Consider the following 55,737-nt stretch of genomic DNA (forward strand, 5'->3'; position numbering starts at 1 on the left):
GAAGTCGTATTCCTTCATGCCTCCGATGACCTCTTTCATCCAACGTGCCGCCAGCACCTCCCCGTCCAGGGACTTCACCATTACGAAGGCGACTTCCGGCTCAGCGGTGGCAGCCTCGAGGATGTGCCCGATGTGCCCCAGATCGCCCTTTTGCATCGGGGCATAGACATTGCTGGTCACCTGGCGTCCAACCATCTCCACCCGGTGTTCCAGGTCGCTGCGGAGCGTTGTCCTCTGCTGCGAGACGAAGAAAAAGCCGATGGTGCTGCCCAGCGCCAGGATGACGATCAGTAGTATCAGGTTGATGGAGATGTTGAGGCTCAGGCGCATGAGGGCTCCTGCTTACCCTCTGCTGGAGGGCGGGGAGTCCGGCACTGTTGTCCGGGGCGTCGGCGCGGCACCGGATCTCAGCGTTCCCGGAAGGTCACGGTGTAGGCGAAGCTTTTAGGGCGGCAGTAGTCGAGGGCGTGGCCGTCCACCTCTGCGTAGGGGTACATGAAGTAGTTGACGGTTTCCTTGTTCCCCTCGCTGAAGACGATGCCCCGTCCCCCTTTTTGCAGCACGATGCGGTACTCGTCGACGGCGCCGAAGTAGTATTCGCGGTAGGGCTTGGCGCCCGTCTTGTCCAGCTTCTTCTCCAGTACTGCCTTGGTAACGTCGGCCGGGTCCACCGGCACCCACCCCGTACCGGGCAGGTAGAATTCAGCCCAGCAGTGGTGCCCGTTGGAGATGTCTGTCTGCCCCGGCCGCCCAAGTCTCAGGCCGAACACCTCGCGCGCCGGCACACCGGCGGCGCGGGCCAGCGCCACGAAAAGCGTACTGAGGTCGGCGCATTTGCCGCTGCGGGCGGCGAGTGTGGCCTGGACGTTGCCCACACCGCACCCGGGCACGTTCGGGTCGCGCCGGGTGTTGTCGACCACCCAGTCGTACACCGCCCGTGCCTTGGGAAGGATTCCCTTTTTGCCCTTGGTGATCTGGTGCGAGAGCGACTTCACCTTCTTGTCCTCGGAGGGGATCCAGAACTCCGACTTGACGTATTTCGCCACCTCGGGCGGGATGGGTACCGCTTTCTCCTCGAGCCTTGCGACCTTGCGTTCCTTGGCCGTCGCCTCGAAGGTCACGTTTATGTGACGCTCCTTATGCGGGCCGCGCCATTGGGTGTAGAGGTACAACGCACCGCTTTGGGGTTCACGGGACAGGGTGAAGGTGGAATAGTTGCCGTTGAACTGCAGGTTGTCGATCTTTTGATTGAGGTCGGAGGTGGGGTAGGGGAACCACATCTTCACATCTTGAGCTTGCTGGGGTGAGGTCACCGTTATGGCGAAGGTCACGGTGCCGCTTCGCTCCTTGCTCGGGGCACTAAAAGATGCCAATGGGACCGCCCAGACTATGAAGAAGACTAATGCCGCCGTGATTGCTGCACGCATGGTTTCTCCTTTCCTCGATCAAGACGCAAAGCGGGGACTGGATCAATACTCGGCTAGTATATCTCGCGACGTTCTACTATCAATGACCAGCTGTTTACTTACAGTGAAAGCGGTGGCTATAACTTTTGGATAAAGGAATCAGGTAGAGTCGGGGACGGAGATGAGAGTGCTTAAGGGGAGCTGCAATTGTCAGAGCCGGAGCGGTTTTTCATGCTCCGGCTCCCTTTTATTTCATAAGTTTCTTGAGGGCCTGCTTGAGAAGTGACTCCACCGTGGCGTCTTCGGGAAATTTGAGCTCCGCCAGTGCTTTTTGTACTACGTTCTCCTTGTAGCCGAGGTTGATCAAAGCAGAGAGGACGTCCTCGCGGATCTCCGGTTTGGCCGGTGCGGCTGCAGTGCCCGGTGCCGCGGCCGTCATCCCCAGCTTTTTCATCTTTTCCTTGAGTTCCAGCACCAGTCTTTCGGCGGTTTTCTTGCCGATACCCGGGATGGCGGAGAGCCTCGCGATGTTGCCGCTCACCAGCGATTCCGAGAGCTCCGAAGGCTCGCTGTTGGAGAGGATGCTGTTGGCGAGTTTGGGGCCGACGCCTGAGACCCCGATCAGCAGCTGGAACAGTTCCTTTTCCTGCTGGGTGCGGAAACCGTACAGGTTGATCGCGTCCTCCTTCACGGAGGTGTGCACCTGCAGGGTGGTCGTGCCCCCTTCGGCGGGGAGTGCGTAGTAGGTGGAAAAGGGGATGAAGACCTGGTAACCCACGCCGTTCACGTCGAGGATGACGTAGTCGGGTGCCTTGTGTGCGATCTTTCCGGTGAGAAGGGCGATCATCTAAACCTCAATGGACAATTGACAATTGACAACGGGATCTTGTGCTAACGCGGGTTGCGGCGTCCAGGCTAGCGCATGCTTTTCAACAGGGTGCTGATGCCGGCGGAGTGGGCGTGGCAGATGGCGACGGCGAGGGCGTCGGAGGCATCTTCCTGGGCCACCTCGGGGAGGTTCAAAAGGGCCTTGATCATCTGCTGCACCTGCGTTTTCTCGGCGCGGCCGGTTCCCACCACCGCCTGCTTCACCTGCATGGCCGTGTACTCGTGCACGGGGAGCCCCACGTTGACCGCGGCGACGATGGCCGCGCCGCGCGCCTGCCCCAGTTTCAGCGCGCTCATGGCGTTCTTGGCCAGGAACACGTCTTCCACCGCCACCACCTCGGGCTGGTACTCGGCGATGATCGCGGAGAGGCCGGTGAAGATCTTCTCCAGCCGCTGCGGGAAGTCTTTCGCGCTCTGGGTGAAGATGGCGCCGTTGTCGATGTGGACCAGGCGGTTTCCCTGCTTGGAGATGAGGCCGTAGCCGGTCTTGCGGGAGCCGGGGTCGATGCCGAGAATGATCATGTCAAAACCTTAAAACCATTAGCCACGGAGAAAATCTGAGGAAATCTTAGAAAGGCAAAGACTTTGAGTAAAGACAAAAGCCGTTGGCTCTCAGATGTAGGTTCTCTCAGAAGTTCTCAGATTTTCTCCGTGGCCAATGGTTTTGTTTCTGATTCAAATAAAAAAGCGCGGGGAGTGCCCGCGCTCTTAGTATCACAAAACAACACGCTTTTGCTACATCATCTTTTCCATGTCCTCGGCGGAGATGTCGAAGTTGGCGTAGACGTTCTGGACGTCGTCGTTGTCCTCGAGACGGTCCATCAGCTTCAGCATGTTCTCGGCGTTCTTACCTTCCAGCTTGACCATGGTCTGCGGGATCATGGTGATCTCCGCGGACTCCGGCTTGAAGCCTGCCGCCTCGAGCGCGGTCTTCACCTGGTGGAACGCGGTCGGGTCGGTCAGTACCTCGTACTGCTCGTCTTCATCGGCGACGTCGTCGGCGCCGGCCTCGATGGCGGCCTCGAAGAGCTTGTCGAAATCGGTGCTCTTCGGGTACACCAGGAGCCCCTTCTTGTCGAAGAGCCAGGAGACGCAGCCGGTCTCGCCCATGTTGCCGTTGCACTTGGAGAAGGTGCTCCTGACATCGGAAACGGTGCGGTTGCGGTTGTCGGTCATGACCTCCACCAGGACGGCGGTGCCGCCCGGACCGTACCCTTCGTAGGTGGTCTCCTCGTAGTTCACGCCTTCCATCCCGCCCACGCCCTTCTTGATGGCGCGCTCGACGTTGTCCTTGGGCATGTTCTCGCCCTTTGCCTTATCGATAGCAGTCCTCAGGCGCGGGTTCCCATCCGGGTCGCCACCGCCGAGCTTAGCGGCAACGGTGATTTCCTTGATCAGCTTGGTGAATATCTTGCCGCGCTTGGCATCCGCGGCGCCTTTCTTGTGCTTGATGGTACTCCATTTATTATGGCCTGACATGATCTGCTTCCTTTCCGATCAATTTGTGAATGAAACGCGAAATACTAGCACGCCCAAAAGAGTGTTGTAAAGTGGGAAAATGGCAGTTAAACTGTGTCGCTGGACCCGCACCGAGCGGAGATACGACTCCGATAGGGAGAGATCATGAACCTGTTCTGCCGGACACTGAAACGCTTCTCGCCTCTGCTTTTGCTGCTGTGCCTCATGCTGTCTGTCATCGGCTGCACCAGGATCGCCTTAAGGCGCGATGCTCCCCCCATACTTGCCCAGGACGAGCTCCTGCGTCCCTATAACAAGGTGGGGACCATCGAGGTGCACCGCGTGCGCTATGGCGACAAGGAGGACCTTACCCCTGCCGATTACAGCTGGGCCAACGACGCCCTGCGCGCGGAGGCGGCCAAGATCGGAGCCGACGCCGTGATCCTGCCCGAAATCAAAGTCGAGATGGACACCTACATCTTCTTCCCCAAGAGCGAGATCACCGCGCGGGGGACTGCCATAAAATTCCGCTGACTTTTTCCTGCTCCTGAGAGAATTCCGTTGATAAAGGGCGCACATTTTTGAGATAGTGTGCGCCGTATACACTATCGTGGCCGAGTGACTCGGCTGCCATGAATTCAATCGATACAGGAGGGAAGGCCATGAAAGCGGTACTTATGGAAGGTTTCGGCGGCGTCGAGGTGCTCAAGGTGGGCGAGGTGGACAAGCCCGCCCCCAAGGAAAACGAGGTGCTGATCAAGGTGCACGCCACCTCGATCAACCGCCCCGACCTCGTGCAGCGCGAGGGGAAATATCCCCCCCCGCCCGGCGACTCCGATATCCTGGGGCTCGAGGTGGCCGGCGTCATCGAGGAGCTGGGCGCGGGCGTTACCGGGTGGAAGGTGGGTGACCGCGTGGTGTCGCTGGTGGGCGGCGGCGGTTACGCCGAGTACGCCGTGGCCTACGCCAATCACCTGATGCCGATCCCGGAAACGGTCAGCTTCGAGGAAGCTGCCTGCATCTGCGAGTCGTACATAACCGCCTTCTTGAACGTGTTCATGATCGGCGGGCTTGAAGACGGCCAGACCGCGATCCTGCACGGCGGCGGCGGCGGCGTCAACACCGCGGCCATCCAGCTCTGCAAGGCCCTGACCCCCAACGCCAAGCTGATCGTCACGGCCTCGCCCGAGAAGCTCGAGCGGGTTAAGGAGCTGGGCGCGGACCTGGTGATCAACTTCCGCGAGACCCCGGATTTCAGTGAAGCCGTCAAGGAGTTCACCAACAAGAAAGGGGTGGACGTGATCCTGGACCATGTCGGCGCCAAGTACCTCGCCCCCAACATGAACTCGCTGGGGTACAAGGGGCGGCTGGTCATCATCGGCGTCATCTCCGGCATCAAGGCCGAGCTTAACCTCGCGCTCATGATGGTGAAGCGTCAACAGATCATCGGCAGCGTGCTCCGCTCCCGCCCGGTTTCCGAGAAGGGTGAGATCGCCGCCGAGTTCGTGCGTCGCGCCATGCCCAAGTTTGCCGACCGCACCATCGTGCCGATCATCGAGAAGGTGTTCCCCATCGACCAGGTGGTCGAGGCACACAAGATGATGGAAGAAGACAAGCACTTCGGCAAGATCGTGCTGAAGGTAGCGCAATAAAAAACCGGCTCACGCAAAGACGCGAAGACGCAAAGAAAGACAATTAAGAACGGTTTGGTAGTTCTTTGCGACTTTGCGGCTTTGCGTGACCGCCTTTAGAAAAGGAGAGTGCCGTAACAGGATGGAAGCTTATTCGGATTTTTTCTTCACCGTGTGGATCAGGTTCTTCTTCCTGCTCACCCCCTTCTTCGTACTCTCCACCTTCCTGGCCATGACGCCGGAGTTGACCGCCCGTGAGCGGCGCTCGACCGCCGTCAGGGTGACCCTCGCCGTCATGGTCGCCTGCTTCGTCCTGTACTCCTTCGGCAACACCCTGTTCTCGCTGTTCGGGATCACGCTCGACTCCTTCAGGATCGGGGCGGGGAGCCTTTTGTTCCTCTCGGCGGTGCACATGGTGCACGGCGACGACAGCGCGCCCGCGAGCGAAAAGCGCGACGCCATCTCGGTCGTCCCCCTGGCGATCCCCGTCACGGTCGGCCCCGGTACCACCGGCGCGCTCCTGGTCATGGGCGCCGAGGTGCAGCACAACTGGCAGGTGTTCGTGGGGCTCGCCGCCCTCGCCATGGCCGTCTTGTGCGTCGGCATCCTCCTGGTCTGCGCCTCGTTCATCGAGCACATCGTCGGCAAGAAGGGGATCACCATCTTAAGCAAGTTGACCGGTCTCTTCGTCGCCGCGCTTGCCGCCCAGATCGTCTTCACCGGGGTCAGGAATTTCCTGAAGATCGGAGCTTAAGAGATAAAAGCCCAACACAGAGGGAAGACTTCAATGGCTTTTCAACACCTCCCTCAGGGAATCCCGATGTCTCGGTGTTACGTTGGTGTGCAGGCCCTAATTTCCTGATTGACTTGGTCCCCCGTTTCACGTTATGTTCCGCGCTGCCTTGCTTGTTGTGCAGTTCAAACTGACAGCAAAATTGCGGTGGGGCGTGATCTTGGTGGAGCCAGCCTGAGAACCATGGTGAACAGCAGAAAGGTACAAGTAGCAGCCGCGTTCGCCGTGATCTTCTTCCTGGTTTTCGCAGGTATGAGGATCGCGCTCCTCGACCGCTCCCCGGGACCCAAGCCCAAGCCGCGGGCCGTCCTCAACCTCTCCGTCCAGAAAGAAGCCTCCGCCTCAAGCTCCAACTGCAACAACGCTTGCCCCGTTCACGCCATCGACTGCGAATTCCAGCGCCGCTGCCCCAACCTACCAGCCGGTCACCGCGTCGTATGGACCGGGCTCGTCGCTGCTGGCACCGAAAGTCCCTACACACCGACCCTTCCCGGTCGTTCCCCACCCTCCTGCTGATCTCCTGACTCGTTCCCAAACCGGCCGGTGTAGCCGCACCTTTGCCTGTCGCAGCCGCGACAAGATCGGGTCGCGTCATGCCTGTGCCACGGTGCGTCCTGCCCGGCTGCTTGAGCTGCTTGAGCTGCGGGGGAGCCGTCGTGCCCTGTCGCGCGGCCGGAGCCTTGCCACGTCCCCCTGGGGACACCAGCGCGGAAGAGTGCCATGCCTCTCATATCCATCGTCATACCTGTATATAACGCCGAGAAGACCATAGCGTCCCTGTGCCAGGCCTTGGTCTCTCAACTAAAGGACCAATACCGGGTTGAGATCGTCCTCGTGAACGACTACAGCCGCGACGGCTCCGCTGTGGTATGCCGGCGGCTCCACGAAGAGTACCCGGAGACGGTGACCTACCTCGCCCTGTCACGCAATTTCGGCGAACATAATGCCGTGATGGCGGGGCTGAACCAGACGCGCGGCGACTACGTGGTCGTTATGGACGACGACTTCCAGAATCCGCCTGCAGAGGTGCCAAAGCTGCTGTCGGAGATCGCCAAGGGTTACGACGTGGTCTACTCCCAGTACGATAAGAAGAATGACAGCTGGTTCCGCAACCTCGGGAGCTATCTCAACGGCACGCTCGCCCGCGTCACCCTCGACAAGCCGGCCAGCCTCTACCTCTCGAGCTTCAAGGTGATGAACCGCTTCCTGGTCGACCATCTCGTCGCGCACAAAAGCCCCAACGTCTACATCGACGCACTGATCCTGCGCAGCACCCGCAACATAGGTACCGCGCTGGTCCGGCACGAGCCGCGCCACCACGGGAGGAGCGGGTATTCCCTGAAGAAGCTGGTCGACCTGTGGGGCAACGTCTTCGTGAGTTACTCGCTGATCCCGCTGCGCCTGGTGGCGATAGCCGGCGCGGTTTTGACCCTTACGGGGGTCTATTCGGTCTCGGCCATGCTGATCCGGGGATGGCTGCCCATGCTCAGCGATCCCAGCGATATCGAGTCGTTGAACTCCATCCTCGTGTTCTTCCGCGGCGTGCAACTGCTGGCGACGGGAATCGTCGGCGAGTACGTGGGGCGCATCTACCTCAAGTTGAACCAGGATCCGCAATTTATCGTCAGGGAGAGCTGGACCGCGGGGAGCGACGGCAATGGCGGGTAACGTGACGCCAGTGATGCTTCCCGCAGGCGTTGCCCTGCCGCAGGAGTACGCCTCCGGGGTCGCCCGTTCCCGAAACGGTGGAACTCCCCTGCACGACGATGCCTTCGTGGATGGATGGATCAACGCGGCGCGCAAAAGGGGCTCGTTGAACAACGTGCAGGTCCCCCTGGATGCGGTGCAGGGGTGGCACAGGGAGCCGGAGACCGGGAACATCCACCACCAAACCGGACGTTTTTTCAGCGTGATCGGCGTGCATGTCCGCCACAGGGTGGGGCACCACGAGCTGGAATGGGACCAGCCCATCATCGAGCAGCCCGAGATCGGCATCCTCGGCATCCTGGCCAAGTACATCGACGGCACTCTCCACTTCTGCCTCCAGGCCAAGGAGGAGCCGGGCAATGTGGGAGGGGTTCAGCTCTCTCCGACGGTTCAGGCCACCTACAGCAACTACACCGGGGCTCATGGGGGGGCACGGCCGCTCTTCATCGAGCGCTTCATCGAGCCGGACCCCGCCGGGCGGCTGTTTGCCCGCCTGCAGACCGAGGATGGCGGCAGGTTCCTGTACAAGTCCAACCGTAACATGATCATGGTGGCTGGGGACGAGGTGCCGGTGGAGCTTCCTGAAGGCTTCATCTGGCTGACCCTGTGCCAGATCGCCTCCCTTATCCGCCGGGACAACCTGGTCAATGCCTGCACGCGCAGTATTCTGGCCTGCCTCGTCGGCGCCGGAAGCGCCGGTGAGCCGGCGTACACGGCGGGGGGGGAGGGGCTGCGCGATACGCTGCAGTGGCTGGACGACCGCAGGGCGGTGACCCACATGCTGACCAGGCGCATAGGGCTGAACGATCTCAAGGAATGGCGCCTGGACGAAAAAGGGTACTTCTCCCACGTTCCCAGCGCCTTTTTCCGCATCGTAGGGTTGAAGGTCTCCTCTCAGACCAGGGAGGTGGGGTCGTGGGGGCAGCCGATCATCGAGAATCCCGCCCCCGGGATCATCGGGCTGCTGCTCCGCGAGGGGGCAGAAGGGACGGAACTTCTGATGCAGGCGAAGGCCGAGGCCGGCAACCGCTCCACGGTCCAGCTCGGCCCCACGGCGCAGTTCACGCAAGGCAACTACGAAGGGAACCAGAAGCTGGAAAAGCCGTTCCTGTTCGATGAATTCTCCGCGCCCGGACCTTTCCCGCCGGTTCACGAGAGTCGCCAGGCCGAGGAAGGGGCGCGGTTTTACCGGGAATACAACCTGCATCGCATCCTGAGGCTCCCCGAGGGGACCGAACTGGCGCTCCCTCCCGACTACCGCTGGCTCACTCTGCGGCAGGTGCAGGTGCTGGTGCACCTGGGTGAGCAGGTCAATTCCTGCGCGCGGAGCATCATCTCGTGCCTGCTGTGATGACGCTTCGAGTGCGGGAGCGGCGGGATGCCGGGACGGGGAAAGGGGGGGGCATGCCAGATGTGAATGACAAAGTCCGCTACTGGGACTATCTCGGCGACTACGCGCTGCACCGCGAGGCATACCTGGCAGCTGTGGACCGCGTCTTTTGCTCCGGGCGGCTGGTGCTGGGGCAGGAGGTCGCGCACTTCGAGAAGGACCTGGCGGCCTATTGCGGGGCCGCGTTCGCCGTCGGCGTCAATTCCGGGACGGACGCGATCCTCCTGGCGCTGAAGGCTTTGGGAATAGGGGGGGGCGACGAGGTCATCACCGTCTCCAATACCGCAGTCCCGACCGTGGCCGCGATCCGCGCCAGCGGTGCGACGCCGGTATTCGTCGACGTCGAGGAGGATACCTACCTCATGGATGCCTCCCTGGTCGAGGCCGCCGTCACCCCCCGCACCCGTTGCCTCATCCCGGTGCACCTGTGCGGGCAGATGGCGGACATGGCGCCGCTTAAGGAGATCGTGCGGCGGCGGGGGCTGAAGCTCATCGAGGATTGCGCCCAGGCCTGCGGCGCAACCTACCGGGAAGAGCGGGCCGGCAGCTTCGGGAACGTGGGCGCCTTCTCCTTTTATCCCACCAAGGTTCTCGGTGCCTTCGGCGATGCGGGTGCCATGACCACCTCGGACCCGGAACTCGCCGCGCGGCTCAGGCGGCTGCGCTTTTACGGCATTGAAAAGGGGTATCACGCCGAGGAGGAGGGCTTCAACTCGCGGTTGGACGAGGTGCAGGCGGCAATCCTGAACCTGAAACTTGTCGGGATAGAGGCGGCCGCGTCCGCACGGCGCGATATCGCGCGCATATACGATGAGGGGCTGGCCGGGGTGGGAGACTTAGGCCTTCCCGTCGTCGGCCGCGACTGCCGCCACCAGTACTACCTGTACACCGTGCGCACCCCGCGTAGGGATCGGCTGATGGAATTCCTGGGCAGAGAGGGGATCGAGACCAAGATCAATTACCCGCACCCGGTGCACCTGATGCGGGGCTACTCTGCCCTGGGGTATCGTGAGGGGGACCTGCCGGTCACCGAGCGGCTTGCCCGCAGCATCCTTTCCCTCCCCATCTACCCGGAGCTCCCCTGGCCGCACGCTGAAAGGGTGGTCGATGCGGTGCGGCGTTTTTTCCGGGGGGGGCGATGAACCCTTCCGAGTACCGGGTCATGTTCGAGGCGGAGGATACGCACTGGTGGTACGTGGGGCTGCATGAACTGGTCCTTGCCCACGTGACGCGGGAAGCCGGGCGCCTGGGCAGGCCTTTGCGCATCCTCGACGCCGGCTGCGGCACTGGAAAGCTGTGCCAGCTTCTGGCTCCCTTGGGTGAGGTGGAGGGGGTGGATGCGTCGCCGGAGGCGATCCGCTACAGCCGCCGGCGCGGGGTCGCGGCAAGACTGGGCGACCTGAACGCCTTGGCGCTCGAGCCGCAGGCGTACGACGTGATTACCTGCATCGACGTGCTCTACCACGCGAAGGTCCGCAGCGACGTGGAGGTGATGAAGGCGTTGCGCCAGGCGCTGCGGCCGGGGGGGATGCTGGTGCTCAACCTGGTCGCCCTGGAATGGCTGCGCAGCTCCCACGATGTCGCGGTCCACACCCGCGAGCGCTACCGCGAGGGGACCCTGCGCGAGAGGCTGACGGCCGCGGGTTTCGACGTCGAGCTGCTTACCTTCCGGGTGTGCCTTTTGTTTCCGCCCATCGCCATCTGCCGTCTGCTGCGGGGGATATGGGGGCGCCGCGAGGGGGGGGCGTCGGACGTGGCGGTTCCTTCACCTTTTGTGAACGCGCTCCTGGTGCGGGTCATGCGGGCGGAGAACGCCTTGCTGCAAAGGGGCAAGCTGCCGATCGGGTCCTCGCTATTTTCCGTTGCCAGAAAGGGTGATGCGGAACAGGAGACACTATGAAGAAGCGAAATAAAGCGGCAAGAACGGAACAGGCGGTCGCCGCTCAGGCGGCGCCGGAGCAGGCTGAGGAGCTGAGCCTGCTGCGCGACCCCCTGGTCCATATCCTATTGGTACTGGCGGTAGGTTTCGCGGTCTACTCCAACATCATCTGGGCGCCTTTTGTGTTCGACGACCAGCCGTTTCTGGCCGGCAACCCCCTGGTCAAGGATTTCGGCTTCTTCACGGACCCGCAACGGGTGTTCGCGCTCCCGATCAACCCCGACCTCAAGAACAATTTCATGCTGCGCCCGGTCGCCTATTTCACCTTCGCGCTCAACTACGCCTTCCACGGTCTGGATGTCGGGGGGTACCATGTGGTCAACCTGTTGGTGCACCTGGTCAACGCGCTGCTCGTGTACCTGCTCGTATGGCTCACCCTGAGGACGCCGCTGTTTCTGGGGGAAGAAGGGGAAGGGGGGGAGGAGGCCGGCCAGCCCGCGCAGCGTTTCTGCTACCTCCCCCTTGTCTGCTCGCTCTTGTTCGTCTGCCATCCGCTGCAGACCCAGGCGGTCACCTACGTGATCCAGCGCTTCGTCCCGCTGGTCGCCTTTTTCTACGTCGGCACGCTGGTCCTCTACGTTGCCGCCCGGCTGGCCCGGGCCAAGGCGGCCCGGACCGGGCTGTACCTGGGGGCACTGTTAGCCTGCGTCCTGGCCATGAAGACCAAGGAGAACGCCTTCACCCTGCCGGTATTGATACTTTTCTACGAATGGGTCTTTTTCCGGGACGCGTTTACCTGTCCCCGCCTGCTCCGGCTGCTCCCCTTCGCGCTGACCATGGCCATAATCCCGGTCAAGCTGATGCAGCTCTCGGCCAGGGGGGGCACCGCCCCGGGGGGGACGGTGGCAGGCGCCGTGAACCTGGTCAACTTCAAGCAGGTCTCCTCCTGGGAATACCTGATGACCCAGTTCGGCGTCATCGCCACCTATCTGAGGCTTCTGCTGCTGCCGGTGGGGCAGAACTTCGACTACGACTACCCGCTGCAGCGGGCGTTTCTTACCCCGGCCGTCCTGCTTCCGCTGGCCCTGCTCCTGGCGCTCGCGGCGGTCGGCGCGTGGCTTTTGTTCCGGTCGCGCCGCGATCCCCGCTGCGCCCCGCTCGCCCTCGTCGGTTTCGGTGTCTGGTGGTTCTTCATCACCCTGAGCGTCGAATCGAGCGTCGTGCCGATCGACGACCTGATTTTCGAGCACCGGGCCTACCTCCCCTCGGCCGGCTTCTTCATGGCCGCGGTCACCGGATTTTTCTTCCTTTTGCCGCGGCGTGCCGGTGCGCCGATGGCGACGTCGCGACCGGCCGTCGCCGTCCTGGCCCTGCTGGTCACGGCAAGTGCGGCGGCAGCCTACGCGAGGAACACGGTATGGCAGACGCCTGTCGCCCTCTGGCGCGATGCGGTGCAAAAGAGTCCGGCGAAGCACCGTCCCCACTTCTCGCTGGGGGTGGCCCTGGCCAATACCCTGCCCCCCTGGCATACCGACGATGTCAACGTCATGCTGCAGCCCATGGATGCCGGGCAGAACGAGGTGCTCGCCGAGGTGGTGCGCGAGTTCCAGACCGCCATCAGGATCGACCCGCAGTCGGCGGCCGCCCACACCTTCCTGGGAGGGGCGCTCCTGGTTCAGAAAAGGTACCGGGAGGCGGCCGACGCGCTTGCCATCGCCGCCCGCCTGGAACCCAACGACGCCCGTCCCCACGCGTTCATGGGCCAGGTCCTTGAGGCACAGGGTGATCTGGCGGGCGCGCGCCGCAAGTACCAGCAAGCCATCGCCGTCGATCCATCCGCCCAGTACGCTCATCTTTTCCTGGCGCTGCTGAACGTCCGGGAGCGCAGGCACGCCGAGGCTCTTGCCGAATACGAGACCGCCTATGCCCTTTCCCCTCGGGCCGACCTGGAACCGAAGATCGCCCGCCTGCGGGAAGTGTCAGGGGGGCGGTGACCTGGCCCGGCGCGCGGCCCTGCTCCTCCCACGCAGGGGTGGGAGGGGGGCTGGCGCATGCACATAAAAAAAGGGGACTCCGTTTACCGGAGCCCCCTTTTCTTGTATCCCTTGTATCCCTTCATCCCCGTTACAGGCTCAACTCCGCGTGCCCGTTGCACAGCCTCTCGCGCTCGGCGATGACGTCGGCGTCCTCCAGGTAGTCGTCGAAGTTCATGTCGCGGTCGATGATGCCGGCCGGCGTGATCTCGATGATCCTGTTGGCCACCGTGGAGACGAACTCGTGGTCGTGGGAGGCGAACAGCACCACCTCGGTGTAGGAGATGAGCCCGTTGTTGAGGGCGGTGATCGACTCCAGGTCCAGGTGGTTGGTCGGCTCGTCCAGGATGAGCGCGTTGGCGCCGGTCAGCATCATCCTGGAGAGCATGCAGCGCACGCGCTCACCGCCGGAGAGGACGCTGGTCTTCTTGGTTGCCTCGTCGCCGGAGAAGAGCATCCTGCCCAGGAAGCCGCGCGCGAAGCTTTCCCCTTCCGTCGGCGGGGAGTACTGCCCCAGCCACTCGATCAGGTTCAAGTCGCCCTTGAAGTAGTCGCCGTTCTCCTTGGGGAAGTAGGCGTTGGTGATGGTGACGCCCCAGCGGAAGGTCCCCTCGTCCGGTTCCAGTTCGCCTGCCAGGATCTGGAACAGGGTGGTCTTCGCCAGCGAGTTGCTCCCCACGAAGGCGATCTTGTCGCCCTTTCTCACCATCAGGTCCAGGTCCTTGAAGAGCTGCACCCCGTCCACGGTCTTGGAGAGCCCTTTCACCTCGAGGATGATGTCGCCGCAGGGGCGCTCCGGCTTGAACACCACCCACGGGTACTTGCGCGAAGAGATGGGCATGTCCTCGATGGTCAGCTTCTCGAGGAGCTTCTTCCTGGAGGTCGCCTGCTTGGCCTTGGAGGCGTTGGAGGAGAAGCGCTGGATGAACTCCTTCAGTTCGGCCGCCTTGTCCTGGACCTTGCGGGCCTCGTCCTGGCGCTGCTTCAGGTTCAGCTGGCTCGCCTGGTACCAGAAGTCGTAGTTGCCGACGTAGACCTGGATGCGGCCGAAATCGATGTCGGCTATGTGGGTGCAGACCTGGTTCAGGAAGTGACGGTCGTGGGAAACGACGATCACGGTATTGTTGAAGCGGTACAGGAAGTCCTCGAGCCATGCGATCGACTTCAGGTCCAGGTGGTTGGTCGGCTCGTCCAGAAGGAGCACGTCAGGGTTGCCGAAGAGGGCCTGCGCCAGGAGCACGCGCACCTTCTCACCCGCTTCCAGCTCCTTCATCAGCTTGCCGCGCAGCTCTTCGGGGATGCCCAGGCCGTTCAAGAGCACCGCCGCCTCGCTCTCCGCCTCGTAGCCGTTCATCTCGGCGAACTCCGCCTCCAGTTCGGCGGAACGGATGCCGTCCTCCTCGCTGAACTCGGGCTTGGAGTAGATCGCCTCGCGCTCGGACATCACCTCGTAGAGCTTCTTGTGACCCATGATCACCGTGTTGAAGACGGTGTGCTCGTCGTAGGCGAACTGGTCCTGCTTGAGGACCGCGATCCTCCCTTTGCCGACCGAGATCTCCCCCTTGTCGGCATCGATCTCGCCGGAGAGGATCTTGAGGAAGGTCGACTTGCCGGCGCCGTTGGCGCCGATCAGGCCGTAGCAGTTGCCCGGGGTGAACTTTATGTTTACGTCCTTGAACAGCACCCGCTTGCCGTAGGACAGGGTGACGTTTGATGCGCTGATCATGCTTGCTCCTTCTGCGATAAATGAAAAGACCACAGGAATGCCTGTGGTCGTGAATCTCGTATTTATAACATTGCTGCAACTGGCTGAGCAACGTCTTTTTTTTCTTCTGACACGATTTTAACGCGACTCGGACAGCGGTACGGCGCAGTCGCTTTTCTTATAAAAAAATGCTAAAGTCACGCCCATCGCTGTCGAGGAGACAAAGGTGCCTGCCCCCGTCCATCCGGCCGGTGCCGAAAGACGGCTCAAGGCACGGCAGCACACGGAGCATACATGAAAATAGTAGACAAGATGAACCGTGACAGTCAGTTCATCTCTCTTGAGTTTTTTCCGCCCAAAGACAAGAACGAGTGGCCCGCCTTCTTCCAGGTGGTAGATCGCCTGGCACAGCTTAATCCCCTTTTCGCCTCGGTCACCTACGGTGCCGGCGGGAGCACCAAGGGGGACACCCTCGAGATCGTGAGTCGCCTGAAAAGCGAGCACGGCCTCGATACCATGGCCCACCTGACCTGCATCGGCGCCTACCGAGGCGACCTGCAGCTCTTCCTGGACAGCCTGGCCGAGGCGGGGGTGAACGACGTCCTGGCCCTGCGCGGCGACCTGCCCAAGGATGCGCCCCCCGAGTTCTCCGCCTGCCGCACGCTCTTGCACGCCTCCGATCTCGCCGCATTCATCAAGGAGTCTCACCCCGGCATGGGGATCGGCGTGGCCGGCTATCCCGAGGTGCACCCCGAGGCGGTCGATGCCGAACACGATCTCTCATACCTGAAACTGAAGCTGGACCAGGGGGGCGACTTCGCCATCACGCAGCTCTTTTTCGACAACCAGCTCTACTTCGATTTCGTCGCGAAGGCCCGTTCCATCGGCATTGACAAGCCTATCATTCCCGGTATCATCCCCGTGGTGAGCCTCAAGGTGATACAGCGGATCATCTCCCTGTGCGGGGCGAGCCTCCCGGCGGCCTACCTGGCCGAACTGGAGGCCGCGGACCGGGCAGGGGGGGCGGCTGCTGTCCAGGAGGTCGGGGTGGCCCACGCACGCAGGCAGGCCGAGGAACTTTTGGCCGCCGGCGTCCCCGGAGTGCATATCTACACGCTGAACCGCGACCAGGCGGTGCTCGACCTGGTGCAAGGACTGCTGCCGTAGGACCTGCAATGCAATTTCTTTGAAAATGGCGGCTGCCTCGCCGCCGCTAGGGGGGAAGGTGAACAAGTCACTGCTTTTCCTGCTGCTCGGCGCGCTCACTGTCTGCGCGCTTCCCTCTCGGCTCCTCGCCGATTATTACAACTACACCGACAACCGCGGCGTCGTCCACATGACCAACAAGCTGCAGGCGGTCCCGGCCAAGTACCGCGCCACCATGAGAGTGACCCGCGAAGAGCCGAAAAAGCAGACTGCCGCCCAGGCCCCGGAGGCAACGGAACAGGCCCCGGCAAGCCAGTCGTTGCAGCAGGAGGCGCCGGCGCCCCAGCCGGGAGGCTTTGCACAGCTCACCTCGCGCCATGCCTGGCTCAAGCCGCTGCTTATCGTTGCCGTCATCGTCGGCCTGTTCGTCGCGGTCTGCAAACTCACCACCTTGATCCCTTCGCCCATGCTCTCCAGGGTGATTTACATCTCCTTCTTCGTCGGCGTCATGGTCTTTCTCTACAAGACCTACGTCGACTACATGGTCGAGAGCAGCATGAAGATCAAGGATCGTGCGATCACCATGATGAAGAAATCCTCCAATCGCGAATTCCCCGACCCGGCCGCCGGAGCCCCGGGTGAGCCTCGGGCGATACCGATGCCAGCTTCTGATTCATTGAACCGGCAGTGACGCCGGCTGCAGCACAACAAACCTAGGAGGGTGCCACAATGCTAGTACGAGACAGGATGACTAAAAACCCGATTACCATCATTCCCGACATCTCGGTTACCGAGGCGCTGCGACTGATGGGAGAGAAGAAGATCCGGCGCCTCCCCGTAGTAGACCGCTCCGGTCAACTGGTCGGTATCGTCTCCGACCGTGACCTGTTCCAGGCCTCCCCGTCGCCGGCCACCTCGCTGGCAGTCTGGGAAATCCACGACCTCCTGGCGAAACTTACCGTGGAGAAGTGCATGGCGAAGGACGTCATCACCGTCTCCGAGGATACCCCGCTCGAAGAGGCCGCCCGTATCATGGTCGATCGCAGGATCGGCGGCCTGCCGGTAGTGAACGCGGGCAAACTGGTGGGCATCATCACCGAATCCGACCTGTTCAACATCCTGCTCGAGCTTTTGGGCGGTCGCCGCCAGGGGGTCCGCCTCACCGTCGCCACCACCGGCGCCAAGGGGACTCTCGCGGACGTCACCAAAACCATCTACGAGGCAGGCGGCAACATCGTGGGCCTTGGCTTCAGCGAGGTCGACGGCAACCAGGCCGACACTTGGATCAACACCTTCAAGGTGCAGGGGGTTTCCAAGGAAACGCTGGTGGAGGCGATCCGGCCGCACGTGCGCGAGATCATGGACGTGCGCGAAACCTCGTGATGCCGGGAGAGCGCCATGCACCTGATCCAGATTCTGCTGCCGCTCTACGATAACGAGGGGAACCAGTTCACCCAGGACGAATTCCTCAAGGTACGTGACGAGCTCTCGGAGCGCTTCGGCGGCATCACCACCTACATGCGCTCTCCTGCGCGGGGGCTCTGGAAAGAGACCAAGGAGACCACGGTCCAGGATGACATCGTCATCTACGAGGTGATGACCAAGGAACTGGACCGGGCTTGGTGGAGCACGTACCGGCAGCAGTTGACGGCCGACTTCCGGCAGGCGCTGCTGATCGTCAGGGCGAGCGAGGTGGAGCTCATCTAGCCGCCCCAACTGCAGGACGCAAAAAAAGCCGGGTGCTGCAGGCGACCATCATGGTCACCGGGCACCCGGCTTTTCAATTGGGACCGGGACGCTTCTAGAAGCGCTCGAACTCCTCGTCCATCTCCAGGTCGGCCCCTACGGCCTTTCCTACATGCACGGGGGCGGCATGGGCCGGGGCTGCCTTGGCGGCGGTCATCGCCTTCATGCCCGGCTTGTCCTTCGCCTTCGGCGACTTGACGGCTCTTGCCTTTGCCGTGCCTTCATCGCCGGTCTTGAAGAAGGTGATGGTGCTTTGCAGCTGTTCCGCCTGCGAGGCGAGCTCCTCGGCCGTGGAGGACATCTCCTCTGAGGCGCTGGCGTTTTGCTGGATCACGGTGTCGAGCTGCTGAATCGCCTTGTTGATCTGCTCGGCGCCGGTGTCCTGCTCCCGGCTGGCGGCGCTGATCTCCTGGACCAGTTCGGCGGTCTTCTGGATGTCCGGGACCATCTTGGCCAGCAGTTCCCCGGCCCTTTCCGCGATGCTCACGCTGTTGGCGGAAAGCTCGGAAATCTCTCCCGCTGCCTTCTGGCTCCGTTCCGCGAGTTTCCTCACCTCGCTCGCCACCACGGCAAAACCCTTGCCGTGCTCGCCCGCGCGGGCCGCCTCGATGGCCGCGTTCAGCGCCAATAGGTTGGTCTGGCGCGCGATCTCTTCGATGATGTTGATCTTGCTGGCGATCTCCTTCATGGCGTGGACGGTTTCCAGTACCGCCTTGCCGCCGTCTTTGGCGTCTTCCGCCGATTTCACCGCGATCTTTTCGGTCTGGATCGCGTTGTCTGCGTTCTGGCGGATGTTGGAGGTCATCTGCTCCATGCTGGAAGAAGCTTCCTCGGCGGCCGCCGCCTGCTCGCTCGCCCCCTGCGACATCTCCTCGGAACTGGAGGAGAGCTCCTGGCTCCCCTGCGCCACGTAGTTGGTGGCCGCCTTAACCTCGGTGACCACCTCCTTCAGCTTGTTCAGCATGGTCCTCATGGCGGCGAGGAGCTGCCCGGTTTCGTCCTTGGAGGTCTGCCCGATCTCGAAGGTCAGGTCCCCGTCGGCAAGACGGTTCGCCGTATCGACGCCGACCTGCAGCGGTTTCTTGATGCTGGATGTCACGAGAAAGCTGAGGGCGACGGCAAGCAGCACCGCAACTATGGAAATGGTGATCAGCAGGAAGACGACGCGCTGAGTCGCTTTCAGGACCATTCCTTTTTCCTGCTGCATGGCCTTGTTTCCTTCCTGAGCCAGTTCGACAGCAGTATTCTCCATCTTGTGGGTTTCATCCTTGAAGGCGCCAACGGCGGCGTTGGCCTCGGCCGGTGTCTTCAACTTGCCGTCCAGGATGGAGCCGGCCACCTTCGCAAAGCCTGCCTTATAGAGGGCGAAGTTTTCTTTTATGGTCTTGGTCTTCTCCACGTCCTCCTTGTCCCGCACCACCTTTTCCAGGTCCGCGACGCGTTCGGCCGTCTTGCCCGCTTCCTCGTTCCACTTGGCGTAATACTCCTCGACCTTTTTAGCATCGTTGATGTTCAGGAACATGTCCTTTTCATAGCGCCTCATGCCTAAGACGTTGGCCCTGGCCCTGGCTGCATGTTCGGCGATCTTGGCTTCACCGTCCAGAACTGTAACCATGGTGTTTTCGCCGTCCTTGACCCCCCAGTAACCGGTGCCGGCAACTCCCACCAACAGCAGCACGACGAGCCCGAAACTCAGCATCAACCTGGTACCGATCTTCATGTTCTTAAGCATTTTTATTTCCCCCCTTAGGCAGAACGCCTATCTGTACCATCTCAACTATCTGACGTATCGACTGCGGCGCTACATACGCTATGGTCCTGTTGGAAGTGATGCTTTCGTAAGTTCCCAGGGCGTGTATCAGGCATGGTCTAAGCTTTGTCGCTTTTCCCGCGTGCTAAAGTGGATATCGGTGGTAGTGGGATTTTCTTAAGTAAAGAATAGAGATATATGGTCATTTGTGACCACCGGCGAGGACACAGCTTCGCGATAAGTGATAACAGGATCACTATTGAGAGAGGGAATGCAGTGTATGAGGGGGGGGAGCTGTGAGCTCCACCGGTTAGTTCTGGGTGGGGGGCTCGTACTTGTACCCGGCTCCGTAGATGGAGTGGATCAGTTCCTGGTCCGGGGCCACCGCCGAGATCTTCTTGCGCAGCTTCTTGATGTGACTGTCGATGGTCCGGTCGCTGACGATGCGCTGGTCCGGGTAGATCCGGTCCATCAGCTGGGTGCGGGAGTAGATGCGCCCCGGGTTCTGGAAGAGAAAGTGCAAAAGCTTGAATTCGACCACGGTCAGGTCGAGGTCGCGCCCCTGCCATTGGGCGGAGTAGCGGTCAGGGGCCAGGGTGAGGCCGCCGCTCGATTGGGAGGGATGCTCCACGCTGCGGCGCAGCACGGTTTTCACCCGCGCCACCACCTCGCGGGGGCTGAAGGGTTTGCAGATGTAGTCGTCGGCACCAAGCTCCAGGCCGAGCAGCCGGTCGATCTCCTCGACGCGGGCGGTGATCATGATGATGGGGAGCTGCGAGAAGGTGCGGATCTCCTTGCAGATCTCAAGGCCGTCGCGCCCGGGGAGCATCAGGTCGAGCAGCACGAGGTCGGGCTGCTTTTCCCGTACCCGCGGCACCACCTCGGTCCCGTTGGCGACCCACACGGTTTCGAACCCTGACTGCTTCAGGTAATCCCCCAAAAGGCTCGCCAGCTTTTCCTCGTCCTCGACGATCATGATGGTCTGTGTCATGTCCAGCTCCCGGTAAGCGGCAGTTCTATCCTGATCAGCACCCCCCCCTTGGGGGAGGGGTGCGCCACGATGGTTCCCTCGTGCGCCTCGACGATGTTCTTGCAGATGGCCAGGCCAAGCCCGGCGCCGCCCAGGGCGCGGTTTCTCGAATTTTCCACCCGGAACAGCCGGTCGAAGAGCCGGGCCAGTTCCTCGGGCTGCACCCCGGGTGCCGAGTCGGCAAATTCCACCACGGCCCGGCCACCGTCACGCCTGAGCCGCACCGACAGCTCGCCCCCCTGGTCGGTGTACTTGAGCGAGTTGTCCAAAAGGTTGCTGAAAAGCTGGTTAAGTCGGACCCCGTCTGCGAACACCGTCAGCTCTTCGCCGGGGAGCTCGTGCTTCAGCGCGATGCTCTTGTTGCGGAACTTCGCGGCGAACGGCTCCAGGGTGTCTTCCATGAGCTCGGTCAGGTCGACCAGCTCCTTTCTGTAGTTGAGCGCGCCGATGTCGGACATGGAGATCTGATACAGGTCCTCGACCAGCCGCCCCAGGTGCATCACCTCGGCGTGCAGCGAGCGCATCGACTCGGGTCCCAGGGGACGCACCCCGTCCTGCAGCGCCTCTATCTCACCGCGCAGGATGGAGAGCGGCGTGCGCAGCTCATGGGAAATGTCCGCCAGGTAGCGCCGGCGGGCCCGCTCGTTGTTCTCCAGGGAGAGGGCCAGCGTGTTGAAGTCGCGGGCCAACTGCCCCAGTTCGTCGTTGGAGCCCACCGGCACCCTGGTGTCGTACTCCCCGGAGGCGAGTCGGTGCAGGGAGCCGGCGAGCCTCTTGATCGGCTCGACCAGGCGGTTGGCCAGGGGGAGTGACAGCGCAGCCGACACCAGCAGCATCACGACCGCCACGAGCCCCATGGTGAGTTTTTGCTGCTGCACGAAGAGGAGCTGGTAGGTATCGGTGAGCCGCTGCCTCGGGCGCAGCGCCAGGTACCCTATCACCTCGCCGTCGCTGGCGAGCTTCTTCACCTGCGCGGTCTCCAGGCTCCCCTGGGTCCCCTGGATGAGGCGCTTGTCGGGATCGAGCAGCACCACGCGTCCTTCGAAACGGTAGGCGAAGCGCTGCGGCAGGTGCTGCCCCTGGCCGGTCAGGTTCATGAACCCGCGCCGCCCCATCCTGCGCTGCGCGGCATCGCTTTCGCCCCCCTCGCGCCCTTCCCGCGTCCCGGCGACGACATCGAACCAGGTGGAGGGCTCCTGTTGCAGGAAGTCCCAGCTGCCGTTAATGCTGTAGGACTGCTCCAGCACGTGTGCCAGCCGCTGCAGTCGGTCCTTCTCCATGGTGTTGACGTAGGCGAGGAAGCCGTGCCCGATGCTCCACTGCATGATGAGGAACATACAGATCACCACGGTGCCGGTTGCGGCAAGCATGGTGAAAAAGAGCCTGTATTTGATCTTTACCTTCATGACATCCACCGTTTAGACGAAGAACACAGCTTTGTTATTAGCATAGTTGCCGTCAATGTGCCATTGCATCTTTGGAGCAGATGGAAATTCCACATTTGCTCCACAATTTCTCCTCATTGTGCTGTTAGCTTCATACTCAAAGAATGAACAAACCCGGCCGCTCAAACGCGGACCAAGGATGGAAATCTCACAGGAACAGTACCAGGAAGCAAGTCGGCTGAGGCCGCAAGGAGAAGATCATGAAAAAGCTCGTCGCACTGGCATTCGTTATCGTGCTTGCCGGGGCCGCCACGGCCCAGGCAAGGGTGGATTTCAGCGTCAACATCGGCGTTCCGGTCGCCGTCGCACCGGTCCCCGTGGCACCGGCCCCGGTGGTTTACCCGGCACCGGTCGCCTACCCGCCCCCGCCGGCCCCGGTCGCCTACGCCGAGCCCCCCAGCTTCATCTACTCGCCGACCCTGGGGTTCCACGTATCGGTGGGGCTCCCCTATGATGTGGTGTACACGGACAACTGCTACTACCAGTACCGGGACGGCTACTGGTACATGGCCAACAGCTACCGCGGACCGTGGACCTACGTTGCCCCGCGCTACCTTCCCTATGGGCTGCACCGGCACCGCCACGAGCAGATCCGTTACTACCGCGACTACGAGTATCGCACCTACCTGAGCGATCGTGACCACTACCGCGGCAACTGGTACCGGCCGGTGGCGGAGCGCCGGGACGGGCGCTGGGGCGAGCGCAGGGATTACTACCGCGACGCCTACCGCAACGGGTATCGTGACGGGTACCGGGATGACCGTCGGGATGACCGTCACGACGACCATAGGGATGACCGTCGCGACTACAGGGATCGCCACTGATCCCGCGGCTGGCAACCTTCTCCCACGCCTGTCGCCTCGGGGCTCTCCTCCTTCTCCCGGGGCGGCAGGGGGGGAGGAGGGACCCTTTCTGACGGAAAAGCACAGCATTAGATAAATTTGAGCCTCTTTTCTCCCGTTTCGTGTTATAGTTCAGCCTCTAATGAGTCACGGACCCCATGGGCCTTTCAGGCTACCTGGGGTTTTTTGTGGCGTCACACCAAGAAACAGGAGTATCAGTGGATTTCAAACAGTTTAACTTGCACCCCAAGGTCCAGGCAGGCGTAGAGGCCGTGGGGTACCAGACCCCCACCCCCATCCAGTTGCAGGCCATTCCGGCGGTGATCGCCGGCCAGGACGTGCTCGGGCTGGCCCAGACCGGCACCGGCAAGACCGCTGCCTTCGGCCTTCCCATGCTGCACCGCCTGGTGGAGGGAAGCCGCGGCAAGGTGCGCGGCCTCGTGCTCGCCCCCACCCGTGAGCTCGCCGAGCAGATCAACGAATCGTTGAACGCGCTGGCGCAGCAGACCCGCCTGAAAAGCATCACCGTCTACGGCGGCGTCAACATCAACACCCAGATCAAGAAGCTCAAGGAAGGGACCGATATCGTGGTCGCCTGCCCGGGGCGCCTTCTGGATCACATCTCCCAGGGGACCGTCGACCTTTCCGGCGTCGAGGTGCTGGTCCTGGACGAGGCGGACCAGATGTTCGACATGGGCTTTCTCCCCGACGTGAGAAAGATCCTCAGGGCGCTTCCCGGCAAGCGGCAGAACCTCATGTTCTCCGCCACCATGCCTGACGACATCCGCGTGCTGGCGCACGAGATCCTGCGCCGCCCGGTGACCGTGCAGGTGAGCCGCACCGCCCCCGCGGCGACCGTCTCCCACGCGCTCTACCCGGTGGGGCAGCACCTGAAGACCCCGCTTCTCTTCGAGCTTTTGAAGCACACCGACACCGAGAGCGTGCTCATCTTCACCAAGACCAAGTACCGCGCCAAGAGGCTCGGCGAGCAGCTCGAGAAGAGCGGCTACAAGGCGACCAGTCTGCAGGGGAACCTCTCCCAGAACCGCAGGCAGGCGGCGCTGGACGGCTTTAGGGATGGCACCTACCAGATCATGGTGGCCACCGACATCGCCGCCCGCGGCATCGACGTCTCGCTGATCTCGCACGTGATCAACTACGACATCCCCGACACCCCCGAGGCGTACACGCACCGCATCGGCCGCACCGGTCGTGCCGCCAAGACCGGCGACGCCTTCACCATGGTGACCGGCGAGGACGAGCAGATGGTGCGCAGCATCGAGCGCGTGCTCGGTGCCAAGATCGAGCGGCGCCGCGTGGAAGGTTTCGACTACGCCGTGCCGGCTCCCAAGAAGGACGAGGAGTTCGCCCGTCCGCCGCGCGAGCCGCAGAGAAGGAAGCAGGCCGCCGGTCCCGCACAGGGCAAGGTGAAGCCCGCCGAGGCCAAGGCCGCGCAGGGCGCTGGCGGCAGGCCGTCCCAGCCCGGCAACAGTCGTGGTCCCGGCGCATCCCGCGGCCCCGGCGGCAACCGTAACCAGTCCGGTCAGCGCCAGGGCGGTAACCGTCCCGCCGGCCAGGGCACCGGTGAAGGGCAGCGCGCCGCCGCGCCGCGTCCCGGCAACCACGCCGCCCGCCGCAGCGGCAGGTAGGCTGCAGCGGTGCTTGCACCGACACAAAAGAAAAGGGGAAAGTCTTTGCGACTTTCCCCTTTTTTTTATGGTAGTTGCCGGGCCTCAGTCTCCCAGCCACCCCGCCTCGGGGAGCTGTATCGGATCGCAGACCGCGTCGATCTCCTTGGCCTTAGCGCCGCAGTTGCCGCATTCCACGGTGGGTTGCAGCGTGAGCTTATGTACCTTGTCTATTTCCCCTCTCGCGGTAAGGGCGCAGATGTGCTCGCTGTGCCCTTCTTTGCTGCATGCCATGACCGTCACCTCCTTGATGGAAATGTCATAGCCATTGTGCTTCATGGGCCTCACAGTGTCGGTAGAGTTGTTGCTACTTTATTCTACGCTTTTTTGATAAAATTGTTGTCACAGAAGGAGATAGCTACTGTCAGAGGAGGTAAGCCATGCTTGGATCGAGATGTCCTAAATGCAACGGCAAAGGGAAAATCCTGATGGCTTCCCGGCAGTCCGGATACGACGTCGAGGAAGTGCCCTGCACCATGTGCAAGGGGTCGGGAAGGAAATAGAAAAGCGCAGCAAAAATAGACAGCAGGCTGGACGCCCGGCGTAACGGGCAATGAAAGAGGGGGAGGCCGGTTACGGCCTCCCCCTCTTTCATGGTTCATTGGAGATCCCGGGGAGACCGCCGCTTGATGTCTCCCCCTCCCTTGACGGGAGGGGGCCGGGGGGTGGGTGAAGCCCGCAAGGGGAGGGGGAATAACGGCGGGACGACGGGTTCAGTCGGCGGGGGACGACGCCGGGAGCGCTCCTTTCAGCTCAGCCAGCTTCCCCTGTAGTAAGGGTACAGGCACCTGGCGGAGTCAGTCCCCTCCGCCGCTTACGAGACGGTGGGGTCGGAGATCGGCACCAGGAGCAACGGGCACTTGCTGCGGCTGCAGATGCCGTGGGCGACGCTGCCGGTCCAGAAGGCGGCCATGCCGGTCTTGCCGTGGGTCGGGAGCACCATGAGGTCGATCTTCGCCTCCTGGGCGGCCCGCGCGATGGTTTCGGCAGGGGCGCCCCGCAACACGTGCGCCGATGCGTGGATTCCCTCCGCGACCAGCCCCTGCACCACTTCGTCCAGGTGCTCGGCCGCGTCGCGCGCCTCCAGATCCAGCATGCGCGCGGCGGTTGCGGGAAGGGTCCGCGCGGATACCTTCTCCTCCGGCGGCAGCGACTCGTAGGTGGGGATCACCGTGGTGATGTGCAGGTCGGCGTTGCAGATTCTGGCTACCGCCTTTACCACCGGCAGCCCCTTCTCGTGTTCGGGGTCGGTGTCCAGCGGCAGCAGGATCTGGCAGCAGCAAAACGGCGGCGGTTCGCCGTGCTCGTCGGGGTGGGTGATCAAAACCGGCAGGGCCCCCCCCGCGATCACCTTCTGGGCGATGGAGCCAAAGAGGAGGTGAAAGGCCTTGCCCCGCCCGTGGGAGCACATCACCACCAAGTCATGGCCCAGTTCGGCGGCGTGGGCGACGATGCTCTGGGAGACCAGCTCGGTCTCGGTCTCGTGCACGTGGCATTCGACCTTGGGGATGCCTTGAAACCACGCGTGAGCTACCCCCTGCAGGTACGCCTGCGCCTCATCGGGCCCGGTCAGGTGCTTCTGCCCGTGCACCTGGCTTGGGGCGTCCTTCTCCACCACGTGGAATAGGGTCACCTGGGCGTGCAGCTTTTCGGCCATGAACCGGGCGGCGGGAAGGGCTGCCTCGGCGAGTTTGGATCCGTCCATCGGGACGAGAATGTGCTTGAACATGACGATCATCCTGGGAAAAAGGTTGCGTAGAGCAGGTAGATGTTGAGGGCGACGATGAGCCCTGCCGCCACTGCGGCAAAGGCCGTGGTCGCCGGTTTGTTGACCAGGTCTCCCATAAGGTCGCTGCGGCGGGTGAAGAGCACCAGTGGGATGATGGCGAAGGGGAGCCCGAAGGAAAGCACCACCTGGCTGATGACCAGGGTGCGGGTCGGGTCGTATCCCATGGCGATGACGAACAGCGACGGCGCCATGGTGACGAGACGCCTGATCCAGAGCGGGATGTGGCGCTGGATGAAGCCCTGCATGATCACCTGCCCGGCGCTGGTGCCGACGCTGCTGGAGGAGAGGCCAGAGAAGAGCAGGGAGACGCCGAAGATGAACTTCGCCGCCGAACCCAGAAGCGGCTCCAGGGTCCGGTACGCCTCCTCGATGGTGGCTACCGAGGTCTTGCCGGTGGCGTAGAAGGTGGCGGCCGCCATGATGAGCATGGACATGTTCACGAAGCTCGCGATCCCCATGGCGATCACCACGTCCATGATCTCGTAGCGGAACAGGGTGCGCAGCTTTTTCCTGTCTTTGACCACGATCCTCCCCTGCATGAGCGAGGAGTGCAGGAAGATGGCGTGCGGCATGACCGTGGCGCCGATGATGCCGGTGGCCAGGAGGACGCTTTCGCTCCCCGCAAACCTCGGTCGCACCACGTGCGCGGCGATCTGGCCCCAGTCGGGGCTCGCGATGAAGATCTCGGCCACGTAGCACAGGGCGATGACGGCGACCATGGCGGAGATGACGGCCTCCAGCGGCCTGAAGCCGAAGCGCTCCATGCCGAGGATGGCGAAGGTGGCCAGGGCGGTGAGCAGGGCGCCGGCCAGAAGCGGGATGCCGAACAGGAGCTGGAATCCGAGGGCCGCGCCCATGAACTCCGCCAGGTCGGTGGCTATGGCCACCGCCTCCATGATGACCCACATGGCGAGCGACACCGGCCTTGGGAACTGGTTGCGGCAGTGCTCGGCGAGGTTTTGGCCGGTGGCGAGCCCCAACTTGGCCGATAGGGTCTGGATCAGCATGGCGATCAGGTTGCTGGAGATGATCACCCAAAGGAGCAGGTAGCCGAACTGCGCCCCCCCCTGGATGTTGGTGGCGAAGTTGCCGGGATCGACGTAGGCGACGCTGGCGATGAAGGCGGGGCCGAGGAAGGGGAAGACGCGGGCGAGTCGTGATTGCTTGGTTTCGCGCGACAGGGCCTCCAGGGCGGACTGGACGGTCCTCGAGTCAAGGTTGCTGGTGCTGTTTTTGGGCAATGTCACCTCGGCGGCTGGTTCGTGGGCGAAAGGTCAGACAATTCTAGCTGCGATAGCATCAAGGATCAACTGCCATGCTCTGAAAAAGATGCTTAGCCGTCGTTGTCTGCGAAATGAGTTGGCAGCGGACCTGCGGGCATGGTAAAAGCGACGGTGAAGTAGTATAGCCGAGGCGATCGTCGTGGTCGCAGCAAAATTGTTTGATAATTATCATTATCTCGGCTAGAATCTGGCGTCCTATCAACGGGAATGGAATATGCCGGAAGACCAACGAAATCTACTTGAAGACAGTGAAGATCTCGGTGCCGCCTGCCAGAAAGCGCTCGCCGAGACGTCCAAGGCATTGAAGGCATTTTCCTTCTATCCCGACAGCCATCCCCTGCGTTCGCAAATACTCACCGCTGCCTATGAGGCTCTTGCCAACCTTGTCAAGCGCGGCGCCGTCACCCTGATCGTGCAGCGCGGCGGCTTCGCCATCGCCGGCCGGCAGGAGACCATCGAAAGCAACCCCATAACCCGGGCCCTCGCCCAGGAACTTTTCACACGCGAGCTGCAACGACTCACCTTCCTTCCCGAACTGTCCCAGGCGGACCTCGCCGTCCTTCTTTCCACACTGGCCGTCTCGCCGCAGAAGATCGCCGAGGAAGGGGGGGTGTCCGGCATGCTGGCACGAAGCGGCGTCTCCGGGGTCATGGTGAACCAGATCGACGTCACCGCCGTGTACACCAAGAAATCCATGGGCCAGGCCGAGGAGGAGGCCGGCGAGGCGGGTGCCGAAGTCTTCGAGGAGCGCGCGCCCGAAGCCGGCCCGGTACAGGGGAGCATGGCGGGGCAGACAGCCGAGCCGGGCGTGGACGAGATTCTGGCTGCGCTTTGCGCCGCAACCGACGACGAGCGCTACCGGCAACTGGCGCGCCTGCTTTTGAAAACGGCCCTGCCGCTGAAGCTCGAGGGTAACTTCGACCGGCTTTACGTCGTGCTGGCGCAGCTGGTGAAGCAGCAGGCGGACCCGGCCAGAAGTGCGGTCTGCCGCGAAGCGGCGCACACGGTGCTGCAGCAGCTTATCCTGGGAGAGATGGCCGAACATCTGCTGAATCACCTGGAGGATGTCGACTTTCCCGATAAGGAGGCGATCTGCGACATGCTCAGGCTCGCCGGTGCCGAGGTGGTGGACGCCGTGGTACGGCGCCTGACCGGAACCGGCAGCAGGGCCGCCCGCAAGGCCCTCGGCACCACCTTGGTCCGCATTGGGGTGCAGGCGCAGCCCCGACTGCTCGCCCTCTTGAAGGACGGCCGCGTGCAGGTGGTGCAGATGGCGGTGGCCATTCTGGCAGAGATCGGCAATCGTGATGCGGTGAAGGGGCTGGTGCTGACCGCCTATCACCCGGAGAGCCGGGTGCGCACGGAGAGTATCCGGGCGCTGGCACGGATCGGCGGGATGGAGGCCACCGGCGTGCTCCTCTCCCTGGTGCAGGAGGGGGACGAGACGATTGCGCTGCATGCCATCTCCTGCCTGGGGAGCTGCAGAAACCAGGCGGCACTCGATCCCCTGCTCAGGCTGGCGGCGAAGCGCGATCTGAGGGGAAAGCTGCACGCGTTGCAGCTGGAGGCGCTGCGGGCGATAGGCCGTATCGGTGACCGGCGTGCCCTGGGGGGGCTGTTCAAGCTGGTGCGCAGACGCTGCCTGATCGGTACGACCCGGCGCATTGAACAAAAGCGTGCCGCAATCGAGTCCATTGCCGCTTTGGGAGGGGAGCAGGCTCGGGCCTTTTTGCAGCGGTACGCCTCAGACAAGGGAGACCTGGCCGCGGCCGCTGCGGCGGCGCTGCAGGCGATGGCGCAGAAGGAACCGGGGCATGACTGAGATCACCAAAAACGACGTGCAGCGCGCTGCGATGCTGTTCACCGCCTCGATAAAGTCGGTACTGCTCTACCCCTTGGCCCATCCCGCGGTGCGCCAGCCCTTGCAGGAACTGGTCGGCCTGATCGGCGAGATGATTGGGGAACGGCACGAGCTGCACCTGGGTGTGGTGGAGGGGACCTTCTTCATCGAAGGGTGCCTGCTGGTCGCCCCCAACGCGGCCGTCGTCGAACTGGTCGAGCGTCTGCTGCAAAAGGGAGTCGACGCCGTCACCATTTATCCCGGGGTCACCCCCGACGATCTTTTCGGTTTCGCCTCGCTGTTGGCGAACCGGCAGGTCGGCCCGGAAACCTTTGCCGCGGAGCTGGAACGCAAGGGCATCAGCAACGTCCGCCTCGGCATCGACGAGGTGGTCGCCGGCGAGGGGGAGGGAAAAGGGGAAGCACTCGTACCCGCCGCCATCTACCGCGACGCGCTCAAGGCGGTGCGAGACACCATGCGCGAGGTCGACAACGGTCGGATTCCCAGCGGCGAGTGGATCAACGGCGTCGTGGAGAACATGGTCTCGGTCACCATGGAGGAACCCACCACCCTGCTCGGCCTCGCCATGATCAAGGACTACGACAACTACACCTTCAGCCACTCGGTCAACGTCGGTATCCTGGCGCTCACCCTGGCCGCCTTTCTGGGGCTGGAAAAGGAGGCGCTGCACGAGATCAACACGGCGGGGCTTCTGCATGACATCGGCAAGACCAGGATCGACAAGAACATCCTGAACAGCCCGGGCAAGCTGTCCGACACCGAGTTCAAGGAGATGAAGCGCCACGCGGAGGAAGGCTCCGAGATCGTCAAGAAGATGAGTAATATCCCCCCCGCGGTGGCGGAAGCGGTGCTCGGGCACCATATCCGCCACGACCGCACCGGCTACCCGGAGTGGGCTCGGGAGATGCACTTTGGCCTGTACACCGAGATCGTCTCCGTGGCCGATTGCTACGACGCCATCACCACGCTGCGCACCTACCAGCGCCCGACCCTGCCCAAGGAGGCCATGGAGATCATGCATCGTCTGGCCGGCTCCTCTCTCAACAGCGAACTGGTGGAGCAGTTCGAGGCGATGATGGGGGAATACCCGGTGGGGAGCCTGGTGCGTCTGGACACTAACGAGATCGCGCTGGTTTTGAAGCCTCACCCCATGGAGTGCGCGGAGCCGTCGGTAAAGATCCTGGTGGACGCGCGGGGGCAGGCGCTGGAGACGCCGAAGCTGGTTACCTTGGCCGAAGCGGGTGGCACACGCTACGCCTCGATCGTCGCGCCGGTGGATCCGCTTTTGAAGAACATCAACGTCGCGAGCCACCTGCTTGCTTGAGGCAGGGGGTAGCGGGCAGGGGGGCAGGGGGGCAGGGGGGCAGGGGGGATTTACTGATTCCGGCAGCAACGAAAAAAGGGGGGACGGCTTTTGCCGTCCCCCCTTTCTGCATCTAAAGCGTGGCGTGCGTGTCTACGCGGACCACTGGCCGTGCAGGTTGCAGTACTCGCGGACCTTGATGTCGGCGGCGGTGACCGGGAAGGTGGCCTCCGGAGCCTGGCCCGGCTGGAGCTGCGCGCGGTAGACCTTGCCGTCGGCAATCAGTTCGATCCACTCGATATAGTGGGCGCTCTCCATCGGGTGCGGGATGCTCCCCACCTTTACGGTGATGGTCCCCTCGCCGCGCTCGATGACCGGTACGTGCTTCTCCTTGGAGGCGTCGACGGTATTTTCCTTCTGCAGTTTCATCTCTTCGCCGCAGCAGACCAGTTGGCCGCCGCCGGCATGGAACACCTCGACTATATTGCCGCACATCTCACACTTGTAGATTTCCAACGCCTGTGCCATTGAATCCCTCCTGTTTTTGTTGGTTGGTATTTCTATTTAAGCCAGGCAGCGAGGTTTGCCGCCAGCATCTTGTTGTTTCCTTCCAGGAACTTGTTCTGAAAGATGGCGTCGTCGCCAAAGACCAGGAAAGAGCCTTTGCCCATGGTGCCGGCTACCACCACGCCGAAAGAGGCCGTTTCCTCCTTGGACTGCTTCTGGTCCTGGTCCACGTCGATCCAGGCCTGGAAGCCGGTCGCCGCGATCACCTGGGCGGCATCGGTCTGGTTGATCAGCCCCCAGGCACCGTGCACGCTGAAATCCTTGACGCCTGCGAAAAGCGGGTGTTCCTTGAACCGCACCACCCGGAAATTGATCAGGTCGCCGTCGAGCAGGTTCTCGCGCTCCTGGACCACCCCCATGGTGTGGCTTACCTGCAGCCGGTTCAGCAGCGTGGCCATCGGGGGCGCTATGTGGAGCATCACCGCCACGCGGCCGCCGTTCTGGATGAACCGCGCCACAGCCTCAATCTCGTTGGGGTGCAGCGGGGTGAAGGCGCCGCTGATGATCAGGGCGCGTGCGCCGGCCAGGGTGGCATCGGAGAGCGGCTGGTCCACGGTGCCGACCTCGAAGCCCGCGCCCTGGAACACCTCGGCCAGCCCCGACAGCTGCAGCGGCCCCTGCTCCTTCACCTGAAAGCGTTCGCCGTGCCCGTTGTCGAAGAGGACCTTGTCGGCCGCCAGCACGGGAGCGGTCATCATTAAGAACGCCAGTACAATTATACTCATGAATCTCAAAGCGCCAGTCATTAAATCCTCCATTGCATGAAATTTTAAAAAAGACCTTTTTGATCCTGTTGGTCCTTATAGCAGCATTGTTTCGGCCACGCAACAACTTTTTTCCGTTTACGGGACTGCCATCGTTGACAGCGGGGCGGGCGCCGATGTATTACAGGTATCCGGAGAACGTCATTACTGATTCTGGGGGCTACACATGATCGTGCATATAGTGCTTTTCAAGCTCAAAGAGGCCACTGCTGAGAACGTCGAGGCTGCCAGGCAGCGTCTGCTGAGCATGGACGGCAAGGTGGAGCTGTTGCGTCACCTTGAGGTTGGGGTGGACCTGATCCGTTCGGAGCGGTCGGCGGACATCGCCCTGTACACCAAGTTCGACTCCCTGGAGGACCTGCAGGCCTACCAGGTGCATCCCTACCACGCCAACGAGGTGGCCGCCTACATGAGGAGCGTCTGTTCCTCCGTGGTTGCCGCCGACTACGAACTCTAGCAACACCAACAAGCAACGAGGAGGAGTAACTGATGGAGCTGTGTGCCTGTGGCAGCGGCGTGGCCTACGCCGAATGCTGTCGCCCCGTCATCAAGGGGGAGCGCCGCGCTGAGACGGCAGAGGCGCTGATGCGCGCGCGTTACGCCGCGTACGCCAACGTCGAGACCGATTTCATATTGGAGAGCACCCACCCCAAGCACCGCGAGGGGTACGACGCCGAGGGGACCCGCGAGTGGGCCGAGAAGTCCGACTGGCAGGGGCTGGAGATCGTCTCCACCAAGGACGGCGGCAAGGATGACACCACCGGCGAGGTGGAGTTCATCGCCCGCTGGAAGGAGCAGGGGCAGGACCGGGTGCACCACGAGCGCGCCCTGTTCAAGAAGGAGAAGGATGCCTGGCTGTTCACCGACGGCAAGGCGGTGACCCCGCAGCCGATCATGAGGACCTCGCCCAAGATCGGGCGCAACGACCCCTGCAGCTGCGGCAGCGGTATCAAGTACAAGAAGTGCTGCGGCAAGTAATCGGGCTGCGGTAACAACCGCTGAGGCTGGATTAGCAAAGGGGCGAGTGGAAATCCACTCGCCCCTTTCTTTTGGGCTCTATTGACGATTCGTGTTGGTTATCCGCCTTAGCGCCCTTCACCGAAGGAGGGGACTGGCTCCGCCAGGTGCCTGTCCCTTTAGGGCTTGAGTAAAGGTGGCTGAGCGGAATGGAGCGTTCCGCTAAGGGGACAGGCACCTAAACGGAGCCAGTCCCTTCTGCTAGAGCCGTCATCGCAGGCCCTTACTTCTGGCTCGCCAAAAGCGCCTGGTTCACGTCCTCGATCAGATCGTCGATGTGCTCGATCCCCACCGAGAGACGGATCAGGTCGGGGGTGACCCCGGAAGCGACCTGCTGTTCCTCGGAAAGCTGGCGGTGCGTGGTGCTGGCCGGGTGCAGGACACAGCTCCGCGCGTCACCCACGTGGACCACCAGCGCCACCAGCTGGCAGCTTTCCATGAATTTCTTCCCCGCCGCGGCGCCCCCCTTGATGCCGAAGGTGAGCACGCCGCTCGCCCCTTTGGGGAGGTACTTCTGCGCCCTGGCGTAGCTCTTGTGGCTCTCGAGCCCCGGGTAGCTCACCCAGGAGACCGCGTCGTGCTTCTCCAGGAACTTCGCCATGGCGAGCGCGTTCTCGGAATGGCGCTGCATCCTGAGCGGCAGCGTCTCCAGCCCCAGGTTGAACAAAAAGGCGTTCATCGGCGCCGGGCAGGGGCCGATGTCGCGCATGAGCTGCACGCGCGCTTTCACGATGTAGGCGAGTTTGCCGAAGGTCTTCAGGTACTGCAGGCCGTGGTAGCTCTCATCCGGCTCGGTCATTTCCGGATATTTGCCGTTGCCCCAGTCGAAGTTGCCGCTGTCCACGATCACGCCCCCCACGCTGGTCGCGTGCCCGTCGATGTACTTGGTGGCCGAGTGGATCACGATGTCGGCGCCGTGCTCGAGCGGCCGGCACAGGTACGGGGTCGGGAAGGTGTTGTCGATGATGAGGGGCACCTGCATCTTCTTGGCGATGCGGGAGAACTTGTCGAAGTCGAGGATGTTGAGGCCGGGGTTGCCGATGGTCTCACCGAACAGGCAGCGGGTCTCGGGGCGGAAGGCGGCAACGATGGTCGCCTCGTCCGCCTCGGGGTCGACGAAAGTCACCTCGATCCCCATTTTGGGGAAGGTGTTGGCGAACAGCGAGTAGGTGCCGCCGTAAAGGGTGCTGGCCGCGACCACGTGCTGGCCTGCCTGGCAGATGTTCATTACGGCGATGGTGGAGGCCGCCTGGCCGCTGGAGGTCGCCATGGCCGCGACGCCCCCCTCCATGGCGGCGATCTTCATCTCGAACCCTTCCGCCGTCGGGTTGGAAAGCCGGGTGTAGAAATGTCCACCGACTTCGAGGTCGAACAGCTTGGCCACGTGCTCCGCGCTGGAAAACTTGAAGGTCGTGCTCTGGTAGATGGGCAGGATGCGGGGATCGCCGTCCTTCGGGGTAAAGCCTTCCTGGATCGCCTGGGTTTCGATGCGCCAATTCTTCTTCATGGTTCCCTCCTCCGTGAGTCTCTATAGCAAGGCAAGGCGCGTACTATAGCAGAATTGTCACCGCGTTTGCAGGGAAATATTAGAATGGCGCTCCGGTGGCCTGATCGGCGGGGGGAATACGCCTTGCCCCGGTTTCGGTAATGTGCTAATAAAACGGGACACCAAAACAAGGAGGGGATGCATGCCCGTCGCTGATAAGATCGCCGGATTTATTGCGAAATCGTCGTGGATCAGGAAGATGTTCGAGGAGGGTGAGAAGCTCAGGAAGGAGTACGGCGCCGACAAGGTCTACGACTTCACCCTGGGGAACCCCGACGTCGAGCCCCCCGAGGCGTTCCAGGCGGAGTTCCTGAAACTCGCCAAGACGCCGGTCCCGGGCATGCACCGCTACATGAACAACGCCGGCTACGTTGAGACCAGGAACGCCGTGGCGCGCATGCTTTCCGCCGCCTCCGATCTCCCGGTGCAGGGAAGCCAGGTGGTGATGACCTGCGGCGCCGGCGGGGCCTTGAACGTGGTGCTGAAGACCATCCTCAACCCCGGCGACGAGGTGATCCTGCTCACCCCGTTCTTCGTGGAGTACCGCTTCTACATCGACAACCACGGCGGCGTTCCGGTCGAGGTCTGGACCGACCGCGAGACCTTCCAGCTCGACATACCGGCCATCGCCGCGGCGGTCACCGCCAAGACCCGCGCCATCATCATCTGCTCACCCAACAACCCGACCGGCGTCATCTACCCGGCCGAGAGCCTGAAGGCCCTGGGCGAGATGGTGGCCGCCAAGGAACAGGAGCTGGGGCGGCAGATCCTCGTCATCTCCGACGAGCCCTACGCCCGCATCGCCTACGACGGCAAAAACGTCCCCAACATTTTCCGCTACGTCGCCAACTCGGTCATCGTCACCTCCCACTCCAAGGACCTGGCCCTTCCCGGCGAGCGCATCGGCTACCTGGCCGCGAGCCCGAGGATGAAGGACGTGGACCAGTTCATGGAAGGGGCGGTGTTCTCCAACCGCGTGCTCGGCTTCGTCAACGCACCGGCCCTGATGCAGCGCTTGGTGGCCGGGCTGCAGCACGTCTCCGTCGACATCGACGCCTACCGGGTCAAGCGCGACCTGCTCTACAACTCGCTCACCGAGATGGGCTTTTCCATGGTCAAGCCCGACGGCGCCTTCTACCTCTTCCCCAAGTCGCCCCTTGCCGACGACGTCGAGTTCGTCAAGATGGCGCAAAAGCACCGCATTCTCCTCGTGCCCGGTGCCGGCTTCGGCGCCCCCGGCTTCTTCCGCATCGCCTACTGCGTGGACAAGGGGATGATCGAGCGGAGCATCCCGGCCTGGCGCGAGCTCGCCAAAGAGGCTGGCCTCCAGGGATAGAAGGGACCACCATGACCGACACCATTCTGATAGTGGACGACGAGGAGGGGATCCGCTCCTCCCTGGCCGGCATCCTCGAGGACGAGGGGTACCGCACCGTCTGCGCCGCCGACGGCGCCGAGGCGCTCGCCCTGTGCCAGAAGGAGCTCCCCGGGCTCGTGCTCCTGGATATCTGGATGCCCAGGATGGACGGCATCGAGACGCTCAAGCGTTTGAAGGAGCAGCATCCCGCCCTCAACGTGATCATGATGAGCGGCCACGGCACCATCGAGACCGCGGTCAAGTCCACCAAGCTTGGGGCCTACGACTTCATCGAGAAGCCGCTCTCCCTGGAGAAGGTGGTGGTCACGGTGGAGAACGCGCTCTCCATGAACCGGCTCAAGGAGGAGAACGCGACCCTTAGGGGGCAGGTGCAGCAGGGACACGAGATGATCGGCAACTCGCCTTCCATGCAGCAGTTGGCCGAGCAGATCCGTCTGGTCGCCCCGACCAACGCCTCCGTCCTCATCACCGGCGAGAACGGCACCGGCAAGGAGCTGGTGGCCCGCTCGGTCCACTACCACAGCCAGCGCCGGGACAAGCCCTTCATCGAGATCAACTGCGCCGCCATCCCCGAGGAGCTGATCGAGAGCGAGCTTTTCGGCCACGAGCGGGGCGCCTTCACGGGAGCCGTGGCGCAGAAGAAGGGAAAATTCGACCTGGCCGACGGCGGCACGCTGTTTCTCGACGAGATCGGCGACATGTCGCTCAAGACCCAGGCCAAGGTGCTGCGCATCCTGCAGGAGAAGAAGTTCGAGAGGGTGGGCGGCACCAGGACCCTCGAGGTGGACGTCCGCATCGTCGCCGCCACCAACAAGCTCCTCGAGGAGGAGATCAAGAACGGCACCTTCCGCGAGGACCTCTACTACCGCCTGAACGTGGTCCCCTTCAAGGTGCCGCCGCTGCGCGAGCGCCGCGAGGACATACCGCTTTTGGCCGGCTACTTCCTGGACGCCTTCTGCGATCAGGAGGGGCGGGAGAGAAAGCGCTTCGTCCCCGAGGCTATGGAGTCGCTCAAGCGTTACGACTGGCCCGGCAACGTGCGCGAGCTGAAGAACATCGTGGAGCGCCTGGTGATCATGACCCCCGGCGGCACCATCACCATGAACCATCTCCCCGAAGATTTCGTCTCACCCGGCGGCCGGGAAGGGGGCGGCGGCAAGCTCGACAGCGTGCTGGAGCTCTCCAGCCTCAGGGAGGCGCGCGAGGAGTTCGAGCGCGAGTTCATCATGCAAAAGCTCGAGGAGAACGACTGGAACGTCTCCAAGACCGCCGAGGCGATCGAACTGGAGCGGAGCAACCTGCACAGAAAGATCAAGAGCTACGGCATCGACATGAAGAAGTAGCGGGGCGCCATGTTGTTTCGACTGTTTCTCATTTTCCTGATCGTGCCGGTCATCGAGATCTATCTCATCATCAAGATCGGGCAGGTGATCGGCGGCGTCGCCACCGTCACTTCCTTGCTGCTGATGAGCCTTCTGGGCGCCTGGCTGATCCGCCACCAGGGGGGGAGGGTGCTGACGCAGATCCGCGACGAGCTCTCCCAGGGGAGGCTTCCCGCGGCGCAGCTTCTGGACGGCGCCCTCATCTTCGTAGGAGGCGTCCTGCTCACCACACCCGGCTTCTTCACCGACTTCCTCGGCATCTTCTTTCTCATCCCGGCCACCAGGCGCTTTATCAAGCTCTGGCTCGGCCTGTGGCTGCAGGCGAGGATCGCCCGCGGCGGCTTCGTGATCCGCCGTCACTTCTGATTTCTTTCCGCCAGCCTCCGCTCCCATCCCGCAGTAATCTGAACCTGCCCGCTCCAATTGCACCCCCACCTTTTTCGGCTACTATTTTCGGGTTGCCCGCGCGGCCGCATCCGCTGCGCCCGCCGGGAGGAAAGGGGAAATTATGCTGGTGGTGGAAGAGTTTCACGGCACGCAGGTGACCAAGCAGCGGGTCGAGATGGTGGAGCGCAAGGGAACGGGGCACCCCGACCAGATCTGCGACTGCATCATGGACTCCATCTCGGTCGCACTCTCCCAGGCTTACCTCTCCGAGTTCGGCACCATCCTGCATCACAACATCGACAAGGGGCTCCTGGCGGCCGGGCGCGTGGAGAAGCGCTTCGGCGGCGGCGAGGTGCTCGAACCGATGGAGCTCACCATCGGCGACCGGGCCACGTTCACCCTGGCAGGGAAGGAGATCCCGGTGCACGATATCGCGGTCGCCGCCGCCAAGGGGTGGATCGCGCGCAACCTGCGTCACGTGGATCCTGAGCGCCACGTAAGCTACCGCCTGAAGCTGGCACCGGGCTCGCAGGAGCTGACCGACATCTTCGCGCGTCCCGGCGAGGTGATGGGGGCGAACGACACCTCCGCCGCCGTGGGGTACTACCCTCTGAGTCCGACCGAACGCGCCGTGCTCGCCCTGGAGCGGGAATTGAACGGCGAGCGGTTCAAGACGCTCTACCCGGAGACCGGCGAGGACGTCAAGGTGATGGGGCTTAGGACCGGGGACGAACTCGACCTCACCGTCGCCATGCCGCTTCTTGCCGAGCGGGTCGCCTCCGAGCGCGACTACTTCGAGAGAAAGCACGCCATCGAGACGGCGATGCAGCACTTCCTCGCGGAGGCGTGCCGCGGTTTCCGGCGCACCCGGGTGCACTACAACACCCTGGACCAGACCGGACGCGCCCTTTCCGGCGTGTACCTTTCTCTTTTGGGAACCTCCGCCGAGGACGCCGACTCAGGGCAGGTCGGGCGGGGCAACCGCGTCAACGGCCTCATCCCCATCGCGCGCCCCATCGGCACCGAGGCCGCCGCGGGGAAGAACCCGATGAGCCACGTCGGCAAGATCTACAACGTGCTGTCGCACCGGATCGCGCGGGACATCTGCAAGTCCGTGGACGGCGTCCAGGGGGCCTACGTCATGCTGCTGAGCCGGATCGGGGACCCGGTCGACCGGCCGCAGATGGCCAACGCGCAGCTCGTCATGGAGCCGGGGCGCAGCGTCGCCGAGGTCGAGGGGGAGGTGCGGGAGGTCATGCAGCGGCAGCTATCCGGCATCACGGAGTTCTGCAATGCACTCGCCCGCGGTGTTTACCCGGTCTGTTAAAAAATGGCTAAAGATCGGCGCCACTCTGCCGAATGCAGTTGTACGCATCTTTAGCAGCCTGCTCTTCTATGTCGGGTGCTGGAACGTACCTAATCGATGCGCATGAGGAGGACGGAACATGGGGCTTGATGCAGCGGTGCTCAGCGAGGCCAACACGACCGAGGAAGAGGTGAGGAAAACCATCGCCGAGATCACCAAGGGGGTCTTCTCCACCATGGTGATGCTGGACGTGGTCGATGAACCTCCCCTGGATGAGCCGGTCCTGAACTTCCATGAAACGGTGACCAGCATGGTCGGCCTGGCCGGGAGCCATTCCGGGATCCTGGCGATCCACTGCCCCAAGAAGCTGGCCCTCCAGGTCACCTCGAGCATGCTGGGGATGGACGTCACCGAAGTCGATGACGACGTCAACGACGCCATGGGCGAGATCGCCAACATGGTGGGGGGGGACGTGAAGCACATCTTCTCCCCCAAGGGTGCCGACATCAACCTCTCCATCCCCACCGTCATCTACGGCAACGACTATGCCCTGGAGAGCATCTCCAGCGCCGAGTCGCTGGTGATGCCGTTTATCTGCGGCGAGGAGCGTTTCCTGCTCTCGTTCAAGATCGGCAAGTAGCCTTTCCTTCCCAGAGTCTTCCACCGGCAGCGGCCACAACAGTGGCCGCTGTTTTTTTTTGCGATCGGGGCGGCGTGAGGGGGCTCTCCCCAGCGTCTCCCCCTCATTTACTCCATCAAAGGGTTGACAAGACACCGGTTACCGTTGAAAATGAGCAACTGTTGAACTTTGGACGCCTGCGGAGCAACTGCGGGCGGCCCATGAACTAACCCGGAGGGTAATTGGACACCGTCTTTGTCGAACTGCTGGTCATCGCCGTCCTCATTTTGTTGAACGGATTTTTCTCCTGCGCCGAATTCGCCATCATCTCCATTCGTAAAAGCAGGGTCGCGCAACTGGTCGCCCTGGGCAACCAGCGGGCCGCGCTGGTGGAGTCGCTGCAAAGGGACCCGCACCGTCTGCTCGCCATCGTGCAGATCGGGGTCACGGTGGTCGGCTCGACCGCGTCCGCAGTGGGCGGCGTGATCGCCGTCGACTACATCCGTCCCGTGCTGCAGGTGTCCCCGCTCGCCATGGTGCGAAACGCCGCCGAACCGCTGGCCATCGGCATCGTGGTCAGCGCCATCTCGTACCTGCAGCTCATCCTGGGCGAACTGGTGCCCAAGACCATCGGGCTGCAGTACGCCGAACCGGTTGCGCTGCGGGTGGTGAACACCATCACCTCGCTGGCGCGGGTCGCCTCGGTGCTCGTCTCCGTGCTCAGCTTCTCCACCAGGGCGACGCTGGCCCTGTTCGGCCTGAAAGGGGAGGGGAAGGCATTCATGACCCGCGAGGAGGTGCAGCACATCGTCGCCGAGGGGCACGAAAGCGGCATCTTCAGCGAGACCGAACACACCTTCATCGACAACCTCTTCGACTTCACCCACACCGCGGTGCGCGAGGTGATGGTGCCGCGCACCCGCGTGGTCGCCTTCGACCTCAATCTCTCCAACGAGGAGATCCTGAACGGGGTGCTGGACAACATGTACTCCCGCTACCCGGTCTACCTGGGAAGCATCGAGGAAACCGTCGGGTTCATCCACGGCAAGGACCTTCTGGGGCGCATGGTGCGCGAGCCCCACTTCGACATCCGTTCCATCGTGCGGCCGCCGGTCTTCGTTCCCGAAGGGAAGAAGGTGAGCGAGCTGCTGAAGGAGATGCAGAAGACCAGGGTGCACATGGCTTTCGTGGTGGACGAGTACGGCAGCATCAGCGGCATCGTGACCACCGAGGACCTGCTCGAGGAACTGGTCGGCGAGATAGAGGACGAGCATGACGTGGGGGAACCGAGCCGGGTGCAGGTGCTGGCGGACGGGAGCTTCCTGGTCGACGCCCTCATCTCCGTCTCGGATCTCGAGGACCTGCTGGAGCTCGACCTGGGCGAGGATCTTCCTTACGACACGCTGGCGGGACTGATCCTGAACAGGATCGGGCGTTTTCCCGAGCAGGGAGAGACGGTGGAGCTGGACGAGTACCTGCTCACCTGCGAGGAGGTGACCCGCACCGGCATCAGCCAGGTACGGATCGTCAGGAAGGAGCAGGATCAAGAAACGAAGGATTAAGGGCGGCGTGTAAGACTACAAGAGCGACTGGCGGGCATCGAGCCCGCCTTCGTTGTTTCTACCCCCTGCCTTTCTTCCCCCCGAGGAAGATCGAGGACAGCACCGAAATGGTCAGGGCACCCACGATGACGCCCAGGGAGAGCTGCAGCGGGATCTCGACCAGGTCCGCCAGGAGCATCTTCGCCCCGACAAAGGCGAGGATCACGGAAACGCCGAGCTTCAGGTGGACGAACATCTCCATGACGTGGGCCAGCAGGTAGTACAGCGAGCGCAGCCCCATGATGGCGAAGATGTTGGAGCTGTACACGATGAACGGGTCGTGGGTGACCGCAAGTACCGCGGGGATGGAATCGACCGCGAAGATCACGTCGCTCGATTCGACGACGAGCAGGGTCAGAAAGAGGGGGGTCGCGGCCCAGATGCCGCACCTCTTGATGAAGAAGTGATCGCCGCGCGCCCTCCTGGTGATGGGGATGAAACGCCGGGCCAGCCGCACCAGCGGGTTGTGCTCCGGGTGCACCTCGTCATCCCCGCCGAAGGCCATCTTGAAACCGGTGTAGATCAGCACCGCCCCGAACACGTAGACCATCCAGTGGAAACGCTCGATCAGCTCGATCCCCACCACGATGAAGATGCCGCGCATCACCAGGGCACCGATGATCCCCCACTTCAGGATCTTGGGCTGGTGCGCCCGGGCGACCTTGAAGTACGAGAAGATCATGATGAAGACGAAAAGGTTGTCGACGGACAGCGACTCTTCGATGATGTAACCGGTAAGGAATTCCAGCGCCTTGGCCGGCCCCAGCACGTACCAGACGCCGACGTTGAACGCCATGGCGAGACCGACCCAGACCACGGTCCAGGCCAGCGCCTCGCGGAACTTTATCTCGTGGCTCTTCCTGTTGAACACGAAGAGGTCCAGGATGAACATCACCGTGATGATCCCCGCGAAGGCGATCCACATCATCTCTCTGTTGGTCAAAACTCCCTCCGGTTAATGCCCCATCTGCTCCAGCCGGGCGATACGCTCCTCCATGGGGGGGTGCGTGGAAAAAAGTCTCATCAGCATCCCGGCGGTGAGCGGGTTCACGATGAACATGTGCGCCGTTGCCGGCCTCGCCTCGGACATCGGCAGCGCCCGGGAGGCCTGGTCCAGCTTCCTCAGCGCGTTGGCGAGGGAGAGCGGCTTGCCGCACAGCCTGGCACCGCTTTCGTCGGCCAGGTACTCGCGGCTGCGGGAGACGGCGAGCTGGATCAGCATGGCGGCGATCGGCGCTATGATGGCGAGTGCCAGCCCACCCCAGCCGCCCCCCTCCTCGTCGTCGCTGCGGCCGCCGAAGATGGCCGCCCACTGCACCATGTTCGCCAGCATGGAAATCGCGCCGGCGATGGTGGCGGCGATGGTGGAAATCAGGATGTCGCGGTTGGCGACGTGGCTTAGCTCGTGTGCCATGACCCCCTCCATCTCCTCGGGGGTGAGAATGCGCAGGATCCCCTCGGTCGCGGCGACCGCGGCATGTTCGGGGTTTCTGCCGGTGGCGAAGGCGTTGGGGCTCTCCGAGGGGATGATGTAGACCCGGGGCATCGGGAGCCCTCCCTGGACCGCGAGCCTTCTGATCATGCCGTAGAAGGCGGGGTTCTCCGCCTCGGTGATCTCCTGCGCCCCGTACATGCGCAGCACGATCTTGTCGGAGAACCAGTAGGAGAAGAGGTTCATGGCGCAGGCCATGAGGAAGGCGAAGTACATGCCGCCCCTGCCGCCGATGGCGCTCCCCAGGGCCACCATGATCAGCGTAAGCGTGGTGAGCAGGACCGCTGTCTTGAATCTGTTCATGACGTTACCTCCTTGCCGTGTCGCATGGTCAAATAAAAAGACCTTTACCCAGGCAATTTTGCACTGGATAAAGGTCTTGCCTGCTCTGACAGGATTGTCATGCCCCATGCCCGGGCCGTGGCGGCCGTCTTGACGAACACGGGTCGGTTGCCGTGTCAACCGATAGCTACTCCCCTTTACCAAGATGAAATATAGGTAACGGAAGCACGGGTGTCAACCGTTTCTTTTCCCTCCCCCTCCGGGGGGGGGCGCGTCTACCCGGCGATGCTCTCGGTGAGCAGGATGGCGTCGGCCAGCTGCCGCATCGATATCCTGCGGTCCATGGCAAGCCGCTGCATCCGGCGGAAGGCCTCGGCCTCGGACAGCTTGTCGCGCTCCATGAGCCGCCCCTTGGCCTTCTCGATCACCTTTCTGCTTTCGATGCTCTCCTTCAGGGAACAGACCTCTTCCTTGAGCCGCTCCACCCGGCGCGCCGCGGCGATGGAAAGGACCAGCGCTGCGACCAGTTCCTCTTCCCGGACCGGCTTGGCCAGGATGGTGGATACCGCCGACTCTCCCCAGGTCTGCACATCCTCCAAGTCGCAGCTTTCCGCGATCACCACGATCGGGAGGCTGAGCTTGTCCCAGAGCCTCTTGACCGCGCCGACGATCTCCTGGTCGCCGGCGCTGAATTCGACGACGGCCACCTCCGGATGGTTGGCCAGGGCCTCGCTCAACAGCTCCCCCGAACTCCCGGACGCTATTATTTCAGCAAAACCCCGCTCCCTCAGCCTGTTTTTTAGGCTCTCCAGGAGATCCTCGTCGCGAATGTACAGGACCGCTTTTCCCATGAATTTCACCCCCTTTACGACGATTGGAACTGCCCCGGACGGACAGGTTACCTGGTAAAAAGCACAGAGCGTTCCAAAAAACGGTGCCGTCGAAAGGAGCGCGCCGGCCGAGGTGCCGCTGGCGCGCTCCTTTTTGCCGCGTGCCGTATCCTCGGCCGGGAGGGGCGTGTGTAAATTTGCCTTCCGCTTCCCGCTAATTTCATTAATGTTTTGCGGCCGGCAGCCGATAACGTGCTATGTCCCCGCAACAGGCGGGGGGCAAGGAGACCCATGCTTTTCACCTCCCGATCAGCCGCAATCCATAGCCGAAGCACCTTGGCCCTGGGCATCTGCGCCTGTCTGCTGCTGGTCCTGGCCGCGGCCGTCTGCCGTCCCCAGGCCGGGTCGGTGGGCGCCCTGGCCGTGGTCTTCGTGGGGGGGCTGCACGCCCTGCGCCTCAAGTGGCGCCGGCAGTCGGAGGAGGAACTGAGGCGCAGCGAGGAGCAGTTGCGCATCTCGCAGCGCATCGCCCATATCGGCAGCTGGGACTGGGATGTCGCCGGCGGCCGCCTGGACTGCTCCGAGGAGCTGTGCCGCATCTTCGCCATCCCCTTCGAGGAGGCACCGGATAACTTCCCCGGCTTCTTGAACCTGCTCCCGGAGTCGGTGCGGGAGCAGGTGAGCGCCGCGGTGGAAAAGGCACTCTTCGGCGACGATACCTTCACCCTCGAGTACGCCCTTCCCCGTCCCAACGGCGGCGAGCGGTACCTCTCCGAAGTAGGGGAGGTGTTCCGCAACGATGCCGGCACCGTCCTGCGCGTGGTCAGCGTGGTGCACGACATCACCGAGCGCAAGGAGGCGGAGGCCGCGCTGTTTTTCGAGAAGCGCTATCGGGGACTGATCGAGAACCTGCCTCAGCGCATCTTCCTCAAGGACTGCAACCTGGTCTACCTCTCCTGCAACTCGAGCTTCGCCAGGGAGCTCGGGCTCGAGCCCCGCGACGTCTTCGGCAAGACCGATTACGAGCTGTTCGAGGAGCCTCTGGCGCGCAAACGCCAGGAGGAGGACAAGCGGGTCATGGCGGCGGGGGCGGCCATCGAGCGCGACGAGCAGCGCGAGCGGGACGGCAACTGGGTCAGCAAGGCGCTTATCCCGCTCAAGGACGATCACGCACGGGTGTACGCCCTGCTCGGCGTTCTTACCGACATCACCTTCCGTAAAAAGGCCGAGGAACAACTGAGGGAGAGCGAGGAGCGTTTCCGCAACACCTTCGAACAGGCGGCAGTGGGGATCTGCCACATCGCCCTGAGCGACATCCTGATCCGGATCAACCGGCGCTTCTGCGACATCCTGGGCTACACCCAGGAGGAACTCTTGGGGTGGACCCTGGAGCAGACCATCCACCCGGACGACCGCGCCGCCGAGCAGGGACAGCTCTCCCGCCTGATCAACCGCGAGATCGACAACTACAGCATCGAGATGCGCCAGCTCAGGAAGGACGGCTCCGTGGTGTGGGTGAACCTCACCAAGTCCCTGGTCTGCGGAGCGAAAGGGGAGCCCAAGTACCTGATCGGGGTCATCGAGGACGTGACCGCCAAGCGCGAGGCCCAGGAGCTGCGCCGGGAACGCGACCTGGTGCAGGCAGCCAGCCGGGCCAAGAGCGAATTCCTGGCCAACATGGGGCACGAGATCCGGACCCCCATGAACGCGGTGATGGGGTTGAGCCGCCTGGCCCTCAAGACCGAGCTCATGCCCAAGCAGCGCGGGTACCTGGAGAAGATCTGTTCCGCCAGCAGGACCCTCTTGAACATCATCAACGACATCCTCGACTTCTCCAAGATGGAGGCGGGAAAGCTGGAGTTGGAGAAGACCGAACTGAGCCTGCAGGAGGTTTTGGGCAACATCTCGGACATGCACCACCTGAAGGCCCAGGAGAAGGGGATCGACTTCAAGATGCGGCTGGCGCCGGAACTCCCGAGGAAGCTCCTTGGCGACCCGCTGCGCCTCACACAGGTGCTGAACAACCTGATCGGCAACGCGCTCAAGTTCACCAGCCGCGGCGAAGTGGTGGTCGCGGTGAAGCCGGTCGGGCAGGTCGACGGGGCGGTGCAGGTCCACTTCTGCGTCCAGGATACCGGCATCGGCATCACCCCCGACCAGATGGACAAGATCTTCACCCCCTTCACCCAGGCGGACAGCTCCACCACGCGCCAGTACGGCGGCACCGGCCTCGGGCTTTCCATCAGCCGGCAACTGGTCGAACTGATGGGCGGGGAACTGCGCGTGCAGAGCGTTTCCGGCGCGGGGAGCAGTTTCTCCTTCACCGTGGCGTTCGCGATTCCGGTCCCAGGCAAGCAAGTATCCGAAACGCCGGGAGATGATCTGCGCAACCTGAGGCTCCTGGTGCTGGATGGCGATCCGGTCGCGGTGGAGGGGCTTGCCGAGATGTTGCAGGGACTGCCGATCGATCTTCAGGCGGTACCGACCTTCGCCGCAGCCTGCGAGGCGCTCAAGGAGCAACCGGCGACCGGTCACATACCTTTCGATATGGTCGTGATCGACGGCGTTACCGCCGGAGAAGAGGGACTCGAGCAGCTTTCCCGCAGCATCTCGAGCCGGTACCGCAGCGAGGTCGCGGTAGTGGCCACGGTTCCCCCCGACCAGTTGGAGACGGTGCAGCAATTGGGGGACGAATGGGGGGTGAGCGCGGTCTACGCGGCCCCGGTGCGTCCTTCGCTCCTGGTGGACGGCATGATCCGCGCCCTGGCCCGTGCCGCGGCACGCCAGGCGGAACGGGAGCCGGTCGCCCCCCCGGCGGCGCGGGCGGTACCTGTGGCACCCGACGGTCCTTTCCAGCCCGACGATTTCGCTGCCGAGCGGTCCAAGCTCGAACGCCTGCTGGCCAGGAACAGCCTGGACGCCAAGCGGCAGTTCGAGAAGTTCTGCAGGCAGGTGCCGCGAGGCAGTTGCACCAAGGAATTGCAGGCGCTGCAGGCCTGCATGGAAAAGCTCGATTTCAGGAAGGCACGTCAGCTGTTGGCCATCTTCCCGGCAGCGCAGGAGCACCATCCGGATAACAGGGAGTAGCTATGAAACGCCAGACAGTGATGATAGTCGACGACACCCCCGCCAACATCGAGATCCTGAGCGAGAGCTTGGGAGACGACTACGAACTGTTCTTCGCCACCAGCGGTTTGGACGCACTGGAGCTGATCCGTGCCGAGAAGCCGGACCTGATCCTTCTGGACATCATGATGCCGGGGATGGACGGTTTCGAGCTGTGCGGGATCCTCAAGGGCGACCCCTGCACGCGTGACATCCCGGTGATCTTCGTCACGGCCATGATCGAGGAGGAACAGGAGATCAAGGGGCTGGAGCTTGGGGCGATCGATTACCTCACCAAGCCGATCAGCCCGCACATCGTCCGGGCCCGGGTCAAAAACCACCTCGAACTGAAGCGCTACCGCGATCTCCTCGAGCAGTTGGCCAGCGCGGCGGACCGCGCCAAGAAGGAGTTCCTGCGCAGCGTAAGCCACGAACTGCGTACGCCCCTCACCCCGATCATCGGGATGACCGACCTCGTGCTCAACCAGGAAGAGGACGACAACAAGCGCAAGTACCTGGGGATGGTGCAGAAATCCGCCGCGAGGCTCCTGGGGATCGTGGAGGACCTCATCGAGACGAGCCGGCTGGAAGGCGAGGGGGGAGCGCCCGAGAATGCCGTCTTTCATCTGAAGAGCTTCCTGGACATGGTAGTCATGGAGGCACGGGCTCTGGCCGATGCCAAGGGGCTCGCTTTCAAGGTGCAGCTCGATCCGGCGTTGCCCGAGGCGGTGGTCAGCGACCAGGGGATGCTGCACAAGGTCCTCTCCATGCTCCTGGGGAATGCGGTCAAGTTCACCCAGAAAGGCGCCGTGGGGCTGGAGGTCAGTCTGCAGGAGGTCGCGGGCGAAAAGATGATGCAGTTCGCGGTCTCCGATACCGGCGTGGGGATCGACGAGGCGGACCTCGAGCGGATCTTCAGCGACTTCACCCAGTCCGACGGTTCGATCACCCGCTCCTACCCGGGGCTGGGCCTCGGGCTCACCCTGGCGCGGCGCATGACCGAGCTTTTGGACGGCAGCATCTGGGCCGAGAACGCCCCGGGCGGCGGTTCCGTGTTCCAGCTGCAGATCCCGCTGGTACTGCCCAACGAAAGTGCTGGAGTTACTTCCTGTTGAGCTGCGGGCGCCTGAATAATCGCTTGACCTAATCTGTCCGGTCGCGTAGTTTTTTGCGGGAGGTGTTTGAAATGAAAGTGCTTTCCGCAAGTGCCGCAAGGGCGGATCTGTCCCGCTTGATAGATGAAACGGTTGCGTCGCACGAGCCGGTATATATCACCGGCGGGCGTGCTAATGCCGTATTGCTGTCGGAGGAAGACTGGAGGGCGGTTAACGAAACGCTCTATCTGCTTTCCATCCCGGGAATGCGGGAGTCTGTGTTGAAAGGCTTGGCAACTCCTTTGGACCAATGCAGCGGAGAGCCCGGCTTATGAGAAAACACGTCCACGTAGCCTGCGCCATCATCGAGCGTGACGGGCTGGTGTTGTCGGCCCGGCGCAGCGCGTCCATGAACCTGCCGCTTCGGTGGGAATTTCCCGGTGGCAAGATCGAGCCCGGAGAAGGGCGCGAGGAGTGTCTGAAACGTGAGCTGGTGGAGGAGATGGGGGTGGAGATTGCGGTGGGGCGCCCGCTCACGCCGACCACGCACCGGTACCCGACCTTCGACGTGACCCTCTACCCGTACGTTTGCAGCATCGTTGCCGGCGAGATCACCCTGCACGAGCACTCGGCCATGACCTGGCTCCCCCCCGAGCGGATGCTGGAGCTCGAGTGGGCCGACGCCGACCTCCCCATTATCCTCGAGTACCAGACGGCCAGGGCCTAAAAAAGGGGACTGGCTCCGTCAGGTGCCTGTCCCCCTTTCTCCCTTTCAGTCTCTCCCCTTCCAGCCGAAGCCCCTGGTTTTACAGCACGAGCTCCTGCGAATCATCCAGGACATCCAGAAGATCATCCATCTCTTCGTCGGAAAGCTGCAGCATGGCCGACTCGGGCTGCTCGAAGAGATCGATCTCCGGGTCGTGCAGCAGCCCGATACCCTTCATCCGGCACGCCGTGTTCACCAGCCTGACCACTGTCAGCACGATGTCCTGGGTGTCGAAGTTCTCGTCGTGGTGGTTGGCGACCACGTTGTAGTAGACCTTGGGCATGTTCCAGTGTTCCATGAGCCGGCACCCCTGTTCGACGTGCAGCTCCGCGAAGATTTCCAGCAGCAGGTCCTCCTCGAGCGCCGCCTGCGCCACCCCCATCCGGTTCAGCCGCTCCAGCGCCTTCAAAAGGTACAGCTTGCCGATGTCGTGCAACAGCCCGGCCATGTAGGCCTGGTCGCCGTGCTGCGGATACCCGGCGCGGCGCGCCAGCCAGCGGCTGCCCAGGGCGCAGGCATGGCTGTGCAGCCACAGTACCTGCAGGAACCTGTTTATGGTCGGTATTTCCGAGGTGTGCAGGCTCGCCTGCGAGGCCGCCATGGCCAGGTTGGCGATCTCCTGCCCGCCCAGCCTGACGACCGCTTCCTTGATGGTTTCGGTCCGGACCCGGCCGATGTACAGGGGCGAGTTGGCCATCTTCAGGATCTGGCCGGCCAGCGACTGGTCCTCGTTGGCCAGATCGGTGATCTGGGTCATGGTGAAGTCGGGCGTGTGCAGCAGGTGCAGGATCCTCACCGCAATGGGGTGGAAGACCGGGAGATCGATAGGCTGCGTGCTCAACAGGCGCCTGATGGTGAGAGACAGGGGCATGGCGATTCTCCTTGAACGGGGTACTGGCCCGGGAGACAGTTTAATCGATAACAACAAGCCATCACAATAGGAATCGGTCGGTAGCCGTGGAACTTAAGGGCGGATATGGACTTCCTCGGGTGGCCTGCGCCGCGATGGAGAAAAAGGTTGCCTTGGAGCTGCGATTCGGTCAAGTATGGATGGGCAGCACAACGCGGCATCACGGAGCAGATATGTCAGCACAGTACAAAGGCAGGAAGGTAGCCGTCGCCATGAGCGGCGGCGTGGATTCATCGACGGTCGCGGCGCTTCTCAAGGAGCAGGGGGCGGAGGTGATCGGCATCAACATGAAGCTGTTCCGGCGCGAGGGCGAGGACCCGCAGGCCAAGGGGGACGCCCAGGTCGTCGCCGAATACCTCGGCATAGAATTCCACCAGGTGCACCTGGAGGAGGAGTTCGGTCGTCTGATCATGGAGGACTTCCGCGCGCAGTACATGGCGGGGGAGACCCCCAACCCCTGTGTGCGTTGCAACAGGTACGTGAAGTTCGGGCTGTTGCTGGACAAAGCGTTGGAGCTGGGTGCCGATTACCTCGCCACCGGCCATTACGTGAGGACCAGCCAGGACGAAACCGGGACCTGGCACCTGCTCAAGGCGGCCTACCTGGCCAAGGACCAGTCCTATTTCCTCTACACCCTCACCCAGCGGCAGTTGTCCCGCGTCATCTTCCCGCTGGGAGACATGCCGAGCAAGGACGAGGTGAGAAAGCTCGCCGCCGGCTTCGGGATACCGGTGGCGCAGAAGAGCGACAGCCAGGAAATCTGCTTTGTCCCCGGCGACGACTATGTGGCCTTCCTGGAAAAGGGGGGTGTACCGGGGAGAAGCGGCGAGATCGTGCACGTGGACGGAACCGTGCTCGGGCGCCACAACGGCACCCATCGCTATACCGTTGGGCAGAGAAGGGGACTGGGGATCGCCTGGAAGGAGCCGCTGTACGTGGTCGCCATCGATGCGCTGAGCGCCAGGGTCGTGGTCGGTGAGGTGGGGCTCCTCTTCGCGCCCGGGCTTATCGCCTGCGATCTGAACTGGGTGGTTCCCGTCGCGGGGGACACGGTGCAGACCACCTGCAAGATCCGTTACCGGCAGCAGCCCATCGAGTGCCGGGTGAAGCTTGTGGGGGAAGGGTTGGGCGAGGTCTTTTTTGTCGAGCCGCAGAAGTCGGTGACCCCGGGGCAGTCGGTGGTCTTTTACCAGGGAGACGAGCTGGTCGGCGGCGGCCGCATCGTCAAAGCGCTTTAAGGGCAAAAGCCGTTACGCAAAGTACGCCGAGAACGCGCGAAGGGCGCGAAGAAAGCCTCTAGGGGGTAACCCAGAAGAGTTTTTCTTCGCGCCCTTCGCGGATACTTCGTGTACTTCGCGTAACTGCTTTTGAATCTTAGGAATTAAGCTGGCTGTTGCAGTAGCTGCAGACGTTGAGCCATTTCTGGATCGCGGCCGATTCCTCCGCCCATCCGTTCCCCAGCCTGAGCTTCAGGAAGGTCGCGAAGACCGAGTCGAAGAGCTGGGTTCCTTTCTCAAGCAGCAGCATCCTCTCGAAGAAGACCGCCTCCCGCTCCATCGCCTCGTCCACCGTGCTGTCCTTCTCCAGCTTGACCGCCGGAGACTTGAAGGACGCGAAGTGGAACAGCTCGCCCTTCAACGTCAGCTTGTAGTGGTCGTCGCCCGACTCCAGGTGCAGCGTGGCCTCGGTGATCTGCTTCTTGTTCAGGAGAGCGCTTCTCACCTCGTTGAAGTGGTCCTGCGGACCGGCCACTGTGATCTTCTGCGCACCGTTTTCGCCGGAGCCAAGCAGCACCACGCGGTCGTCAAGATAGGACACGAAGGGCTCCTGGGCGAGCAGCACGCCCGGCTGGTTGACGGTGTATTCCGAGGACTCGTTCATGGTCTGGTACATGAGCCAGAGCATGAAATCGGTCCCCAGCCACTGGTTCTCCTTGATCAGCTCCAGGTAGTTGTCGCCGCCGGCCTTGTTGGCCTGCAGCAGCAGTACCTTGTTCCCTTCGTCCAGCACGCTTTCGGCGCGGGCGTAGGGATGGAAGGCGGAAACCCTGAGCCCCTCGAAGGTCTTCTTGAACATGTCCTCGAAGAGCTCGATCACCTTGGGGGAAAGCGAGCTGAAGGTGAGGATGCCGCTCTTGGTGTCCCAGACCGCATCGTAGGTGGCGGGGGTGGGGAGCGTCTGCGACAGGAGCATGGCGTGCACCGCCTCCTTCAGATCCTCCCGCTTCTGTTTGGGGACCTTGGTGAAGTTCGGGTTCTCCGCCAGGAACTCCTCCTTGGCCTTTTCGAGGTGCGCCTTCAGCACCGCGGAGGGGACGGCGCGCTTGTCGCGGCGCAGCGTGAACATGAAATAGTGCTCGCGGCAGCAGGCCGCGGGGGAGTCGAAGTCGGCTATTCTGGGGTCGTCCAGGTGCACCCAGCCGACCGACATTTCTTCGGTACCCTGGTCGATCGGGTTGAACCTGTTTGCTGCCAGCTGTTTGGTGACCCAGGCGTAAAGTTCTTCCTGCGGCGGGAGCTCCCCCTGGACCTTGAAGTGGCAGACGCTTACTGTGTTGGCGAGGATGCCCATCGATGTTTCTCCTTCAGTTTGCTTTTCTTGTCCCGCGCGAGCGGGACAGCATGGATACACCTTTTGCCCTTGAGGGGCAAGTTAAAAAGCCCAATGGTCTTGCCCTTTGTCGTTTATCTCATCTTCTCCAGCACCTTCCCCTTCTCCCTGGCGTACTCCGCCTCGCTTAAGGCGCCTCTTTCGAACTTGTTCTTCAGTGTTTTCAGCTCGTCCTCGATGCCGGGGTGCGCTCCCTGATTGCTCTCCACCTTTTTCCCGCCTCGCTCCTTCAGCCTGCTCGCCTCGCTCTTGATGTCGACCAGGTCCATCTTCAGCTCGGCATTGCCGTACCAGTGGGTGTAGGCCGGGTTCTGGTGGTAGGCCCCCTTGACGGTACGGGCGTAATCGTACTTCTTCATCTTGAAGAAGAGCCGCTCGATGTGCGAGGTGTCCTCGTAGAGCATCTGGTTGTCGGTGACCAGGCGCGGCCCGCTCAAAGGGTGCGGCGGACGGTTCTCCGGCATCGGGTCGAGGAGCCCGCGGTCGTTCAGGTCCCAGATCACGTGCTCCGCCTCCTTCAGGATGGCGAGACTCTGGCCGCGCACCTGGTCGTCGCGCTCCAGCTCCCGCTTCGCGAAGGCGGGGGCGTGACAGGCACTGCAGATGTTGATCATGTCTGCCCGGGCGGGGTCCGCCTTTTTGGCGGGGTAGGGGACGCCGCCGGAGCTCATGGTGATCCCGACGGAGACGTTGTGGGTCCCCTTGGGCATGTGGCAGGTCTGGCAGTCCGGTCCGGTGTTCCTGCCGCTGCTCGCGTTCAGGGTGCCGTGCAGCGAGGTTTGCCACATCTCCCACTGCGGGTGGTCCGGTCCCATGTGGCACTTGGCGCAGGAGTTGGGATCACGCACGATCTTCAGGTCGGTCATGTGCTTTGAGTGGCAGGAGTCGCAGGCATCCTCGACGCTGTGGCAGTAATTGCAGCCGATCTCCCCCATTTCCGTCGACTGTTTCAGGAACCGGGCGCACTGCACGTCCGAGCGCGGCATCTCGTCCCCCTCCTCGTGGCAGAAACGGCACTCCCCCTGCTTGCGGTTGGAGAGGTTCCTCGTGCAGCCCCACCCGGAGTGCAGCCCCATGCCGTGACGGCTGGCGCGGTGCTCCTGGTACGCCTTCTGGTGGCAGGGGGCGCATACCTTCATCCCCACCTTGGCCTCGCCTTTGACGATTTTGTCGTGGTCGGTCCCGTGGCACTTCTCGCAGCCGATCCCGGCCTGCGCGTGGGCGCTTCCCTGCCATTGGGCGACCGCGGCGGGTGTTTTCTCGGCATGGCAGGGAAGGCACGGTTCAGCGGCTCCCGCGGCAAAGGGTGCCGTCAAAATTAACAGCGCGGTAAGCAATGACTTCATCATCGGGATGGCTCCTTCTGCTCCAGTTGGTCGCGGTATTCCTTCTCGGTGATCAGCCCCTGGCTGCGCAGCCGGCGCAGTTTGAGCACCCGGTCCAAACCGGCGGGAAGCGCCGGGGGCATGCCGTCATCGAGCCCCGACACCAGGTACAACTGCCCCCGGTAGCTCACCGCCAGTCCGGAGCCGTCGGGGAGGAAGCTCCCCTTGGCGTCGGGAGGAAAGGTCGCGATCTCCTTCCCTTTCCGATACAGGTGGCCGGCAAGCAGCAGGTAGCTCCCGGAGGGCGACATGGCCGGGTTGATGGCGGGACTGGGCCACCCTTCCAGCTCCTTGCCGTCCAGCAACGAGATTCTGCGCGAGGCCTTTTCCGCGTTGCCGACGACCAGCGACTCGCCGTCCGGCGTGTAGATCACGGTTCCTTCCCCGAGCTGTACCTGCCCCACTTCGCTTCCGCCGCCGCTGTCAAGGTTGCGGACCAGGACCTTCAGGTACGGGGTGAAGAGGGGCGGGTCCTTCAAGGAGGTGAAGGCGATCTCGTCGCGGTAGGGGGAGACGGCGATGAACAGCTGGTTGTACAGCAGCTGTTCCGGCAACCTCGCCACGTGCGGACGCAGCGTGACGTCGTTCAGCAGCGTGGCGACGGGGGGCGTGGTGCCGTCCCACTGGAACAGTCGCGAGGTCATCTGTGAACCGAAGCTGAACTTTCTGATATTGAGAACCCCGGCCAGCAGCTCCTTGTCGGAGCGCCAGGCTACAGAGGTGACCCTGCCTGCGATGGGGGTTTCCGCTACCGTCGCCCCCTTTCGATCCAGGATGCGGAGCAGGGAGCCCCCCTTGCTCGGCAGGGCAACCGCCAGCCGCTCTCCGCTCGGTGAAAAGCGGAGCACGCCGGCGCCGTCGCGGCCGATGCCCACGCTCTTTCCCTGCTGGTCGGTGAGGGTCAGCACACCGTTGCTCACGGTGGCGAAGGTGCCGTTTCGGGAGGCATCGAACGGGGTGCCCGCATCGGAGCAGGCGATCGGTTTCACCTCGAGCCCGGTGGGGAGCTGGGCCGGCAAGGTGGCCGCACAGCCGGGCAGGGAGCAAAGGGCAAGGACGGAAAGCAGGATCAGTACGAAGTTCTTCATGTCACCTCCGGTTTGAGCGGCGCCAGTGTACTCAATTTCCCGCATCAAAACAACAGACAACACCGCTATGTCACCCCCTTGAGCCGTATACCGCATCCCCCTTCCCAGCATCCCCTCCAGGGGGACGGGTGTGTGTTCCCGCCCCCGGAGGGGGAGGGTGAGGGAGGGGTAAGGCGAAGCTGTTCAGGCGGGACGCCGTGCTCCGTGTCGAGTCGATGTGGTAGAATCGCTGCATTGTCGTTGGCGAAGGAGGGACGGTATGCACGTGGCATTACTGCAGATGAGGCTCTTACTGCCAAGCCGCACGCTCAAGGAGAAGCGGGCGATCGTCAAAAGCGTCCTGGCCCGTGCGCGCAACAGGTTCAACGTCGCCTGTTCCGAAAGCGCCCTCCACGACCAGCCCGCCGACGCCGAACTCTGCTTCGTCACGGTCGCCTCAAGCCCCACCAGGGCCAGGCAGCTCTTGCAGGAACTGGAGTACTGGCTCGTTTCGGAGCGGCCGGACCTGCAGATCATCGACTTGCAGATCGAGGAGCTGTAGCAGCATTGTCGCTTCCCACCCATCTGAAAATGTGTTAGCTTCCGCTTCTATGAATCCGCTAATCGGGGTGATCCTGCATGGCACAAGACGACCTTAACAAACTGACCATCGACAAACATCGCTACACCCCCTCCGGCGGTGCCGGAAGGAAACGGCGCACGAGGATCGTGACGGTGCTGGTGCTTTTGGCGCTGGTGCTCGCGGTATGGGCCATGGCGACCACGCGCAGCGTCGAGGTCGAAGTGGCCACCGTTTCCCTGGTCTATCCCTCGCAGACCATTTCGCTGCTGAACG

The 55,737-nt window shown here is 62.8% G+C and carries 54 protein-coding genes (2 of these 54 only partly in view); 32 read left to right on the forward strand and 22 right to left on the reverse strand.

The features are described from left to right. From KP004_RS03935 to KP004_RS03955, 5 genes are all read right to left on the reverse strand, one after another. Positions 1–330 carry the 5' portion of an ATP-binding protein gene (locus KP004_RS03935; RefSeq protein WP_216801091.1) on the reverse strand. It extends 1,992 nt beyond the left edge of the window, so only the first 330 of its 2,322 coding nucleotides appear in the window; the start codon lies at positions 328–330; its stop codon lies off the left edge, out of view. A 77-nt stretch (positions 331–407) separates the two neighbouring features. Further along, positions 408–1,427 (reverse strand): transglutaminase-like domain-containing protein, encoded by a 1,020-nt coding sequence (locus KP004_RS03940; protein WP_216801092.1) that lies wholly within the window; start codon positions 1,425–1,427, stop codon positions 408–410. Between the two features lie 226 nt (positions 1,428–1,653). Beyond that, complete coding sequence (ruvA, locus tag KP004_RS03945; protein ID WP_216801093.1) at positions 1,654–2,253, reverse strand: Holliday junction branch migration protein RuvA; 600 nt, start codon at positions 2,251–2,253, stop codon at positions 1,654–1,656. A 68-nt stretch (positions 2,254–2,321) separates the two neighbouring features. Further along, positions 2,322–2,816: a crossover junction endodeoxyribonuclease RuvC gene (gene ruvC, locus KP004_RS03950; protein WP_216801094.1), complete on the reverse strand. Its 495-nt coding sequence runs from the start codon at positions 2,814–2,816 to the stop codon at positions 2,322–2,324. A 213-nt stretch (positions 2,817–3,029) separates the two neighbouring features. Next, the gene (locus KP004_RS03955) at positions 3,030–3,773 is read right to left on the reverse strand and encodes a YebC/PmpR family DNA-binding transcriptional regulator (RefSeq protein WP_183349474.1); all 744 of its coding nucleotides are present in this window, start codon (positions 3,771–3,773) and stop codon (positions 3,030–3,032) included. Positions 3,774–3,917: 144 nt separating this feature from the next. On the opposite strand from KP004_RS03955, the gene KP004_RS03960 reads away from it, so the two are divergent. The 9 genes from KP004_RS03960 to KP004_RS04000 all read left to right on the forward strand — a co-directional run bounded on the left by KP004_RS03960 (position 3,918) and on the right by KP004_RS04000 (position 13,146). After that, entirely contained in the window at positions 3,918–4,286 is a 369-nt protein-coding gene (locus tag KP004_RS03960) for a hypothetical protein (protein WP_216801095.1), read from the forward strand. A 128-nt stretch (positions 4,287–4,414) separates the two neighbouring features. After that, the gene (locus KP004_RS03965; protein ID WP_216801097.1) at positions 4,415–5,404 is read left to right on the forward strand and encodes an NAD(P)H-quinone oxidoreductase; all 990 of its coding nucleotides are present in this window, start codon (positions 4,415–4,417) and stop codon (positions 5,402–5,404) included. A gap of 121 nt (positions 5,405–5,525) precedes the next feature. Continuing rightward, complete coding sequence (locus KP004_RS03970) at positions 5,526–6,137, forward strand: MarC family protein (protein WP_216801098.1); 612 nt, start codon at positions 5,526–5,528, stop codon at positions 6,135–6,137. A 222-nt stretch (positions 6,138–6,359) separates the two neighbouring features. Then, on the forward strand, positions 6,360–6,692 hold the full coding sequence (locus KP004_RS03975) for a hypothetical protein (RefSeq protein ID WP_216801099.1): 333 nt from the start codon (positions 6,360–6,362) through the stop codon (positions 6,690–6,692). 204 nt (positions 6,693–6,896) lie between these two features. Beyond that, positions 6,897–7,844, forward strand: coding sequence for a glycosyltransferase family 2 protein (locus KP004_RS03980; RefSeq protein WP_216801100.1), 948 nt, complete (start codon positions 6,897–6,899; stop codon positions 7,842–7,844). A gap of 1 nt (position 7,845) precedes the next feature. Then, positions 7,846–9,234, forward strand: coding sequence for an NDP-hexose 2,3-dehydratase family protein (locus KP004_RS03985; RefSeq protein ID WP_239026932.1), 1,389 nt, complete (start codon positions 7,846–7,848; stop codon positions 9,232–9,234). A gap of 53 nt (positions 9,235–9,287) precedes the next feature. Then, positions 9,288–10,415 (forward strand): DegT/DnrJ/EryC1/StrS family aminotransferase, encoded by a 1,128-nt coding sequence (locus tag KP004_RS03990; RefSeq protein WP_216801102.1) that lies wholly within the window; start codon positions 9,288–9,290, stop codon positions 10,413–10,415. Continuing rightward, on the forward strand, positions 10,412–11,173 hold the full coding sequence (locus KP004_RS03995; RefSeq protein WP_216801103.1) for a class I SAM-dependent methyltransferase: 762 nt from the start codon (positions 10,412–10,414) through the stop codon (positions 11,171–11,173). Before KP004_RS03990 ends, KP004_RS03995 begins: the two co-directional genes overlap by 4 nt. Then, entirely contained in the window at positions 11,170–13,146 is a 1,977-nt protein-coding gene (locus tag KP004_RS04000; protein ID WP_216801104.1) for a tetratricopeptide repeat protein, read from the forward strand. The genes KP004_RS03995 and KP004_RS04000 overlap by 4 nt, the downstream gene beginning before the upstream one ends. Before the next feature lie 130 nt (positions 13,147–13,276). On the opposite strand, the gene KP004_RS04005 is transcribed toward KP004_RS04000, so the two are convergent. Next, the gene (locus tag KP004_RS04005; RefSeq protein ID WP_216801105.1) at positions 13,277–14,911 is read right to left on the reverse strand and encodes an ABC-F family ATP-binding cassette domain-containing protein; all 1,635 of its coding nucleotides are present in this window, start codon (positions 14,909–14,911) and stop codon (positions 13,277–13,279) included. A 273-nt stretch (positions 14,912–15,184) separates the two neighbouring features. Here KP004_RS04005 and KP004_RS04010 point away from each other — a divergent pair, with 273 nt between their 5' ends. The 4 genes from KP004_RS04010 to KP004_RS04025 are packed head-to-tail and all read left to right on the forward strand — an operon-like array spanning position 15,185 to position 17,743. Beyond that, complete coding sequence (locus KP004_RS04010; RefSeq protein ID WP_216801106.1) at positions 15,185–16,057, forward strand: methylenetetrahydrofolate reductase; 873 nt, start codon at positions 15,185–15,187, stop codon at positions 16,055–16,057. A gap of 58 nt (positions 16,058–16,115) precedes the next feature. Then, a complete protein-coding gene (locus KP004_RS04015; protein ID WP_216801107.1) occupies positions 16,116–16,727 on the forward strand; it encodes a DUF4124 domain-containing protein in 612 nt (203 codons plus the stop codon). 38 nt (positions 16,728–16,765) lie between these two features. Then, positions 16,766–17,419, forward strand: coding sequence for a CBS domain-containing protein (locus KP004_RS04020; protein ID WP_216801108.1), 654 nt, complete (start codon positions 16,766–16,768; stop codon positions 17,417–17,419). A 15-nt stretch (positions 17,420–17,434) separates the two neighbouring features. Beyond that, positions 17,435–17,743 carry a hypothetical protein gene (locus tag KP004_RS04025; RefSeq protein ID WP_216801109.1) on the forward strand — a complete coding sequence of 103 codons (309 nt, stop codon included), beginning with the start codon at positions 17,435–17,437 and terminating at the stop codon, positions 17,741–17,743. A gap of 94 nt (positions 17,744–17,837) precedes the next feature. Here the strand turns inward: KP004_RS04025 and KP004_RS04030 are convergent, their stop codons facing one another. From KP004_RS04030 to KP004_RS04040, 3 genes are all read right to left on the reverse strand, one after another. Further along, a complete protein-coding gene (locus KP004_RS04030) occupies positions 17,838–19,514 on the reverse strand; it encodes a methyl-accepting chemotaxis protein (protein ID WP_216801110.1) in 1,677 nt (558 codons plus the stop codon). A gap of 328 nt (positions 19,515–19,842) precedes the next feature. After that, complete coding sequence (locus tag KP004_RS04035) at positions 19,843–20,523, reverse strand: response regulator (RefSeq protein WP_216801111.1); 681 nt, start codon at positions 20,521–20,523, stop codon at positions 19,843–19,845. After that, positions 20,520–21,968: an ATP-binding protein gene (locus KP004_RS04040; RefSeq protein WP_216801112.1), complete on the reverse strand. Its 1,449-nt coding sequence runs from the start codon at positions 21,966–21,968 to the stop codon at positions 20,520–20,522. The genes KP004_RS04035 and KP004_RS04040 overlap by 4 nt, the downstream gene beginning before the upstream one ends. 239 nt (positions 21,969–22,207) lie before the next feature. On the opposite strand from KP004_RS04040, the gene KP004_RS04045 reads away from it, so the two are divergent. Both KP004_RS04045 and KP004_RS04050 read left to right on the forward strand, forming a co-directional pair. Further along, complete coding sequence (locus KP004_RS04045) at positions 22,208–22,831, forward strand: hypothetical protein (protein ID WP_216801113.1); 624 nt, start codon at positions 22,208–22,210, stop codon at positions 22,829–22,831. 236 nt (positions 22,832–23,067) lie between these two features. Beyond that, the gene (locus tag KP004_RS04050; protein WP_216801114.1) at positions 23,068–24,498 is read left to right on the forward strand and encodes a DEAD/DEAH box helicase; all 1,431 of its coding nucleotides are present in this window, start codon (positions 23,068–23,070) and stop codon (positions 24,496–24,498) included. An 84-nt stretch (positions 24,499–24,582) separates the two neighbouring features. On the opposite strand, the gene KP004_RS04055 is transcribed toward KP004_RS04050, so the two are convergent. The 3 genes from KP004_RS04055 to KP004_RS04065 all read right to left on the reverse strand — a co-directional run bounded on the left by KP004_RS04055 (position 24,583) and on the right by KP004_RS04065 (position 27,567). Beyond that, the gene (locus KP004_RS04055) at positions 24,583–24,771 is read right to left on the reverse strand and encodes a hypothetical protein (protein WP_216801115.1); all 189 of its coding nucleotides are present in this window, start codon (positions 24,769–24,771) and stop codon (positions 24,583–24,585) included. Between the two features lie 580 nt (positions 24,772–25,351). Beyond that, positions 25,352–26,266, reverse strand: a complete 915-nt coding sequence (locus KP004_RS04060) for a universal stress protein (RefSeq protein ID WP_216801116.1) — start codon at positions 26,264–26,266, stop codon at positions 25,352–25,354. 5 nt (positions 26,267–26,271) lie between these two features. Further along, positions 26,272–27,567 carry an Nramp family divalent metal transporter gene (locus tag KP004_RS04065; protein ID WP_239026933.1) on the reverse strand — a complete coding sequence of 432 codons (1,296 nt, stop codon included), beginning with the start codon at positions 27,565–27,567 and terminating at the stop codon, positions 26,272–26,274. A gap of 256 nt (positions 27,568–27,823) precedes the next feature. Between KP004_RS04065 and KP004_RS04070 the strand changes: the two genes are divergently transcribed. Then, positions 27,824–29,431: a HEAT repeat domain-containing protein gene (locus KP004_RS04070; protein WP_216801118.1), complete on the forward strand. Its 1,608-nt coding sequence runs from the start codon at positions 27,824–27,826 to the stop codon at positions 29,429–29,431. Continuing rightward, positions 29,424–30,794, forward strand: a complete 1,371-nt coding sequence (locus KP004_RS04075) for an HD-GYP domain-containing protein (RefSeq protein ID WP_216801119.1) — start codon at positions 29,424–29,426, stop codon at positions 30,792–30,794. The genes KP004_RS04070 and KP004_RS04075 overlap by 8 nt, the downstream gene beginning before the upstream one ends. Positions 30,795–30,926: 132 nt before the next feature. Here KP004_RS04075 and KP004_RS04080 read toward each other — a convergent pair whose 3' ends face one another. Together KP004_RS04080 and KP004_RS04085 are read right to left on the reverse strand one after the other, a co-directional pair. Then, positions 30,927–31,301, reverse strand: coding sequence for a desulfoferrodoxin (locus KP004_RS04080; protein ID WP_216801120.1), 375 nt, complete (start codon positions 31,299–31,301; stop codon positions 30,927–30,929). 32 nt (positions 31,302–31,333) lie between these two features. Then, complete coding sequence (locus tag KP004_RS04085) at positions 31,334–32,065, reverse strand: DUF4350 domain-containing protein (protein ID WP_239026934.1); 732 nt, start codon at positions 32,063–32,065, stop codon at positions 31,334–31,336. A gap of 205 nt (positions 32,066–32,270) precedes the next feature. Here KP004_RS04085 and KP004_RS04090 point away from each other — a divergent pair, with 205 nt between their 5' ends. Then, a complete protein-coding gene (locus tag KP004_RS04090; protein ID WP_216801122.1) occupies positions 32,271–32,561 on the forward strand; it encodes a Dabb family protein in 291 nt (96 codons plus the stop codon). Between the two features lie 29 nt (positions 32,562–32,590). Continuing rightward, entirely contained in the window at positions 32,591–33,082 is a 492-nt protein-coding gene (locus tag KP004_RS04095) for a YchJ family protein (RefSeq protein WP_216802374.1), read from the forward strand. 262 nt (positions 33,083–33,344) lie between these two features. On the opposite strand, the gene KP004_RS04100 is transcribed toward KP004_RS04095, so the two are convergent. Next, positions 33,345–34,628 carry an O-acetylhomoserine aminocarboxypropyltransferase/cysteine synthase family protein gene (locus KP004_RS04100; RefSeq protein ID WP_216801123.1) on the reverse strand — a complete coding sequence of 428 codons (1,284 nt, stop codon included), beginning with the start codon at positions 34,626–34,628 and terminating at the stop codon, positions 33,345–33,347. Between the two features lie 181 nt (positions 34,629–34,809). Between KP004_RS04100 and KP004_RS04105 the strand changes: the two genes are divergently transcribed. The 6 genes from KP004_RS04105 to KP004_RS04130 all read left to right on the forward strand — a co-directional run bounded on the left by KP004_RS04105 (position 34,810) and on the right by KP004_RS04130 (position 41,301). Further along, positions 34,810–36,003, forward strand: coding sequence for a pyridoxal phosphate-dependent aminotransferase (locus KP004_RS04105; protein ID WP_216801124.1), 1,194 nt, complete (start codon positions 34,810–34,812; stop codon positions 36,001–36,003). 11 nt (positions 36,004–36,014) lie between these two features. Next, a complete protein-coding gene (locus KP004_RS04110; protein WP_216801125.1) occupies positions 36,015–37,388 on the forward strand; it encodes a sigma-54-dependent transcriptional regulator in 1,374 nt (457 codons plus the stop codon). A 9-nt stretch (positions 37,389–37,397) separates the two neighbouring features. Further along, positions 37,398–37,793 carry an FxsA family protein gene (locus KP004_RS04115; protein WP_216801126.1) on the forward strand — a complete coding sequence of 132 codons (396 nt, stop codon included), beginning with the start codon at positions 37,398–37,400 and terminating at the stop codon, positions 37,791–37,793. Positions 37,794–37,935: 142 nt separating this feature from the next. Continuing rightward, positions 37,936–39,141, forward strand: a complete 1,206-nt coding sequence (locus KP004_RS04120) for a methionine adenosyltransferase (RefSeq protein WP_216801127.1) — start codon at positions 37,936–37,938, stop codon at positions 39,139–39,141. Between the two features lie 118 nt (positions 39,142–39,259). After that, on the forward strand, positions 39,260–39,760 hold the full coding sequence (locus tag KP004_RS04125) for a chemotaxis protein CheX (RefSeq protein ID WP_216801128.1): 501 nt from the start codon (positions 39,260–39,262) through the stop codon (positions 39,758–39,760). Between the two features lie 221 nt (positions 39,761–39,981). After that, the gene (locus KP004_RS04130; RefSeq protein ID WP_216801129.1) at positions 39,982–41,301 is read left to right on the forward strand and encodes a hemolysin family protein; all 1,320 of its coding nucleotides are present in this window, start codon (positions 39,982–39,984) and stop codon (positions 41,299–41,301) included. 58 nt (positions 41,302–41,359) lie between these two features. Here KP004_RS04130 and KP004_RS04135 read toward each other — a convergent pair whose 3' ends face one another. The 3 genes from KP004_RS04135 to KP004_RS04145 form a co-directional block, all read right to left on the reverse strand. Further along, entirely contained in the window at positions 41,360–42,283 is a 924-nt protein-coding gene (locus tag KP004_RS04135; protein ID WP_216801130.1) for a TerC family protein, read from the reverse strand. Positions 42,284–42,295: 12 nt separating this feature from the next. Further along, positions 42,296–43,135, reverse strand: a complete 840-nt coding sequence (htpX, locus tag KP004_RS04140; protein ID WP_216801131.1) for a zinc metalloprotease HtpX — start codon at positions 43,133–43,135, stop codon at positions 42,296–42,298. A 254-nt stretch (positions 43,136–43,389) separates the two neighbouring features. Continuing rightward, complete coding sequence (locus KP004_RS04145) at positions 43,390–43,965, reverse strand: ANTAR domain-containing response regulator (protein WP_216801132.1); 576 nt, start codon at positions 43,963–43,965, stop codon at positions 43,390–43,392. A gap of 315 nt (positions 43,966–44,280) precedes the next feature. Between KP004_RS04145 and KP004_RS04150 the strand changes: the two genes are divergently transcribed. From KP004_RS04150 to KP004_RS04165, 4 genes are all read left to right on the forward strand, one after another. After that, on the forward strand, positions 44,281–47,031 hold the full coding sequence (locus KP004_RS04150) for a PAS domain-containing hybrid sensor histidine kinase/response regulator (RefSeq protein WP_239026935.1): 2,751 nt from the start codon (positions 44,281–44,283) through the stop codon (positions 47,029–47,031). 2 nt (positions 47,032–47,033) lie between these two features. Next, positions 47,034–48,164, forward strand: coding sequence for a hybrid sensor histidine kinase/response regulator (locus tag KP004_RS04155; RefSeq protein ID WP_216801134.1), 1,131 nt, complete (start codon positions 47,034–47,036; stop codon positions 48,162–48,164). 71 nt (positions 48,165–48,235) lie between these two features. Beyond that, a complete protein-coding gene (locus KP004_RS04160; protein ID WP_216801135.1) occupies positions 48,236–48,478 on the forward strand; it encodes a type II toxin-antitoxin system Phd/YefM family antitoxin in 243 nt (80 codons plus the stop codon). Further along, entirely contained in the window at positions 48,475–48,870 is a 396-nt protein-coding gene (locus tag KP004_RS04165; RefSeq protein ID WP_216801136.1) for a (deoxy)nucleoside triphosphate pyrophosphohydrolase, read from the forward strand. The genes KP004_RS04160 and KP004_RS04165 overlap by 4 nt, the downstream gene beginning before the upstream one ends. 79 nt (positions 48,871–48,949) lie before the next feature. On the opposite strand, the gene KP004_RS04170 is transcribed toward KP004_RS04165, so the two are convergent. Then, positions 48,950–49,780 carry an HDOD domain-containing protein gene (locus KP004_RS04170; protein WP_216801137.1) on the reverse strand — a complete coding sequence of 277 codons (831 nt, stop codon included), beginning with the start codon at positions 49,778–49,780 and terminating at the stop codon, positions 48,950–48,952. Between the two features lie 212 nt (positions 49,781–49,992). Here KP004_RS04170 and mnmA point away from each other — a divergent pair, with 212 nt between their 5' ends. Further along, positions 49,993–51,057 carry a tRNA 2-thiouridine(34) synthase MnmA gene (gene mnmA, locus KP004_RS04175; RefSeq protein WP_216801138.1) on the forward strand — a complete coding sequence of 355 codons (1,065 nt, stop codon included), beginning with the start codon at positions 49,993–49,995 and terminating at the stop codon, positions 51,055–51,057. Between the two features lie 136 nt (positions 51,058–51,193). Here the strand turns inward: mnmA and rdgC are convergent, their stop codons facing one another. The 3 genes from rdgC to KP004_RS04190 form a co-directional block, all read right to left on the reverse strand. Then, the gene (rdgC, locus tag KP004_RS04180; protein WP_216801139.1) at positions 51,194–52,390 is read right to left on the reverse strand and encodes a recombination-associated protein RdgC; all 1,197 of its coding nucleotides are present in this window, start codon (positions 52,388–52,390) and stop codon (positions 51,194–51,196) included. Between the two features lie 113 nt (positions 52,391–52,503). After that, positions 52,504–53,778 carry a multiheme c-type cytochrome gene (locus KP004_RS04185; RefSeq protein ID WP_239026936.1) on the reverse strand — a complete coding sequence of 425 codons (1,275 nt, stop codon included), beginning with the start codon at positions 53,776–53,778 and terminating at the stop codon, positions 52,504–52,506. Beyond that, the gene (locus tag KP004_RS04190; RefSeq protein ID WP_216801140.1) at positions 53,775–54,902 is read right to left on the reverse strand and encodes a WD40 repeat domain-containing protein; all 1,128 of its coding nucleotides are present in this window, start codon (positions 54,900–54,902) and stop codon (positions 53,775–53,777) included. Before KP004_RS04190 ends, KP004_RS04185 begins: the two co-directional genes overlap by 4 nt. Positions 54,903–55,161: 259 nt before the next feature. Between KP004_RS04190 and KP004_RS04195 the strand changes: the two genes are divergently transcribed. After that, positions 55,162–55,443: a DUF503 domain-containing protein gene (locus tag KP004_RS04195; protein WP_216801141.1), complete on the forward strand. Its 282-nt coding sequence runs from the start codon at positions 55,162–55,164 to the stop codon at positions 55,441–55,443. A gap of 77 nt (positions 55,444–55,520) precedes the next feature. Beyond that, positions 55,521–55,737 carry the 5' portion of an efflux RND transporter periplasmic adaptor subunit gene (locus KP004_RS04200; RefSeq protein WP_216801142.1) on the forward strand. It continues 1,001 nt past the right edge of the window, so 217 of the gene's 1,218 nt are visible here — the first part of the coding sequence; its start codon is at positions 55,521–55,523; its stop codon lies off the right edge, out of view.

The sequence above is a fragment of the Geomonas oryzisoli genome, assembly GCF_018986915.1.
Lineage (GTDB): Bacteria > Desulfobacterota > Desulfuromonadia > Geobacterales > Geobacteraceae > Geomonas > Geomonas oryzisoli.

What these genes read in the sequence shown, in the direction of transcription:
- KP004_RS04090 (WP_216801122.1), top strand. Translation starts at nt 32,271, where the DNA reads ATGATCGTGCATATAGTGCTTTTCAAGCTCAAAGAGGCCACTGCTGAG.
- KP004_RS04010 (WP_216801106.1), top strand. Translation starts at nt 15,185, where the DNA reads ATGAAAATAGTAGACAAGATGAACCGTGACAGTCAGTTCATCTCTCTT.
- KP004_RS03940 (WP_216801092.1), bottom strand. Translation starts at nt 1,427, where the DNA reads ATGCGTGCAGCAATCACGGCGGCATTAGTCTTCTTCATAGTCTGGGCG.
- mnmA (WP_216801138.1), top strand. Translation starts at nt 49,993, where the DNA reads ATGTCAGCACAGTACAAAGGCAGGAAGGTAGCCGTCGCCATGAGCGGC.
- KP004_RS04195 (WP_216801141.1), top strand. Translation starts at nt 55,162, where the DNA reads ATGCACGTGGCATTACTGCAGATGAGGCTCTTACTGCCAAGCCGCACG.
- KP004_RS04110 (WP_216801125.1), top strand. Translation starts at nt 36,015, where the DNA reads ATGACCGACACCATTCTGATAGTGGACGACGAGGAGGGGATCCGCTCC.
- ruvA (WP_216801093.1), bottom strand. Translation starts at nt 2,253, where the DNA reads ATGATCGCCCTTCTCACCGGAAAGATCGCACACAAGGCACCCGACTAC.
- KP004_RS04080 (WP_216801120.1), bottom strand. Translation starts at nt 31,301, where the DNA reads ATGGCACAGGCGTTGGAAATCTACAAGTGTGAGATGTGCGGCAATATA.
- KP004_RS04055 (WP_216801115.1), bottom strand. Translation starts at nt 24,771, where the DNA reads ATGGCATGCAGCAAAGAAGGGCACAGCGAGCACATCTGCGCCCTTACC.
- KP004_RS04070 (WP_216801118.1), top strand. Translation starts at nt 27,824, where the DNA reads ATGCCGGAAGACCAACGAAATCTACTTGAAGACAGTGAAGATCTCGGT.
- KP004_RS04170 (WP_216801137.1), bottom strand. Translation starts at nt 49,780, where the DNA reads ATGCCCCTGTCTCTCACCATCAGGCGCCTGTTGAGCACGCAGCCTATC.
- KP004_RS03995 (WP_216801103.1), top strand. Translation starts at nt 10,412, where the DNA reads ATGAACCCTTCCGAGTACCGGGTCATGTTCGAGGCGGAGGATACGCAC.
- KP004_RS04100 (WP_216801123.1), bottom strand. Translation starts at nt 34,628, where the DNA reads ATGAAGAAGAATTGGCGCATCGAAACCCAGGCGATCCAGGAAGGCTTT.
- KP004_RS04155 (WP_216801134.1), top strand. Translation starts at nt 47,034, where the DNA reads ATGAAACGCCAGACAGTGATGATAGTCGACGACACCCCCGCCAACATC.
- KP004_RS04030 (WP_216801110.1), bottom strand. Translation starts at nt 19,514, where the DNA reads ATGCTTAAGAACATGAAGATCGGTACCAGGTTGATGCTGAGTTTCGGG.
- ruvC (WP_216801094.1), bottom strand. Translation starts at nt 2,816, where the DNA reads ATGATCATTCTCGGCATCGACCCCGGCTCCCGCAAGACCGGCTACGGC.
- KP004_RS04165 (WP_216801136.1), top strand. Translation starts at nt 48,475, where the DNA reads ATGAGAAAACACGTCCACGTAGCCTGCGCCATCATCGAGCGTGACGGG.
- KP004_RS04045 (WP_216801113.1), top strand. Translation starts at nt 22,208, where the DNA reads ATGAAAAAGCTCGTCGCACTGGCATTCGTTATCGTGCTTGCCGGGGCC.
- KP004_RS04160 (WP_216801135.1), top strand. Translation starts at nt 48,236, where the DNA reads ATGAAAGTGCTTTCCGCAAGTGCCGCAAGGGCGGATCTGTCCCGCTTG.
- KP004_RS04060 (WP_216801116.1), bottom strand. Translation starts at nt 26,266, where the DNA reads ATGTTCAAGCACATTCTCGTCCCGATGGACGGATCCAAACTCGCCGAG.
- KP004_RS03960 (WP_216801095.1), top strand. Translation starts at nt 3,918, where the DNA reads ATGAACCTGTTCTGCCGGACACTGAAACGCTTCTCGCCTCTGCTTTTG.
- KP004_RS03955 (WP_183349474.1), bottom strand. Translation starts at nt 3,773, where the DNA reads ATGTCAGGCCATAATAAATGGAGTACCATCAAGCACAAGAAAGGCGCC.
- KP004_RS04185 (WP_239026936.1), bottom strand. Translation starts at nt 53,778, where the DNA reads ATGATGAAGTCATTGCTTACCGCGCTGTTAATTTTGACGGCACCCTTT.
- htpX (WP_216801131.1), bottom strand. Translation starts at nt 43,135, where the DNA reads ATGAACAGATTCAAGACAGCGGTCCTGCTCACCACGCTTACGCTGATC.
- KP004_RS03975 (WP_216801099.1), top strand. Translation starts at nt 6,360, where the DNA reads ATGGTGAACAGCAGAAAGGTACAAGTAGCAGCCGCGTTCGCCGTGATC.
- KP004_RS04075 (WP_216801119.1), top strand. Translation starts at nt 29,424, where the DNA reads ATGACTGAGATCACCAAAAACGACGTGCAGCGCGCTGCGATGCTGTTC.
- KP004_RS04115 (WP_216801126.1), top strand. Translation starts at nt 37,398, where the DNA reads ATGTTGTTTCGACTGTTTCTCATTTTCCTGATCGTGCCGGTCATCGAG.
- KP004_RS03990 (WP_216801102.1), top strand. Translation starts at nt 9,288, where the DNA reads ATGCCAGATGTGAATGACAAAGTCCGCTACTGGGACTATCTCGGCGAC.
- KP004_RS04120 (WP_216801127.1), top strand. Translation starts at nt 37,936, where the DNA reads ATGCTGGTGGTGGAAGAGTTTCACGGCACGCAGGTGACCAAGCAGCGG.
- KP004_RS04040 (WP_216801112.1), bottom strand. Translation starts at nt 21,968, where the DNA reads ATGAAGGTAAAGATCAAATACAGGCTCTTTTTCACCATGCTTGCCGCA.
- KP004_RS03970 (WP_216801098.1), top strand. Translation starts at nt 5,526, where the DNA reads ATGGAAGCTTATTCGGATTTTTTCTTCACCGTGTGGATCAGGTTCTTC.
- KP004_RS04085 (WP_239026934.1), bottom strand. Translation starts at nt 32,065, where the DNA reads ATGAGTATAATTGTACTGGCGTTCTTAATGATGACCGCTCCCGTGCTG.
- KP004_RS04020 (WP_216801108.1), top strand. Translation starts at nt 16,766, where the DNA reads ATGCTAGTACGAGACAGGATGACTAAAAACCCGATTACCATCATTCCC.
- KP004_RS04190 (WP_216801140.1), bottom strand. Translation starts at nt 54,902, where the DNA reads ATGAAGAACTTCGTACTGATCCTGCTTTCCGTCCTTGCCCTTTGCTCC.
- KP004_RS03980 (WP_216801100.1), top strand. Translation starts at nt 6,897, where the DNA reads ATGCCTCTCATATCCATCGTCATACCTGTATATAACGCCGAGAAGACC.
- KP004_RS04105 (WP_216801124.1), top strand. Translation starts at nt 34,810, where the DNA reads ATGCCCGTCGCTGATAAGATCGCCGGATTTATTGCGAAATCGTCGTGG.
- KP004_RS03965 (WP_216801097.1), top strand. Translation starts at nt 4,415, where the DNA reads ATGAAAGCGGTACTTATGGAAGGTTTCGGCGGCGTCGAGGTGCTCAAG.
- KP004_RS04000 (WP_216801104.1), top strand. Translation starts at nt 11,170, where the DNA reads ATGAAGAAGCGAAATAAAGCGGCAAGAACGGAACAGGCGGTCGCCGCT.
- KP004_RS04125 (WP_216801128.1), top strand. Translation starts at nt 39,260, where the DNA reads ATGGGGCTTGATGCAGCGGTGCTCAGCGAGGCCAACACGACCGAGGAA.
- KP004_RS04035 (WP_216801111.1), bottom strand. Translation starts at nt 20,523, where the DNA reads ATGACACAGACCATCATGATCGTCGAGGACGAGGAAAAGCTGGCGAGC.
- rdgC (WP_216801139.1), bottom strand. Translation starts at nt 52,390, where the DNA reads ATGGGCATCCTCGCCAACACAGTAAGCGTCTGCCACTTCAAGGTCCAG.
- KP004_RS04025 (WP_216801109.1), top strand. Translation starts at nt 17,435, where the DNA reads ATGCACCTGATCCAGATTCTGCTGCCGCTCTACGATAACGAGGGGAAC.
- KP004_RS04145 (WP_216801132.1), bottom strand. Translation starts at nt 43,965, where the DNA reads ATGGGAAAAGCGGTCCTGTACATTCGCGACGAGGATCTCCTGGAGAGC.
- KP004_RS04005 (WP_216801105.1), bottom strand. Translation starts at nt 14,911, where the DNA reads ATGATCAGCGCATCAAACGTCACCCTGTCCTACGGCAAGCGGGTGCTG.